The sequence below is a fragment of the Azohydromonas caseinilytica genome, from assembly GCF_012927045.1.
Taxonomy (GTDB): domain Bacteria; phylum Pseudomonadota; class Gammaproteobacteria; order Burkholderiales; family Burkholderiaceae_C; genus Azohydromonas; species Azohydromonas caseinilytica.
Genome location: NZ_JABBFW010000005.1, coordinates 1 through 55674 on the forward strand (window position 1 = coordinate 1; position 55674 = coordinate 55674).

Here is a 55674-nt window from a genome sequence, read left to right on the forward strand (position 1 = left end):
AGCGTCACGGGAGAGTGGTGCGCAAAGCGCTCCACCACAGCATCCACCACCGTCATCGCACACCTCCTGGAATCCGGTGTGTCAGAGGTGGCAGCGTGCTCGCTTCCCGCGCACCTTGAAAGAGGTGCCCCTGAAGGAGCGTCCTCCTGCGAGCTTTCCTGGGGAAACCCACACAGCCGGTGGTCTCCCGAGTCCCATCAAGAGATTGCGACGCCGGCGACGGCACTCCCGGGGCAACGCCCTCTCACCCGGGCCCGCGCTTGCGCTGCGCGGTGATCAGCGGGCAGGCCTCCGGTCCGAGGCAGCCCCTGCCTACGGCAGCCGCTCCAGCGCGCGCTGGTAGGCCGGGTGGTGCATCAGCTCGTCCCAGGGCAGCGGCGCGCCCTGCGGCAGCAGCGCCACGCGGCGCGCCTCGCTGTCGGGATCGAGCCGCCACTCGCCGCGCTCTAGGGCGGCCTGCAGGCCGTCCAGCAACTCATCGACCGCCGCGCCGCCGTCCAGCGACTGGTTGCACAGCAGCACCAGGTCGCAGCCGGCACCGAGCGCCGCCACGGCCGCGTAGTCGTAGCTCACCACCTCGCCGTCCAGGCGCCGCGCGCCTTCCATGCTCAGGTCGTCGCTGAACACGGCGCCGGTGAAGCCCAGGCGGCCGCGCAGGATGTCCTGCAGCCACTTGGCCGAAAAGCCGGCCGGGCGCGCATCCACCTTCGGGTAGATCACGTGCGCCGGCATCACCGAGGCCAGGCTGGTGGACAGCCACTCGTAGGGCTTGGCGTCGTCGGTGAGGATGGCCTTGAGCGAGCGGCGGTCCACCGGCACGTCCACGTGCGAGTCGGCCTTGGTGAAGCCGTGGCCGGGGAAGTGCTTGCCGCAGCTCTGCATGCCGGCCAGCAGCAGGCCGTGCATCAGGCTCTTGGCCAGCAGCGTGGCCACGCGCGCGTCGCGGTGGAAGGCGCGGTCGCCGATGATGGCGCTCTGGCCATGGTCCAGGTCCAGCACCGGCGTGAAGCTGAAGTCCACGCCGCAGGCGCGCAGCTCCGAGGCGAGCACGCAGCCGGCGGCGGTGGCGGCGTCGGTGGCCGCCATGGCGTCCTGCATCCACAGCTCGCCCAGCCGCGCCATCGGCGGCAGGTGGGTGAAGCCGTCGGTGCGGAAACGCTGCACCCGGCCGCCCTCGTGGTCCACGCAGATCAGCAGGTCCGGGCGCAGGCTCTTGATCTCGGCGGTGAGCTCGGTGAGCTGGCGGCGGCTCTCCCAGTTGCGGGCAAACAGGATCAGGCCGCCGGTGAGCGGATGCGAAATGCGGCGGCGGTCGGCGTCGTCCAGCGCCAGGCCGGCGATGTCGAGCACCACCGGGGCGTGCTGCGAAGAGGTCATTCGTTCTCCGAAGGGGGAAACTTCTCGACCACGACAAAACTCACGGCGTAGTCGGTCTCGTCGCTGAGGGTCACATGCGCCTGCCAGCCCTGGGCGTCGAACCAGGCCTGCAGCGCGCCGTGGAGCCGGATGTAGGGCTGGCCGCTGGGGTGATTGAGGATTTCGCAATCGCGCCAGCGCATGGGCATGTGCATGCCCAGGCCGATGGCCTTGGAGAAGGCCTCCTTGGCCGAGAAGCGGGTGGCGAGGTAGGCGATGCCGCGCGCCTCGGAGCGCGCGCGGCGGGCACTGAACACCTGCTGCTCGTTGGGGCCGAGCACGCGCAGCGGAAAGCGGTCGCTCTTGCGGCCCAGCGTGGCGGCGATGCGCCGCACGTCGCAGACGTCGGTGCCGATGCCGACGATCATCGGGCGGCGGCCTCCGGCGCGAAGGCGCGCTGGATGCAGCGCTGGTAGTCGCGCACGGTCTCGGTGTAGCCCAGCTCCAGCGCGTCGGCGATGAGCGCGTGGCCGATGGACACCTCCGCCACGCCCGGCACCTCGCGCAGGAAGCGGGTGAGGTTGTCGCGGTTGAGGTCGTGCCCGGCGTTGATGCCCAGGCCCGCGGCCAGCGCGGCCTCGGCGGCGCGCACGTACTGGGCCAGCACCGCGTCCTCGTCGGCGGTGCCGAAGGCGCGGGCGTAGGCCTCGGTGTAGAGCTCGACGCGGTCGGCGCCGGCCTGCGCGGCATGGGCCATGGCCTCGGGAATCGGGTCCATGAACAGGCTCACCCGCACGCCCAGCGCCTTGGTCTGCTGGATGACGGGCACCAGCCGCTCCAGGTCCGCCGGTAGGTTCCAGCCGTGGTCGGAGGTGAACTGCTCGACGTTGTCCGGCACGAAGGTCGCCTGGTGCGGACGCACGGCCTCGATGAAGCCGATCAGGTTGTGGAAGGGGTTGCCCTCGATGTTGTATTCGGCCTGCGGCCAGGCCTTCAAAAACTCTGCCAGCGCGTGCACGTCCTCGGCGCGGATGTGGCGCTCGTCGGGGCGGGGATGCACGGTGATGCCCTGCGCGCCGGCGTTCAACACCTGCTCCGCGGCGCGGATGACACTGGGAATGCCCAGGTGGCGGGTGTTGCGCAGCAGCGCGACCTTGTTGAGGTTGACCGACAGCGCGGTGCGCGCGTCGCGCGGCTGGGATTCGGGAGCCACCAGAGGATTCATCTCAGGGAGGGGAAGCGGGGACGTCGATCAGGCGCTGCAGGTCGCGCATCACCTCGCGGGTGCGCAGCAGCGGGGAGCCCAGATGATAGTGAAGCAGTGAGCGCAGCTGAGGGCGCAGCGTCTGCAGCGCCGCCAGGCAGGCCGCCTGCAGCGCGCCCAGGTTGCCGGCGTCCAGCGCCGCCTGCAGCGCTGCCCAGGCCTGGCCGGAGAGCGCGCTCTCGGCACCGGCGGCATCGACCAGGCCCGATTCGGCGCGCAGCGCGTAGCGGGCGCGCGGCTCGGTCGCCTCCAGCCGCAGCGTGACATGGGCCAGGTCCGGCAACAGCCCGGTGCTGCGCAGCAGCAGCAGCTCGAAGGCGCGCAGCGCCGCCTGCGCGCGCAGCTCATTGCCGCCGGCCAGGGCCGGCAGCGTGTCGGCGTAGGCGTCGAAGAGCGCGGGATGCGGGTCCTGGCGCGCGAGCAGCTTCATCAGCAGCTCGTTGAGGTAGAAGCCCGAGAACAGCGCCTCGCCGCTGAGCATGGGCGCGCCGCCGGCCCAGTCGGCGCCGCGCAGCAGCTGCACCTCGGCCTCGGCGCTGCGGCCCAGGTGCACGTTCAGGCGCTGGAAAGGCAGCAGCACCGGGCGCAGCTGCGAGTACGGGCGCTTGGCGCCCTTGGCCACCACGGCGACGCGGCCGTGCTCGCGGGTGAAGAGGTCCAGCACCAGGCTGGACTCGCTCCAGTCCCAGCGGTGCAGCACGTAGGCCGCCTGCGGCGGGGCCTTGCCCTTCACTCGTAGCCGTAGGAGCGCAGGTGCTCCTCGCTGTCGGCCCAGCCCGAGCGGACCTTGACCCACAGCTCCAGGAACACCTTGGCGTCCATGAGCCGCTCCAGCTCCTGGCGCGCCTCGCTGCCGATGCGCTTGAGCACCTCGCCCTTGTCGCCGATGACCATGCCCTTGTGGGCGTCGCGCTCGACGATGATGGTGGCGGCGATGCGGCGCAGGTTGCCTTCCTCCTGGAACTTGTCGATCACCACCGTGCAGCTGTAGGGCAGCTCGTCGCCGGTGAGGCGAAACAGCTTCTCGCGGATCAGCTCGCTGGCCAGGAAGCGGTCGCTGCGGTCGGTGAGCGCGTCTTCCTCGTAGAACCAGGGCTGCTCGGGCAGGTAGGGCTGCACGATGCCCAGCAGGCGCTTGACGTCGGCGTCCTTGCGCGCCGACAGCGGCACGAACTCGGCGAAGTTGCGCCGCTCCTGCATGGCCTTGAGCCAGGGCATGAGCTCGGCGCGGCGGTGCACGGCGTCGAGCTTGTTGGCGATGAGGATCACCGGCTTGTCCTCGGGCAGCAGCGCCAGCACCTTGGCGTCGTCCAGTCCGAAGCGGCCGGCCTCCACCACGAACAGCACCACGTCCACATCGCCGAGCACGCCCTGCACGGTACGGTTGAGGTTGCGGTTGAGCGCGGTGCTGTGCTTGGTCTGGAAGCCGGGCGTGTCCACGAACACGAACTGCGCGTCGCCCTCGGTGCGGATGCCGGTGATGCGGTGTCGCGTGGTCTGCGCCTTGCGCGAGGTGATGCTGACCTTCTGCCCCACCAGCGCATTGAGCAGCGTGCTCTTGCCCACGTTGGGCCGGCCGACGATGGCCACCAGGCCGCAGCGCTGGCCCGCGACGGCAGCGGGCTTGCCGAAGGCGGCGTCCAGGTCCACGCCCTCGCGCTCATCCTCCTCGTCGTCCTCGGCGCCGGTGTCGGCGCCCTCCTCCACGGCGCCGCTGGCGTCGGGATCGGCGGCCGGGTTGCCGGTGTCGGTGCCGGCGTCGTCCTGGGCACCGGTGTCGCTGCCCTCCTCCACGGCGCCGGAGGCGTCAGGATCGGCAGCGGGGTTTTGGGACTCAGGCGCGGCCGTCGGGGTGGCGGGCGCGGCGGGGGCCGACGCGGGGTCGGCAGGGGTGGAGGAGTCTGGTTTGGGATTCACGGTGAGATTCAGGAGCGCAGCGGGCCGCCGGGGCGGTCGCTGGACTTGAGGATGTCGAGCAGCCGGCGCGCGGCGTCCTGCTCGGCCATGCGGCGCGAGCGGCCCTCGCCCGGTTCGGCCAAGCCCAGCGCGGGCACGGCGCACTCGACTTCGAAGGTCTGGGCGTGGGCCTGGCCGCGCGTGGCGACGATGCGGTAGACGGGCACGGCCAGGCGGCGCGCCTGCAGCCATTCCTGGAGCTCGGTCTTGGGGTCCTTGCTCCAGCTGTCGATCTCGGTGGAGGCGATGACCTCGCCGAAGAGGCGGCGCACCAGCGCCTGTGCGGGCTCGAAGCCGCCGTCGAGGAAGGCGGCGCCCAGGATGGCTTCCAGCGCGTCGGCCAGGATGGAGGGACGCTGCGCGCCGCCGCCGCGGGACTCGCCGTCGGACAGGCGCAGCACCTCGGGCAAGCCCAGCTGCAGCGCCACGCGGTGCAGGCTGTCCTCGCGCACGAGATGGGCGCGCACGCGGGTGAGGTCGCCCTCGTCCGAGCCGCTGAAGCGCTCGTAGAGCATCGCGGAGATGGTGATGCTCAGGACGGCATCGCCCAGGAATTCGAGGCGCTCGTTGTGGTCGGCGCCGTAGCTGCGGTGCGTGAGCGCGCGCACGAGCAGCCGGGGCTGCGCGAAGCGGTAGCCCAGGCGTTGCTGCAGCGCGTCGAGTCGATGGTCCATGTCAGGATGTGCGGGCAAGTGGCGCGCCTTCAGCGAAGGCGGCCAGGGTGCTTGATGGGCGGGTATGCCGGGGCCATGAGCGCGATGCCTGCGTCGTCGGCCAAGCCGATGCCGAGCCCTTCGCCCTCATATCCCCTAGCAGGTCGGTTCCGCGCGGCGCGGAAAGTTCCAGCATTTCACACCGGCGCCTGAAGGTGGCGCGGATTTGGGCCGGGCTGCCGCCGGCGCTGGCCAGCTCCGCCCACGGCGAGAAGAACGGCGTGCGCCCGCGCCGGCGCACGCCCGGGATCGGCAAGGGATGCGCGCCGTCCTCGCCGCGCCCGGAAGGCCGCGGCGTGCCGGCGCGGGGCAGCGTCAGTGGAAGCTGCCGATGCGGCTGAGGTTGCCGAAATTCATCCACACGAAGAAGGCCTTGCCGACGATGTTCTGGTCCGGCACGAAACCCCAGTAGCGCGAGTCCTGCGAGTTGTCGCGGTTGTCGCCCATCACGAAGTAATGGCCCTCGGGCACCTTGCAGCTCACCCCTTCGGCGCTGTAGCGGCAGGCCGAGCTGTTGGGGAAGACATGGTTGCCGGGGATGAAGGACGGGCGGTCCTTGTCGATGAGAATGCGGTGCTCCACGGCCCCCAGCTTCTCGCTGAACTGCTGCGCGTAGCGCAGGCTGTCCTCATCGTAGAAATCGGGCAGCGGCGAGGTCGGCACGGGCTTGTTGTTGATGGTGAGCTGCTTGTTGAGGTAGCTCACCTCGTCGCCGGGCAGGCCCACCACGCGCTTGATGTAGTCCACGCGCGGATCGACGGGGTAGCGGAAGACGACGACGTCGCCGCGCTGGGGATCGTTGTTCTGGACGATCTTCTTGTTGATGACGGGCAGCCGGATGCCGTAGTGGAACTTGTTCACCAGGATCAGGTCGCCCACCAGCAGCGTCGGGATCATCGAGCCGGAGGGAATCTTGAAGGGCTCGAACAGGAAGCTGCGCAGCACGAACACCACGACGATCACGGGGAAAAGCCCGGCCGTCCAGTCCAGCCACCAAGGTTGCGCCAGCACCTTGCGCCGCGCCTCGGCGACATCGCCGTCCACCTTCTCGATGCCCATCTTGGCCAGCTCGGCGCGGCGCGAGGCGGCCTGCGCCTCCAGCTGCGCCGCGGCGGCCTCGCGCGCGGGGCGGAAGCGCAGCCGCTCGGCCAGCCAGTACACCATCGTCACCAGCGTGAGGATGAACAGCAGCAGGGCGAAATTGCCCATCCAGTAGCCCATGAACCAGCCGCCGAGATAGACGATCAGGGCCCCATACAGAACCGCGGTGAGAGAGCTCATTCGATGTATCAGTCGTCCACCTGGAGAATGGCCAGGAACGCCTCTTGCGGCACCTCGACGGTGCCGATCTGCTTCATGCGTTTCTTGCCGGCCTTCTGCTTCTCGAGCAGCTTGCGCTTGCGGGTGATGTCACCGCCGTAGCATTTTGCCAGCACGTTCTTGCGCAGCGCCTTGATGTTCTCGCGGGCGATGATGTTGGCGCCGATGGCGGCCTGGATCGCCACGTCGTACATCTGGCGCGGGATCTGCTCGCGCATCTTGGCCGCCACGGCCCGGCCGCGGTACTGCGACTGCGAGCGATGCACGATCATCGCCAGCGGGTCCACGCGGTCGCCGTTGATGAGGATGTCCACCTTCACCACGTCGGCGGCGCGGTACTCCTTGAACTCGTAGTCCATGGAGGCGTAGCCGCGCGAGACGGACTTCAGCTTGTCGAAGAAGTCCAGCACGATCTCCGCCAGCGGCAGCTCATAGGTGAGCATTACCTGGCGGCCGTGGTAGGCCATGTTCAGCTGCACGCCGCGCTTCTGGTTGGCCAGCGTCATCACCGGGCCGACATAGTCCTGCGGCATGTACAGGTGCACGGTGACGATGGGCTCGCGGATCTCGCGGATGCGGCCCAGGTCCGGCATCTTGCTGGGGTTCTCGACCTCGATCACCTCGCCGTCGTTGAGCTCGACCTCGTACACCACGCTCGGCGCGGTGGTGACCAGATCCTGGTCGAACTCGCGCTCCAGGCGCTCCTGCACGATCTCCATGTGCAGCAGGCCCAGGAAGCCGCAGCGGAAGCCGAAGCCCAGCGCCTGCGACACCTCGGGCTCGTAGCGCAGCGAGCTGTCGTTGAGCTTGAGCTTCTCCAGCGCATCGCGCAGCTGGTCGTACTCGCTGGCCTCGCTCGGGTACAGGCCCGCGAACACCTGCGGCTGGATCTCCTTGAAGCCCGGCAGCGCCTCGGTGGCCGGGCCGGCGTTGTTGGGGAGCTTCTTTTCCAGCGTGACGGTGTCGCCCACCTTGGCCGCGGCCAGCTCCTTGATGCCGCAGATCACAAAGCCCACCTCGCCGGCCCGCAGCACGTCGCGGTTCTCGCTCTTGGGCGTGAACACGCCCAGGTGCTCGATGCCGTAGACGGCGTTGGTGGCCATCATCCGGATGCGCTCGCCCTTGCCGATGCGGCCGTCGACCACGCGCACCAGCATCACCACGCCGACGTAGTTGTCGAACCAGGCGTCGATGATCATGGCGCGCGGCGGGCCGTCGGCGTCACCCTTGGGCGGCGGCATGCGCGTGACCACCGCCTCCAGGATCTCGTCGATGCCCAGGCCGGTCTTGGCCGAGCACGGAATGGCGTCGGCGGCGTCGATGCCGATGACGTCCTCGATCTCCTCCTTGGCGCGATCGGGGTCAGCCTGCGGCAGGTCCATCTTGTTGAGCACCGGCACCACCTCGACGCCCAGGTCCAGCGCCGTGTAGCAGTTGGCCACCGTCTGCGCCTCCACGCCCTGGGAGGCGTCCACCACCAGCAGCGCCCCCTCGCAGGCCGACAGCGAGCGGCTGACTTCGTAGGAGAAGTCCACGTGCCCCGGCGTGTCGATGAGGTTGAGGTTGTAGGTCTTGCCGTCGCGCGCCTTGTACTGCAGCGCCGCGGTCTGCGCCTTGATCGTGATGCCGCGCTCGCGCTCGATGTCCATCGAGTCGAGCACCTGGGCCTCCATCTCGCGATCGCTCAGGCCGCCGCAGCGCTGGATAAGGCGGTCGGCCAGCGTGCTCTTGCCGTGGTCGATGTGGGCAATGATGGAGAAATTGCGGATGTGGTCCATGCGAACGGAATGCGAAGGGCCGAAGCCATGGGCGGCGTCAAGCGCAAGCCGCGCACCCGGCGCGGAACTCTGCGGATCGGCCCGGCGACACGCTGCGACGGCAGCCTGTCGGGGTCAAAAAAAAGGCACGTCGAAACAGTGACGCGCCTTCCAACAAAACGTATGGCAACTGCTTGTTGGGCTTTCATTGTAGCCAAAAGCCCCCCGCCGACCAGCCATAAAAGGTCACGGCGGCGGGTTTTGCAACCGGCGCGCACGCCTGTTTTCAACAGTTTATCCACAAATTTGCGCTGCACCTCCGCGCTGCCGTAAAGCCCCTGGATATCCACAGCCCGCCTCGCCGGCGGCACAGGCTTCGTGAGCGCTCCTGCGGCTTGCGCGCTCCGGCAGCGGTGCCCAGGCGCCGCTGGACGACACTCCTGGCCGGCCCAGGGCTATTCCGCGACATGAAAAAACCCGGTGTCCCAGTAGGACGCCGGGTCTTGAGCACCGCGTGCTCAGCGGCCGCTGGGGCGGACGATCAGGTAGTTGGTCTGATCGCCGCGGCGCACCAGCAGCGTCAGCGGCTTGGACTTGTCGGCCTTCTCCACCAGACCGGTGAACTGGCGTGCGCTGGTGATCTCGGTGTTGTCCATGGCCAGGATCACGTCGCCCTCGCGCAGCCCCGCGCGCGCAGCCGCCCCTTCCACCGATTCCACCCGCACGCCGCCGCGGACCTTGAGCTCGCGCCGCTGCGCGTCGCCGAGGTCCGACACCGACAGGCCGATGGGCGAGGCCGCAGCGGCGCGCGGCGCGCTCTCGGCCTGCGCGGCGCGGCGCGGCTTCTCGGGCTCGATCTCGGCCACCGTCACCGCGAGGTCACGATAGTTGCCGCGGCGGAACACCTGCAGCGTGGTGCGCGTGCCGGGCTTGGTGCCGCCGATGACACGCGGCAGCTCGCCCGAGCGCTCCACCGGCTTGCCGTCCACCTTGGTGATGATGTCGCCCGGCTCGATGCCCGCCTTCTCCGCCGGGCCGCCCGCCTCCACGCCCTGCACCAGTGCGCCGATGGGCTTGCCCAGGCCGATGGACTCGGCCACCTCCTTGGTCACCGGTGCGATCTGCACGCCGATGCGCCCGCGCACCACCCGGCCGTTCGTGCGCAGCTGATCGGCCACGCGGATGGCCTCGTCGATCGGGATGGCGAAGGAAATGCCCATGAAGCCGCCGGAGCGGCTGTAGATCTGCGAGTTGATGCCCACCACCTCGCCGCGCATGTTCAGCAGCGGGCCGCCGGAATTGCCCGGGTTGATGGCCACGTCGGTCTGGATGAAGGGCAGGTAGTCGCCCGTGTCGCGCTGCTTGGCGCTGACGATGCCGGCGGTGACGGTGTTGTCCAGCCCGAAGGGCGAACCGATGGCCACCACCCACTCGCCCACGCGCAGCCGCCCGACGTCGCCGATGCGCACGAAGGGCAGCCCGGCGGCGTCGATCTTGACCACGGCTACGTCGGTACGGGTGTCGGCGCCCACGATGCGCGCCTTCAGCTCGCGCTTGTCGGTGAGGGTCACGATCACCTCGTCGGCGCCCTCCACCACATGCGCGTTGGTCATGACGTAGCCATCAGCGCTGAGGATGAAGCCCGAGCCCACGCCGCGCTGCTGCGGCTCGTCGCTGCCGCCGGGCGGCCCCCGGCGCGGATCGGGACGCCCGGGCAGCGGGATGCCGAAGCGGCGGAAGAACTCCTCCAGCCCCGGGTCCATCTCCGGCCCACCGCGCCCATTGCCGTTGCCGGCACGCGCGCGCTCCAGCGTGCGGATGTTCACCACCGCCGGCCCGACGCGCTCCACCAGATCCGTGAAATCGGGCAGCACCTGGGCCTGGGCCGGTGCCTGGGCCGGCCCCTGCCCCTGTGCCCGTGCCGGCGCGGCCAGCGCCGCACCCAGACTCAAGGCCGTCAGCGTGGCCAACGCTGCACGACGGGCCTGGCGGCCCCGCAATACGCCATCGACTCGCATGAGTTTCCCTTGTATGTAGAAATGGTTTTGCCTGGCTGGTGCGGGCTAGCGGCGTACCAGCCCCGCCGCGAACTTGTGCAGGGTGGCCGGCGGCACCTCGCCCACCACCGTGATCCACCACGCTCCCTGCCGCTGCATGAGCGTGTGCGTGGCGCCGATGGCGGTCTGCACCGGCTTCTGGTGCTCGCCGCCGCGGAAGGGCTCGATGAACAGCGATACATGGGTGAGCCCGTCGGCATAGACAGTCTGCAGCGTCTCACCGCTGCGCCCATCCTCCCCCTCGTCGAGCACGCGCTTGACGCAGCTGACCTGCTCGAAGCCCGGCACCTCCGGCGCCGCCCAGCCTTCGGCGTCGAGCCGGGTACGCACCAGCGTGGGGCGCAGCACGCGGTAGCCGTCGAGCTTGCGCATGGGGCGCAGCACGCTGTCAGGCTGGGGCCGCACGCCCAGCGTCAGCTCGCTGAAGGCCGCGCTCTCCAGCACGCGGCCATCCCCGGCGAGCAGGTCCACGCGCAGCAGCAGCGCACTGTGAGGCTCCATCCACAGGCGCTGGGCAAAGCGCAGCCCATCGCGCGGGTGCAGCAGGTAGACCTGCGCCTCGTGGCCGGCCACGCGGTCCGCGCCCTGCGGCCGCAGCTCGTAACGCTCGAACACATGCTCGTCGGGACGCGCCCGCATCAGCACCGGCATCGACGTGCTGGGATCGCGCTGCTCGATCACGGCCAGACGGCGTTCGGGCCACAGCGTCACCACCATGTCGTTGTGGCGAAACACGCGCCGCATCTGGCCGTCGAGCATCTCCATGCGCTCGTACTGGTGCCCGTTTTCGCCGTAATGCGCCACGCGCGAACTGGTCACCGTCCCGCCGATGCTGTTCACCAGCGTGCCCTGGAAATCGCGGTGCTGCGCCGCCTCGCGCAGGCGCAGCAGCCAGGCGGCCCCGTCTGACGGCGCCGCAATCAGCCCCGGTGTGACGAAGACGGCCAGCGCCGGCAACACCGCATGCACAAACCTGCGCCTGCGCATCGTTGCGGCCGGATCAGCGCTGGGCGGCCGCGCCGCGGGCCGCCACGGGCACGGCGGACATGGCAAAGCTGCTGCCCCATTCCTTGTGGGCCACGAGATAGCGGTCCAGCCGCGCGTCGCGCAGCAGCCGGTCATCGGCCTGGACCACCGGCACCGCCACCGGCGTGTTCACGCTGGCAGGCAACTGCGACTCCGACTGCGCCGGTTGCGCCACGGCCAGCATCTGGCCGGCCGGCTGCGGCTCAGGCGTGTGCACCCGTGTCAGCACCAGCATGCCGCCCACCGCCATGAAGCCTGCCGCGACGGCCGAAGCCGCCCAGGCGCGGCGCGGGATGCGGCGCCGCTCGGGCGCCTGCACCGGCGCGGGCGCCAGCAGCACCGGCTCCGCCGCCAGACGCTCGCGCAGCCGCTGCACGAAGGCCGCGTCATGGTCGGGCTGTTGCGCCAGGTCCTGCGAACGCATCACGTCGCCGATGAGGTGGTAGCTGTGCCAGGTGGCACGCAGCCGCGCATCGCTGCGGCAGGACTCGGCCAGCCTGGCCGCGGCGGCGGCGTCGAGTTCGCCGTCCATGAGCGCCGACAGCGCCTGCTCGGGTTGAGGGAAGTCGTGTCGGTCGTCGGGCATCTGGAACTCCATGCTTAGGCTCCGCTGCCCTACCAGCGCTCGTCGCCGCGCGTGCCCAGCAAGGGGCGCAAGCGCTGAGCAATGGCCTCGCGCGCGCGGAAAATGCGCGAACGCACGGTGCCGATGGGGCAGTTCATCACTTCGGCAATCTCTTCGTAACTCAGCCCCTCGATCTCGCGCAGCGTGATGGCCTGGCGCAAATCTTCCGACAGGGCATCGATCGCGGCATTGACCGTGGCGGCCACTTCCTTGCTGGCCAGCACCGCCTCCGGGGTCTCGCCGTCGCTTAGTTCGTTCTCGACGCGGGAAGTTTCCTCGCCGTCGTCCTGATGCATAAACGCGGCCTCGGGCACCAGCGGGTCGCGCTTGAGCTCCACCAGCGCCTTCTTGGCCGTGTTGACCGCGATGCGATAGAGCCAGGTGTAGAAGGCGCTTTCGCCGCGGAACTGCGGCAGCGCGCGGTAGGCGCGGATGAAGGTTTCCTGCGCGATGTCGGCCACCAGGTCGGTGTCGCGCACCATGCGGGCGATGAGCCGCTCCACGCGGCGCTGGTACTTGATCACCAGCAGCTCAAAGGCGCGCTGGTCGCCGCGCTTGACGCGCTCGATCAGCAGGGCATCGGCTTCGGCACTCATGGCGCTCTCAGCCGCGGCGCGGCACATCGGCGGCCGCGGCTCGGGTGGACGACACCGCGTGCAGCGCGCAGCGCAGCGCATGCCAGTGCGGACGATGGCGCGCTTGCGACAGCGCCAGCCAGCACGCGCGCGTGCCGGGCTGTGCAGCGGGCGCCGGCATGAAGCGCAGCAGCACCCAGGCGCCGAAGTCGATCATCAACTGCACCCGTCCGGCACGGGGCTGCGCGCCGCCCTGGCCCTGCAGCCACCACTGTGTCCCGTCCCAGGCCAGCGCGGCGGCGCCGTGGTCCGCCCCGCGCCACAGCAGCGCGGCCGTCACGCACGCGGCCACGGCACCGCCCGCCAGCGCCCCGCCGGGCGCCGGTTGCAGCCACAGCACCAGCCAGATCACGGGCGTGGCCGCCGCCGCGGCGCACAAAAGGCAAAGGCCGACACGCCAGGGCGTGTCGGCCTCCAGGGACAAGTGAACGGCCGGGGCCGTGTGCATTCCGCGGCAGCCGGGCTGCGCGCTCAGGCGCGACGGAACACCAACGTGCCGTTGGTGCCGCCGAAGCCGAAGTTGTTCTTCACCGCCACATCGATCCTCATCGGCCGCGCCTCATTGGCGCAGTAGTCCAGATCACACTCGGGATCCTGGTTGACGATGTTGATGGTGGGCGGCGACACCTGGTGATGCAGGGCCAGCACGGTGAACACCGACTCCACGCCGCCAGCGCCGCCGAGCAGGTGGCCCGTCATCGACTTGGTCGAGTTCACAACCAGCTTGCGGGCATGGTCGCCGAAAGCCAGCTTGATGGCGTTGGTCTCGTTCAGATCGCCCAGCGGGGTGGAGGTGCCGTGCGCGTTGAGGTACTGCACTTCCTCGGCGTTGACACCGGCATCGCGCAGCGCGGCCCGCATCGAGCGCTTGGGACCATCCACGTTGGGCGCGGTCATGTGGAAGGCGTCAGCTCCCATGCCGAAACCCGTGAGCTCGGCGTAAATCTTGGCACCGCGCTTCTTGGCGTGCTCGTATTCCTCGAGCACCAGCACGCCCGCCCCTTCGCCCAGCACGAAGCCGTCGCGGTCCTTGTCCCAGGGACGCGATGCCGCCTTCGGATCGTCATTGCGCGTGGACAGCGCGCGCGCCGCGGCAAAACCGCCCACGCCCAGGGGCGAAACGGTGCTCTCGGCGCCGCCGGCCACCATCACGTCGGCATTGCCATACTGGATGAGGCGCGCGGCCTCGCCGATGCAGTGCAGCCCGGTGGTGCACGCCGTGACGATGGCGAGGTTGGGTCCCGTGAAGCCGAAACGGATCGAGACATGGCCGGAGATCATGTTGATGATCGACGCCGGCACGAAAAACGGGGAGATGCGCCGCGCACCACGCTCACGGTAGTCCTGGTGCGTCTCCTCGATCATCGGCAGACCGCCGATGCCCGAGCCCACGATGACGCCGATGCGCTCGGCGCTTTCCTCGGTGAGTTCCTCACCGGTGGGCAGCCCGGCATCGCGCACCGCCTGAATCGACGCCGCCATCCCGTAATGGATGAAGGTGTCCATGTGGCGCGCTTCCTTGCCGGGGATGTAATCCTCCACATTGAAGCCGCGCACCTCGCCTGCGAAACGGCAGGACAGCGCCGACGCGTCGAACTTCGTGATGTGGTCGATACCCGAGCGGCCGGCCAACAGGTTGGCCCAGCCTTCGGCCACCGTGTTGCCGACCGGGCTGATCAGCCCCAGCCCGGTGATGACGACGCGACGACGAGTCATGCTCCGTTCAGCCCTTGTAGTTCTTGGCGGCGTAATCGATCGCCAGTTGCACCGTGGTGATCTTCTCGGCCTCTTCGTCAGGGATCTCGATGCCGAACTCGTCTTCCAGAGCCATCACCAGTTCCACCGTGTCGAGCGAGTCCGCGCCCAGATCGGCCACGAAAGCCTTCTCGTTGGTGACGTCGGCCTCGGGCACGCCGAGCTGCTCGGCGATGATTTTCTTGACACGTGCTTCGATATCGCTCATTGACTCCTCCAGGAGGGGATTGCTCAAACGGCCCGGATTCTACGCGTCCGAGGGGGTGATCCCCCTTGACGCCCCGGCGGGCCCACTCGGTGCTATTCAGTGCATGAACATGCCGCCGTTGACGTGCAGCTCGGTGCCGGTGATATAGCCCGCCTGCGGCGAGGCCAGGAAGCAGACGGCGTCCGCAATCTCTTGCGGCTGGCCCAGCCGGCCCAGCGGAATCTGCTGCAGCAGCGCGGCCTTTTGCGCCTCGGGCAGCACATCGGTCATGTCGGTGGCGATGAAACCCGGGGCCACGCAGTTCACGGTGACGCCGCGGCTGCCGAGCTCGCGCGCCAGCGCACGGGTCATGCCCGCCACGCCGGCCTTGGCTGCGGCGTAATTGGCCTGCCCCGCATTGCCGGATGCGCCGACCACCGAGGTGATATTGACGATGCGGCCGTAGCGCTGCTTCATCATCGGCCGCATGACGGCGCGGCTCAGACGGAACACCGCCTTGAGATTGGTGTCGAGCACCGCGTCCCAGTCGGCGTCCTTCATGCGCATGGCAAGTTGGTCGCGCGTGATGCCAGCGTTGTTGACCAGCACATGCAAGCCGCCCTGCGCCTTGACCAGGGTCTCGATGGCCGCGTCCACGCCGGCGGCATCGTTGACATCGAGCTTGAGCCCGCTGCAGCCGGGAAAGGCAGCCAGGGCCTGCGTGATCGACTCGGCGCCGTTGTCCGTCGTGGCCGTGCCGATGACCTTCATGCCGGCCTGGGCCAGCGCCAGGGCAATGGCGCGGCCGATACCGCGCGAGGCGCCCGTCACGAGCGCGACTTGTTCGTTCAGAGCAGGTGCGCTCATGCCAGGAACCCCTTCACTTCGGCCAGCGAGGCCGGATCGAACAGCGCCGCGCCCTGCAGCTCGGCATCAATGCGCTTGACCATGCCCGCCAGCACCTTGCCCGGGCCGCACTCGACCACATGCGTGATGCCACGGCCCTTGAGGGCCTGCACCAGTTCCACCCAGCGCACAGGACCGAAAGCTTGACGGTAGAGCGCGTCGCGGATGGCATCGGGTTCCACCGGCGTGGCCACGTCGATGTTGTTGACCACCGCAATGGCCGGCACGTCTACCGCCACCGTGGCCAGCTTCTCGCGCAGCCGCTCGGCCGCCGGCTTCATCAGGCTGGAGTGGAACGGGGCCGACACCGGCAGCGGCAGGGCGCGCTTGGCGCCTTTGGCCTTGAGCACTTCGCAGCCCTTTTCGACCCCGGCCTTGGTGCCGGCGATCACGGTCTGCTTGGGATCGTTGAAATTCACCGCTTCGACGACTTCGCCACTGGCCGCGGCGGCCTCGGCACAGCCTTCGCGCACGGCCTGCGCATCCAGCCCCAGGATGGCGGCCATGGCGCCCGTGCCCACGGGCACGGCCTCCTGCATGGCCTGTGCGCGCAGTCGCACCAGCGGCAGCGCGTCGGCCAGCGTCAACGCCCCCGCGGCCACCAGCGCCGTGTACTCGCCCAGCGAATGGCCCGCCAGCGCCTGCGGCTGCACACCGCCCTCGGCCAGCCAGGCCCGCCAGCAGGCGATGCCGGCGGTAAGCATGACGGGCTGGGTGTTGGTGGTGAGGTCAAGCGCCGCCTTGGGACCCTCGTGGATCAGGCGGGCGACATCCTCGCCCAGCGCCTGCGACGCCTCTTCAAGCGTGCTGCGCACGGCCGGATGGTCGCCCCAGGCGTCGAGCATGCCGACGGCCTGCGAGCCCTGGCCGGGGAAGACGAATGCGAACGAAGTCATCACTGAACGGAGTGAGTGCAAAAAACCTGGCGCAGGTCAGAAATCGACCAGCACCGCGCCCCAGGTGAAGCCGCCGCCCACGCCTTCGAGCATGAGCGTGTCACCGCGCCGGATGCGGCCGTCGCGCACGCCGGCGTCCAGTGCCAGAGGTACCGAGGCGGCGGAGGTGTTGCCATGCTGGTCCACCGTGACGATCACCTTGTCGGCCGGCAGCTTCAGCTTCTTGGCGGTGCTGTGCATGATGCGGATGTTGGCCTGATGCGGGATGAGCCAGTCGATGTCAGCCTCGGAGCGCCCGGCCTTGGCCAGCACGGAATGAGCCACCTCGGCCAGCACGCCCACCGCCAGCTTGAACACCGCCTGCCCGTCCATCTTGAGCAGCGGGCTGCCGGTCACCTGCCCGCCCGAGACCGTCCCTGGCGTGCACAGGATGTCGGCATATCGGCCGTCGGCATGCAGCTCGCTGGCCACGATGCCGGGGGTGTCGCTGGCTTCGAGCACCACGGCACCGGCGCCATCACCAAACAGCACGCAGGTGGTGCGGTCGTTGAAGTCGAGGATGCGCGAGAAGACTTCCGCGCCGATCACCAGCGCACGCGTGGCGCTACCGGCGCGAATCATGGCGTCGCCGATGGAGAGACCGTAGACGAAGCCCGAGCACACGGCCTGCACGTCGAAGGCAGCACCGCCGGGAATGCCGAGCTTGCGCTGCACCAGGCAGGCCACGGAGGGGAAGACCATGTCCGGCGTCGAGGTCGCAACGATCACCAGGTCGATCTGCGCGGGCTGCACGCCGGCAGCCTCCATCGCATGCCGCGCGGCCTGCACCGCGAGGTCACTGGCATTGACGCCCGGGTCCACGAAATGGCGCGCGCGAATGCCAGTGCGCTCGACGATCCATTCGTCAGAGGTCTCGATGCCCCGCTCGGCGAGCTGACGCACAAGGTCGTCGTTGCTGAGCCGCCGCGGCGGGAGTGCACTGCCGGTGCCGGCAATGCGGGAATAACGGGTAGCGTTGGAAGTCATGCAGCGTGAACCGCCGGCCCCGGCGTGGCCGAGGTTTGCAGCGTGCCAAGGATGCGGTGATGTACCCGGTCCAGCAGCCGGTTGCGGGCGGCATCATACGCGCGTGCCAGGGCCTGCTCGAAGGCGAACGCGTCAGCCGAGCCATGGCTCTTGAACACCAGACCGCGCAGCCCCAGCAGCGCTGCGCCGTTGTAGCGCCGGTGATCCACCCGCGCCTTGAAATGCTTGAGCACCGGCATCGCGGCCAACGCCGCCAGGCGCGAAAAAGCGTTGCGAGTGAACTCCTGCCGGATGAACTCCGCCAGCATAGCGGCCAGACCTTCCGAAGCCTTGAGCACGACGTTGCCCACGAAACCATCGCAGACAACGATGTCGGTAGTGCCTTTGAAAATGTCGTTGCCTTCCACGTTGCCGTGGAAATTGAGCTGGCCGGCCGCAGCGGCGGCGCGCAGCAGCTCGGCCGCCTGCTTGATGGTGTCGCTGCCCTTGATGGCTTCTTCGCCGATGTTGAGCAAGCCCACCGTCGGTTCTTCCTTGCCTTCAACCGCGGCCACCAATGCACTGCCCATGACGGCAAACTGCAGCAGGTGCTCAGCAGTGCAATCCACATTGGCACCCAGATCCAGCACCGTGGTGAAACCATCGCGGCGGTTGGGCATCACGGTGGCGATGGCGGGGCGGTCAATGCCCTGCAACGTCTTGAGCACGTAGCGCGCCACGGCCATGAGAGCGCCGGTATTGCCAGCCGAAACGCAGACATCTGCCCGCGTCTGCTCCCCAGCGGCCGCCTTGAGCAGCTCGATGGCCACCCGCATGGAAGAGTCCTTCTTGCGCCGCAGCGCCACTTCCACCGGGTCGTCCATGGCGACCACCTCGCTGGCCGTCACAAGCGTGCAGCGCTCCCAGCCCCGCGCGGCGGCCAGCGCCTCCTCGGTGCCCACGAGCAGCAGTTCGGCCTGGGGATGTCTGCGCAGGAACGCTTGGCAGGCCGGCAGCGTGACGGCAGGCCCATGGTCGCCGCCCATGCAATCGACGGCCAAGCGCACCCGGGAGAGTGCAGCGGGAGACGATGGGGACACGTGAGGATCCAGAAACGGCGCCTATGTGCTGAAAATCAGCACCTGCCTTACGGCAAGCGAAATGCCGGCAGGCACACGAATGCCCGGCGGCACTGCACGCACCAGCCGGGCAAACAGCATGCGAGCCCATCACGAATGGCCGGCAGGGCCGGCCGCTAGCTCACGCGTCAGACTTGGTGGCGAGCACCTTGCGCCCACGATAAAAACCGTTGGGGCTGATGTGGTGACGCAGATGCACTTCACCGGTGGTCGGCTCAACCGCGGTACCCGGCTGGGCCAGGGCATTGTGCGAGCGGTGCATACCACGCTTGGAAGGGGACTTCTTGTTTTGTTGAACGGCCATGTTGAATTCTCCTGCGCTCTTGCCGAGCAGAACCTGCGCCGGCCGGAAGCACCGGACCCGAGTGCAGAGACAGCCCCACGCAGGATGCACCGGCCAGACGCCCTCCCCTCAGGGGAAAGACCTTCTTTTACCGACTTCCTACCTTCCGATTTGCGCCACCCAACCACCGGGCAGCGCCATGGGGCGCCATTGAACGAAGCCTACGAGTATAACAGCTACCGACCCAAGCCTCAAACCCAGGCTTTGCCAACAATCAAGCTCAAGCGTCATTGCCGCCTTGACCATCGGGGCGACGCCGCAAACGCGCCAACGCCGCAAAGGGGTTTTCGCGCACAGGCGCTTCGTCATCATCGGGTTCGCCAAGCACCGTTAGCGGCTGCGGACATTGCTCGTGACGCGGCACCAGAGGCAACGCCAGCAGCAGCTCGTCCTCCACCAGTGCTTGCAGGTTGAAAGAACGCTCCAAGGCCAGCACGTCTTCCTCGCTTTCGGCGTCCAGCCGAGCCGCCTCTTCCTCCCCGCGCACGAAACGCAGACTGCGCTGCAGCAGCAGCGGCAGCGGCACAGGTTTCAGGCAGCGCTGGCATTCGCGCCACACCTGCGTGTGCGCCTCCAGGTGCAGCCAGCGCTCAGGCTCCAGTGCCTTGGGCCGGCGCAGCTCTCCGCTGGCGGACCACTCCACGTCGGCGCCGGGCGGCGGCGCCTCGGCAGGCCAGCCGTCGAGCAGCCGCTCAAACTGCGTCAACGGCCAGCGCCCCTGCAGCTCGGCGCCATCAGCGGCGAAGCTCTCGATATCCAAACGCAAAGGATCGTGCGGGCGGGCTTTCATCGGGGGCAGTTTAAAGGGCCCCAGCGAGCCTTCTGTGCCGGGCGGGACAATGTCATTGATGAAGCCTTTACTGATCCTTGCCTCCACGTCGCGCTATCGACGCGAATTGCTGGAGCGGCTGCGCCTGCCTTTTGCAGTGCAAGCACCGCAAACCGACGAAACGCCGCGTCCCGGCGAAGCACCGGCCGCGCTGGCGCTGCGCTTGGCGCTGGCCAAGGCGCAGGCCGTGGCAACCCGGCATCCCGACGCGGTGGTGATCGGTTCGGATCAAGTGGCAGACCTGAATGGCGAGCCCATCGGCAAGCCCGGCGACTTCGACCGGGCCGCGCAGCAGTTGCACCGCATGAGTGGTCAGCAGGTGGTGTTCCAGACGGCCGTGGCGGTGGTACGGCGCGACTGCGGTTTCGAGCGAGCCCTGCTGGCACCGGTCACGGTGACATTCCGCTCGCTGTCGGAGGCGGAGATCAAGCACTACCTGGCACTGGACCAACCCTTTGACTGCGCGGGCAGCGCCAAGAGCGAAAGCCTCGGTGTAGCCCTACTGGAACGCATAGACTCGGACGACCCTACCGCGCTGGTGGGCCTGCCGCTGATACGCACCTGCCAGCTCCTGCGCGCAGCCGGCATCGACCCACTGTCTCCTCCCTGAGCCACCGGCCCCAACCAGGCCGCTCCCCGAGAGACCCGCATGCCTCACCGCCCACTTCTTCGCCCACTGCGCCACGCCGCGCCAGCGCTGGCCTGCATCGCAGCACTGCCGGCCCATGCCGGCCCATCGTTGAGCCAGGCACTGGCACGCCACCAGCAGCTCATCGAGAGCGACGCCAGCCCGCAGGGCAGCCTGCCCCAGTCGCTGCCCGCTCCCCCGGATGGGCTGGTGCTGGCTGCAGGCAGCGAGCTCGACACGCTGCCGCAGCTGGTGGCCTCGCCTGTGGGCTCGGGCGGCAATGGAGTGCGCCTGCTGCACACCCTTTACGAGGCCGAAAGTGGACCGGTGCTGCGCTTAGGCGTGCTCGGCGACTCGGAGGCGCAACGCCACTGGACGCTCGAAAGCACGGAGCTGGCCGCGCCGCTCGGACCAGGCCAGATCTACGCCTCCGTACAGCGCCGGCATTGGGGCCCTGCCTGGAGCGGCAGCCTGATCCTGGATGCCGCCGCACCGGCAGTGCCTGCGGTAGGGTGGCGCAAGACCTCCTCCTCCGCCTTTGAGCACCCCTGGCTGGCTTGGCTAGGACCCTGGAACGCGGACTTCTTCATCGGCCGGCTGAGCGGGCACGCTGAGCCCGCACACCCCAACCTGGTCGGCATGCGAGTAGAGATCCAGCCCCTGCCGCCACTTCAGCTCGGCCTATCGCGCACGCTGCAGTGGGGCGGACACGGGCGCGATCAGAGCTTGAGCTCCCTCTGGAGGGGGCTGATCGGAAAAGACAACGAAGGCAGCAGCGAGGAGCCCGGCAACCAGCTCGCCGGCATCGATGCGCGCTGGCATTGGTCGCCGACCGAAAGGCAAAGCATGGCCCTGTATGGCCAACTCACGGGGGAAGACGAAGCCGGATATCGGCCGGCCAAGAACATGAAGCTCGGCGGCCTGGAATGGTCCATGAGGCACAACGGCGGCAGCCTGCGGCTGTTCGCGGAGCGGGCCCATGTCGTCGCCGGCCCGCCCGGCACGGCCTACCGCCACCATATCTACCGCCAGGGCTACACGCAGAACGGGTTGCCACTGGGTTATCCGAGCGGCGGCGACACCAAGCTCACCAGCTTGGGCGCGCTGCTGGACGGTGGAGCTCTCAAAGGCGAATTGATCGCTTACAGAGGCCGCGCACTGAACACGGCACAACGGCTGGCCGCCGGTTCCCTCAGCGGCCTGAACGCCGCCATGGCCTGGAGCCCAAGCAATCAATGGGCACTGGGCCTGTCACTGTGGAGCGGCCGTGACGGCAATGGACGCGACACGGCCGCGCAACTGTGGTGGCAGCAGACATGGCACTGAAAGGTCGATTGCTGCTGGTGCCTTGCCCTCTGGACTTCGGCAGCGGCGAGTCCGTGCCCGACATCCAGCGAGTGCTGCCGCACGGGGCCCTGGAAGCCGCCGCGGGGCTACAGCATTGGGTGGTGGAAAATGCCCGCACGGCACGCGCTGTGCTTAAGCGCGTGGGCGCCGTGGTGCCTCTGGCAGCGCCGCTGCAGCAGCTGCACATCGTCGAGCTACCGCGCCCGCCCAAGGGGCGCTCGGCGCAGCAGGCACCCGATCTGCGCCCGCTGCTGCAGCCCGCGCTGCAGGGGCACGACATTGGCCTGATGTCAGAGGCCGGCATGCCTGCGGTGGCCGATCCCGGCGCGGCGCTGGTCGCCGCAGCCCACGGACTGGGCATCCCGGTCAGGCCACTGCCCGGCCCGAGCGCATTGCTCCTGGCCTTGGCGGCCAGCGGGCTCAATGGTCAGCGCTTTGCCTTCAACGGCTACCTGCCAGTAGATGGTGCCGAGCGCGCCACGCGCATTCGCGAGCTGGAGGCGCTGTCGCGCCGCGCCGCGCAGGCGCAGCTGCTGATCGAGACACCTTATCGCAACGAGGCGATGCTCTCGGCGCTGCTGGCGACGCTGCAGCCAACCACGCAACTGTCAGTGAGTTGCGGCCTGACGCTGGAGACGGAATGGACACGCAGCGACGCCGTCGCGCGCTGGCGTGCACAACCGCGCACACTGCCGTCCGACGTGCCGGCGGTATTCGTGTTCCAGGCCTGAACACTCGAGTGCACCCGGCAACGGCGCACAGCACCGCAGCAACCCGTTCCCCCTGCGGAAGGTGCTGGCCTCAGATTAAGCGGCTGACGCTTCCGTCTTTTTGGCCCCAAACAGCGCAGCGATCTTCTTGCGAGGCTTCTGGTGCAGCGATACACCAGTTTGGGCAATCGACGGCGCCCCCTGCTCCCACGCCGGCGTGCCGGTCGTGACGCTGGGTACATAGGGCCGATCAAAGAAGGGATCCGCAGACGCCGCGGCACTGCGTCGCAGCGGTGCAGCACGTTCGGCGCGGCGCGGCAATTCCGCGCCGCGCTCCTCGGTTGAAACCGGGCGGCGAGGCCGGCGCCAGCGGTCGTCTTCGAGTTCCAACGGCTCCAGCTCGATCTTTTTCTTGATGAGCTTTTCAACCTCGGCCACCAGCCGCGCGTCCTCGCGCGTCACCAGCGTCATGGCCAGACCCGAGGCACCGGCACGGCCGGTGCGGCCGATGCGGTGCACATAATCCTCGGCGTTGAAGGGCACATCGAAGTTGAAGACCGCCGGGAGATCGGCAATGTCCAACCCGCGCGCGGCCACATCGGTGCACACCAGCACATCCACCTCGCCGCGCTTGAAGGCGTCCAGCGCCTTGAGTCGCTCGTCCTGCGACTTGTCGCCGTGCAGTGCATTGGTGCGCAGCCCGTCGCGCTCGAAAGCACGCGCCAGCCGGGCACAGCCCAACTTGGAATTGACAAAGACAATGGCCTGCTTGATGGCGCGCTCGCGCAACAGCTTGAGCACCGCGGCGCGCTTGTCGTCGGAAGCCACGCTGTAGAAACGCTGCTCGACAGTGGAGGCCGTGGCATTGGGACGAGCCACTTCCACCAGCACCGGATCCTGCAGGTAGCTCTCGGCCAGCCGCTTGATCTCGGACGAGAACGTGGCCGAGAACAGCAGCGTCTGCCGCGTTTTGGGCAGGTAGCTCAGGATGCGCTGCAGGTCGGGCAGGAAGCCGATGTCGAGCATGCGGTCGGCTTCGTCGAGCACCACGTACTCGACCTGGTTGAGCACCGCGTTCTTGGCCTCGATGTGGTCCAGCAGCCGGCCCGGCGTGGCGATGAGCACCTCCACGCCGGCCTTGAGCTCGGCGGTCTGGGGCTTCATGTCCACACCGCCGAAAACCACCGCCGCGCGCAGCTTGGTGTGCCTGGAGTAGGCCTTGACGTTGTTCGCCACCTGGTCAGCCAGCTCGCGCGTGGGCGCCAACACCAGCGCTCGCACGGGATGGCGCGCCGGCGACATGCTGCTGTTCTCATGGCGCAGCATGCGCTGCAGCAACGGAATGGAGAAGGCGGCGGTCTTGCCGGTACCCGTCTGCGCCGCGCCCATCACGTCGCGCCCGGCCAGCACCACCGGGATGGCCTTGGCCTGGATGGGGGTCATCGTCGCGTAGCCCTGGTCGGCTACGGCGCGCAGCAGCTTGGGGTCGAGCGGGAGAGTGTCGAAGCGCGGCGCCTCACTGGGGGCGCTGGGGGCGGCAGCCGGTGCCGCGGTTTGCGTGAGATCCATCATGTCGCGCAATTATCCCCGCTGTGGCGCTGGCACGGCGGCGACTGCGGCGCAAGACCATCCAGCGCGGAGCCCTGAAGCGCACGATGCGCCAGTACAGCGTGACATAGCTCACGGCGAACAGCACGATGCAGCCCGCCAGCATGGGCGTGCTGTCCCACCACAGCACGGCCGGCACCACGGAAAGCATGCACAGCAGCCACAGGTACGGTGCCGTCATGGAGTTGCGCCGCGTCAGCTCGCGCGCGGTGCGCTCGCCCGCGGCCCAGCGCAGCAGCCGCCTGTAGATCAGGCTGTGCAGGTGCACGCCGTCGGGCATGCCCACCGGGCGCCCCTGCAGCCACTTGCGCCTGTACATCGAGAACAGCGTCTCGAACACCGGATAGATGACCAGCGTCAGCGGGAACATCGGCGACACCTCGGGGTTGCGCGCCAGCAGCAGGATGGACAGCTCGGCCAGGTAAAAGCCCAGGAAGTACGCTCCGCCGTCGCCCAGGAACACCAGCCCGGCCGGGTAGTTCCAGACGAAAAAGCCCAGCACCGCGCCCACGCCCACCAGCGCCATCACCGCCACGAGCTGGTCGTCCACCGCGAAGCCCACGTAGGCCAGGCTCGCCAGCATCATCAGCACGCACATTGACGACAGCCCATTGAAGCCGTCGATCAGGTTGACGGCGTTGGCGATGCCCGCCACCGCGACCACCGTCAACAGCACTGCACCGGCCCAGAACGACACCACCCAGTCCAGCCCCGGGATGTCGGTGCGGCGAATGAGCGCATCGAGCAGCCAGCCCGCCAGGACAGCCGACACCGCCGTGAACAGCAGCCGCTTGCCCGGGCTCACCCGCTTGGTGATGTCCTCGACGATGCCCGCGCCAAAAGCCGGTACCGCACACGCCAGCAGCAACAGCGCCGTGACGCCGACCCGCCCGTCCTGCCACCACAGCGCCAGCGCACCGACCGTCACGGCGCACACGATGCCCACTCCGCCCACCCGCGGCACCGGCCGGGCGTGGAACTTCTGCGGTCCGCTGCCATGGTCATTGACCAGATGGGCATGCGTACGGGACAGGCGCACCACACCCATGGTCAGCAAGAAAGCCACGATGAATGCGGTGAACAGCAGGGTCATATATCTATTATCTCAGGCTGCTGCAACGCACCAATGCCGGCGCCCGAGCATTGCTCCAGAAAGCGCCATAAGGGGGTCCGGTAGAATCAACCCTCAAGTCCAGTGCGCCCGCACGCCGACAGCACCCCAAATTCATTGAGTTCCGGACCGCGTCATGGCCCGGTTCGCGCCTGCTTTCACGCCAATGAGATCCTTCCCGCGCCTGTCATCCACCTCTTGCTGTCGTACCGGCCATGGTCATAGCCTGCGCAAGCCCCTGGGAGCGGCACTGCTGGCCCTGGCCGGCTTGGCACCGGCCTGGGCGCAATTGGGGTCCGCGAGCGATGCCTCGGACGCTATGGGGCCGATCCGGCTGCGCCAGCCGGTGCTGGCCTACGGAGTAGGCAGCGGCAACGGGCTGGACGCCCGTGCGACCGGCGCACAGGATGCCAGCCTGTTGAGCCCGCAACAGCAGCAGCCGGGGCAACGCCTGGCCCCGCTGCCCTACAAGCCCAGCGAGTTCGAGCTGTTCGTGCAGCGGCGCGCCGGGATGAGCGAAATGGGCGAAGGCGCCGATGCGCTGACCGTGCGCCGCCTGGGCGCAGAGCTGATGACGCGGACGGAAGATCCCAACAGCGCCGACTACAGCCCGCAGGTGCCGCCGGACTACCTCATCAAGAGCGGCGACGAGATCGTGGTCACGCTCTGGGGCTCGGTGGATGCCGACGTGCGCGTGGTGGTGGACCGCACCGGCCGCATCAACATCCCGCGCGTGGGTCCGGTGCTGGTGTCGGGCGTGCGCTATGCCGAGCTGCCGGAAGTGATCCGCCGCCGCGTGGCGCAGGTGTTCCGCAACTTCGATCTCAGCGTGTCGCTGGGACAGCTGCGCGGCGTGCGCGTGTACGTCACGGGCTTCGTGGACCGGCCCGGCACCTACAGCGTCAGCAGCCTCTCCAGCGTGCTCAATGCGCTGCTGCGCGCCGGCGGCCCTTCGGCCGCGGGCAGCCTGCGCAACATCACGCTGCAGCGCGGGCGCCAGACGGTGGCCCGCTTCGACCTCTACGACTTCCTGCTCAAGGGCGACCGCAGCGCCGACGCGCTGGTGCAGCCCGACGACGTGATCCACGTCGGCCCGCTGGGAGCGCAAGTCGGCGTGATCGGCAGCGTCAACCGTCCGGTCATCCTGGAGATCAAGCCCGGCGAGACCGTGGACGATGCGCTGCGCATGGCCGGCGGCTTCACGGCCGTGGCCGACCGCAGCCGTGTCGCGGTGGAGCGCCTGGAGCAGCGTCTGGGCGAGCGCCTGGCCGAGCTGCCCCTGCCCGTGAGCGGCCGGCTGCCCCTGAGCAACGGCGACGTGTTGCGCGTCTTCAGCGCCGTGGACGCGCAGTTGTCCGTGCAAAAGCAGAACAAGCGCGTGCGCGTGGAGGGCGAGGTCGCCCGTCCGGGCGAGTACGTGCTGCCGGCCAGCAGCTCCATCAATGACGCGCTGCGCGCCGCCGGTGGCCTGAGCCCGTCGGCGTACGTGTTCGGCACCCAGTTCACCCGCGAGAGCGTGCAGCGCACGCAGCAGCAGAACTACGAGCGTGCGCTGCGCGACCTGGAAACCGAGCTGTCGCGCAACAACGCGACGCAGCGCACCAACACCGCCGACGAGTCGGCCGCGCAGACCGCGCGGGCGGCGGCCACGTCGCAGCTGATCGAGCGGCTGCGCGCGGTCAAGCCCAACGGGCGCATCGTGCTGCAGATGACGCCGGAAAGCGCCTCGCTGCCGGAACTGGCCCTGGAGGACGGCGACCGCCTCTACATCCCGCCGCGCGGCAGCACGGTGGGCGTGTTCGGCAGCGTCTTCAACGCCGGCAACTACCTCTGGGGTGGCCCGCGCAGCATCGACGACTACCTGCGCCTGGCCGGCGGCCCCACGCGCGGCGCCGACCGCGACAGCGTGTTCGTGATCCGCGCCAACGGCAGCGTGGTCAGCGCGCTGCAGGACGGCAGCTCCTGGTTCGGCCGTGGCGGTAGCCTGAAGGTGCCGGCCCAGCCGGGCGACACCATTTTCGTACCCGAAGAGATGAACAAGACCACGCTGGTGCAGTCCTTCAGGGACTGGACGCAGATCCTCTACCAACTCGGCCTGGGCGCCGCGGCCATCAAGGTCCTCCGCGATTGACATGCGCAACGACATGAGGGCCGACGTGCCCATGTATGAGGCCAATGACGATGAAGGCATTGGCCTGCTCGACATCGCCGTACCAATGGTGCAGCACTTGAGGCTGCTCATTGCAGGGCCGCTGGTGGTTGGTCTCTTGGCACTAGGGCTCAGCTTTCTCATCACGCCCACGTTTACAGCCAAGACCGTCTTCATGCCTCCGGCGCAGCAGCAAAGCTCGGCTGCGGCCGCCCTGGGCTCGCTGGGCGCTCTGGCGGGCGGCTTGGGCTCGCTAGCTGGCATCAAGAATATGTCCGACCAGTACGTTGGGCTGATGCAGAGCACCACGGTGGCCGACCGCATCATCGAGCGCTTCAAGCTGATGGAGGTCTACGACGTAGAGTACCGGCAGGATGCCCGCAAGCAACTCGCCAACAACGTGCGCATCGGTGTGGGCAAGAAGGACGGGCTCATCAGTGTGGAGGTGGATGACCACGACCCGCAGCGCGCCGCCGAAATGGCCAACCAGCACGTGGTCGAACTGCGCGCCCTGTCCAGCGGGCTGGCAATTTCCGAGGCCCAGCAACGGCGAGCCTTCTTCGAGGAACAGCTTCAGCAAGTTCGCGGCAGCCTGACCAGGGCACAGCAGGCCTTGGAAGGCAGCGGCATCAACCCAGGTGCGCTCAAAATCGAGCCCCAGGCTGCCGCAGAGGGCTATGTCGCGCTGCGAGCCGAAGCCACAGCCACGGAAGTGCGCCTGCAGGCCATGCGCCGCAGCTTGGCCGACAACGCACCTGAAGTTCAGCAGGCACTGGCCAAGCTCTCGGCATTGCGGGGCCAGTTGGCACGCCTGGAAGCCAACACCAGCCAGCAAGGCGGAGACGCGAACTACGTGAGCAAGTATCGCGAGTTCAAGTACCAGGAGGCGCTGTTCGACATCATGGCCAAGCAGTACGAGCTGGCACGGGTGGATGAGAGTCGCGAGGGCACGTTGATCCAAGTGGTTGACCCCGCTACCCCGCCCGAGCGCAAGAGCGCCCCCAAGAAGGGACTCATCGCCGTAGCAACCACGTTCATCACCTTCTTGCTACTGGCCGGTTTCGTCGTCGTGCGTCACTTCTGGCGCCGCTCTGCCGCCGATCCGGACAAGGCCGAGAAGCTGATGCAGTTGCGTGCTGCGCTACACCGCTCCTGATTCCTCCACTTTCCACGCTTCATAAATGACGATCCTGGTTACCGGCGGCGCCGGCTTCATCGGCAGCAACTTCGTGCTCGACTGGATCGCGCAGGTCGGCGAGCGCGTGCTCAACCTCGACGCGCTGACCTACGCGGGCAACCTGCGCAACCTGGCTTCGCTGCAGGGCGATGAGCGCCATGTCTTCGTGCACGGCGACATCTGCGACCGCACGCTGGTGGACAAGCTGCTGGCCGAGCACCGGCCGCGCGCCGTGGTGCACTTCGCCGCCGAAAGCCACGTGGACCGCAGCATCCACGGCCCCGGCGCCTTCATGCGCACCAACGTCGAGGGCACCTTCACGCTGCTGGAGGCCGCGCGCGGCTACTGGGGTGGGCTGAAGGAGGAGGACAAGAGCGCCTTCCGCTTCCTGCATGTCTCCACCGATGAGGTCTACGGCAGCCTCGCGCCCGATGCGCCCGCGTTCACCGAGGACCATCCCTACGAGCCCAACAGCCCGTACTCGGCCAGCAAGGCCGCCAGCGACCACCTCGTGCGCGCCTGGCACCACACCTACGGGCTGCCGGTACTCACCACCAACTGCTCCAACAACTACGGCCCCTATCACTTCCCCGAGAAGCTGATCCCGCTGCTGATCGTCAACGCCCTGGCGGGCAAGCCGCTGCCGGTGTACGGCGACGGACGCCAGATCCGCGACTGGCTCTACGTCAAGGACCACTGCTCGGGCATCCGCGCCGTGCTGGCCGGCGGCCGCGTCGGCCAGACCTACAACATCGGCGGCTGGAACGAGCAGGCCAACATCGACATCGTGCACAAGGTCTGCGGCCTGCTCGACGAGTTGCGCCCCGACCCCGCCGGCCCCTACGCGCGGCTGGTCACGCATGTCGCCGACCGCCCCGGCCACGACCGCCGCTACGCCATCGACGCGCGCAAGCTCGAGCGCGAGCTGGGCTGGCGCCCGGCCGAGACCTTCGACAGCGGCATCCGCAAGACCGTGCAGTGGTACCTGGACCATCCCGATTGGGTGGCCGAGGTGCAGAGCGGCGCCTACCGCGACTGGCTCGACCGGAACTACACCACGCGCTGAGCGGGGAGGACGGACATGAAGATTCTGCTGCTGGGCAAGAGCGGCCAGGTCGGCTGGGAGCTGCAGCGCGCCCTCAGCCCCCTGGGCGAGCTCGTGGCGCTGGACCATGAGGGCGCGCCGGGGCTGTGCGGCGACTTCCGCGAGCCCGCCGGCGTGGCCGCCGCGGTGCGCAGCGTGCGCCCGGACCTCATCGTCAATGCCGCCGCCCACACCGCCGTGGACAAGGCCGAGAGCGAGCCCGAGGTGGCGCAGGCCATCAACGCCGCCACGCCCGGCGCCATCGCGCGCGAGGCCGCGGCGCTGGGCGCCTGGCTGGTGCACTACAGCACCGACTACGTCTTCGACGGCTCGGGCCAGGCGCCGCGCGACGAGGACGCGCCCACCGGCCCCTTGAGCGTCTACGGCCGCACCAAGCTCGAAGGCGAGGAGGCCATCCGCGCCAGCGGCTGCCGCCACCTGATCCTGCGCACCAGCTGGGTCTACGCCGCGCGCGGCGGCAACTTCGCCAAGACCATGCTGCGCCTGGCCGCCGAGCGCGAGCGGCTCACCGTCATCGACGACCAGATCGGCGCGCCCACCGGCGCGGACTTTCTGGCCGACGTCAGCGTGCACGCCCTGCGTGCCGCCATGGCCCAACCCGGGCTGGCGGGCACCTACCACGCCGTGGCCGCGGGCGAGACCAGCTGGCACGGCTACGCGCGCTTCGTGATCGAGTGGGCTCGCGCCCACGGCCTGCCGGTGAAGGTGGCCCCCGAGGCGGTGGCGCCCATTCCGACCAGCGCCTACCCCACCCCGGCGCGCCGGCCGCTGAACTCGCGCCTGAGCACGCGCAAGCTGCAGGACGCCTTCGGCCTGACGCCCCCGCCGTGGCAGCAGGGGGTGGAGCGCATGCTCACCGAAGCATTCGCCTGAACCACGCATCGAACAGCCCCAGGGAGGGAGCATGACGACGACGAACCAGCGCAAGGGCATCATCCTGGCCGGCGGCTCCGGCACCCGGCTGCACCCGGCCACGCTGTCCATCAGCAAGCAGCTGCTGCCGGTGTACGACAAGCCCATGGTCTATTACCCGCTGAGCACGCTGATGCTGGCCGGGATGCGCGAGATCCTGCTCATCAGCACGCCGCAGGACGTGCCGCGCTTCCAGGCGCTGCTGGGCGACGGCAGCCAGTGGGGCATCTCGCTGCAGTACTGCGTGCAGCCCAGCCCCGACGGGCTGGCGCAGGCCTTCATCCTGGGCCGCGACTTCGTGAACGGCGCCCCCAGCGCACTGGTGCTGGGCGACAACATCTTCTACGGCCACGACTTCTACAACCTGCTCAAGCGCGCCACGCAGCGCACCCAGGGCGCCTCGGTGTTCGCCTACCACGTCAACGACCCCGAGCGCTACGGCGTGGTGGAGTTCGACGCGCAGCAGCGCGCGCTGAGCATCGAGGAAAAGCCCAAGGCGCCCAAGAGCAGCTACGCCGTCACGGGCCTGTACTTCTACGACGAGCAGGTGTGCGACATCGCCGCCGACATCCGCCCCAGCGCCCGCGGCGAGCTCGAGATCACCGACGTCAACGCCGCCTACCTGCGCCGCGGCCAGCTCGACGTGGAGATCATGGGCCGCGGCTACGCCTGGCTCGACACCGGCACGCACGACAGCCTGCTCGAGGCCGGGCAGTTCATCGCCACGCTGGAAAAGCGCCAGGGCCTCAAGGTGGCCTGCCCCGAGGAGATCGCCTGGCGCGCTGGCTGGATCAACGACGCGCAGCTGGAGCGCCTGGCGCAGCCCATGCTCAAGAACGGCTATGGGCAGTACCTGATGAAGATCCTGCGCGACACCACCTTCTGACCAGCACCCGAGCATGAACGTCATCAAGACCGCGCTGGAAGGCGTGCTGATCCTGGAGCCCAAGGTGTTCGGCGACGAACGCGGCTTCTTCATGGAGAGTTTCAACCAGCGCGCCTTCGACGAGGCCGTGGGCCGCCCTGTCGAATTCGTGCAGGACAACCACTCGCGCTCGGCGCGCGGCGTGCTGCGCGGGCTGCACTTCCAACTGCCACCGCACGCGCAGGGCAAGCTCGTGCGCGTGACGCAGGGCAGCGTCTTCGACGTGGCCGTGGACATGCGCAAGAGCAGCCCCACCTTCGGGCGCTGGGTGGGCGTGGAGCTCTCGGGCACCAACCACCGCCAGTTCTGGATTCCGCCGGGCTTCGCGCACGGCTTCCTCGTCACCAGCGACAGCGCCGACTTCCTCTACAAGACCACCGACTACTACGCGCCGCAGGCCGAAGGCGCCGTGCGCTGGGACGACCCCACGGTCGGCGTGCAGTGGCCGCTGGAGGGGCTGACTCCCCTGCTCTCCGCCAAGGATGCGGCGGCGCCGCTGCTGGAGGCGGCGGCGCATTTCGATTGAGGCCGGCCGGCGCGTCGCGCCCGGCGGTGTCCCGCCATTGCAGTCACCCGTTTTCCACTTCAACAACATGAGTTCCCACATCAGCGTCCCGCGCGTCATCGCCGTCGTGGGGCTGGGCTACGTCGGCCTGCCCCTGGCCGTTGAATTCGGCAAAAAGTTCGACACGATCGGCCTGGACCTCTCGCAGGAGAAGGTCGCCGCCTACCGTCGCCACGTCGATCCCACCGGCGAGGTGTCCAGCGAGGAGCTCAAGCAGGCCACGCGGCTGCAGTGCCACACCGACCCCGGCGTGCTGCGCGACGCCGATTTCATCGTGGTGGCCGTGCCGACCCCGGTGGACGAGGCGCACCGCCCGGACTTCACGCCGCTGGTCAAGAGCTCCGAGAGCGTGGGCCGCCACATCAAGCGCGGCGCCACGGTGGTGTTCGAGTCCACGGTGTATCCCGGCGCCACCGAGGAGGTGTGCATCCCGATCATCGAGCGGCTCTCGGGCCTGAAGTGGAAGCAGGACTTCTTCGTCGGCTACAGCCCCGAGCGCATCAACCCCGGCGACAAGGAGCGCACCCTCACCCGCATCACCAAGGTGGTGTCGGGCGACACGCCCGAGACGCTGGAGCTGGTCGCGCAGGTGTACGGCAGCGTCATCAGCGCCGGCGTGCACCGTGCCAGCAGCATCCGCGTCGCCGAGGCCGCCAAGGTCATCGAGAACACGCAGCGCGACCTCAACATCGCACTGATGAACGAACTGGCCATCATCTTCGGGCGCCTGGGCATCGACACGCTGGAAGTGCTGCAGGCCGCCGGCACCAAGTGGAACTTCCTGCCCTTCCGCCCCGGCCTGGTGGGCGGGCACTGCATCGGCGTGGACCCGTACTACCTCACGCACAAGGCCGAGATGCTGGGCTACCACCCGCAGGTCATCCTGGCGGGCCGGCGCATCAACGACGGCATGGCGGCTTACGTGGCGCAGCAGACCGTCAAGCAGATGATCCGCAACGGCACCGGCATCAAGGGCGCCAAGGTCGTGGTGCTGGGCCTGACCTTCAAGGAGAACTGCCCGGACCTGCGCAACAGCAAGGTGGCCGACGTGATCAAGGAGTTGCAGGACTTCGGCTGCGAGGTGCATGTGCACGACCCCCTGGCCGACGCGGCCGAGGCGCGGCACGAGTACGGGCTGGCGCTGACGCCCTGGGAGCAGCTGCCGCGCGAAGCCGACGCCATCGTCGCCGCCGTCGCCCACGGCGCCTACACCGCCATGGCGCTGCCCGAGCTGCTGGCGCCGCTCAAGCGTGGCGGCGTGTTCGTCGACGTCAAGTGCGCTTACGACCCGGCCGCCGTGGCGGCGCTCGGCGCCACGCTGTGGCGCCTGTAAGACCTGGCATGAGTACCTACACCTCCCTGCAGGCCCGTCTGGCCGCCGAGCCCCGCACTTGGCTCGTCACCGGCGTGGCCGGCTTCATCGGCAGCAACCTGCTGGAGACCCTGCTCAAGCTCGGCCAGCGCGTGGTCGGCCTGGACAACTTCGCCACCGGCCACCGCCGCAACCTCGACGAGGTGCGCAGCCTGGTCGCGCCGGCGCAGTGGGCCAACTTCCACTTCATCGAGGGCGACATCCGCAGCCTCGAAGACTGCCGGCGCGCCATGCGCTGGAGCGGTGCCGGTGCGGACGAGACGCTCGCCGTGGACCACGTGCTGCACCAGGCCGCGCTGGGCAGCGTGCCGCGCAGCCTGGCCGACCCGCTCACCAGCAACGAGGTCAACATCAGCGGCTTCCTCAACATGCTGGTGGCCGCGCGCGACGCCGGCGTCAAGAGCTTCACCTATGCCGCCAGCAGCAGCACCTACGGCGATCACCCGGCGCTGCCCAAGGTGGAAGACACCATCGGCCGCCCGCTGAGCCCCTACGCCGTCACCAAGTACGTCAACGAGCTCTACGCCGACGTGTTCGCCCGCAGCTACGGCTTCGCCAGCATCGGGCTGCGCTACTTCAACGTCTTCGGCCCGCGCCAGGACCCCGAGGGCGCCTACGCGGCCGTGATCCCGAAGTGGAGCGCGGCGCTGTTGCGCGGCGAGACCGTGTTCATCAACGGCGACGGCGAGACCAGCCGCGACTTCTGCTTCATCGACAACGCCGTGCAGGCCAACCTTCTGGCCGCCACCGCCGAGGCGCCGGAAGCGCGCAACCAGGTCTACAACGTGGCCGTGGGCGACCGCACCACGCTCGATGCGCTGTTCGGCCTGTTGCGCGACGCGCTGCAGTCCCATGGCGTGAGCCCCGAGGCGCGCCCCACGCACCGCGACTTCCGCACCGGCGACGTGCGTCACAGCCAGGCCGACATCGCCAAGGCGCAGCGGCTGCTGGGCTACGCGCCCACGCACCGCATCGGCGACGGCATCGCGCAGGCGATGCCGTGGTATGTCAGGAACCTGCAGCGCTGAGCCGGTCGGCCCAGCCGGAAGAAGCCTTTCAGGAGCCCCGGAAACCAAGCCTGCCGCATCGTTCGCGTCGCCGCGTCCGGCCCCCGCCCGGCGCCGGGCATGCCCGCGGCGCGGGCCGGCCACCCGCCGCGCAGGGCGTTGCCGTCGTCCCACACCCTGGAGCTTCCGGGGCAGTCACACCGAGCCAAGATCCATGCAAAAGCCCGTCTACGTCACCCAACCCTACCTGCCGCCGTTGGAGGAGTTCGTTCCGTACCTGCAGAGCATTTGGGACAACAAGGTGCTCACCAACGGCGGGCCCTTCCACCAGCAGTTGGAACAGGCGCTGTGCGAGTACCTGGGCGTGGAGCACATCGCGCTGTTCTGCAACGGCACCCAGGCGCTGGTGACGGCGCTGCAGGCGCTGCGCGTCACGGGTGAGGTCATCACGACGCCCTACTCCTTCGTGGCCACCGCGCACTCGCTGCTGTGGAACGGCATCAAGCCGGTGTTCGTGGACGTGGAGCCCGACACGCTCAACCTCGACCCGCGCCAAATCGAGGCGGCCATCACGCCGCACACCACGGCCATCATGCCGGTGCACTGCTACGGCCGGCCCTGCGACGTGCACGCCATCCAGAAGATCGCCGACAACTACAACCTGCGCGTCATCTACGACGCCGCGCATGCCTTCGGCGTGCGCCACCAGGGCGCCAGCGTGCTCAAGCACGGCGACCTCTCGGTGCTGAGCTTCCACGCCACCAAGGTGTTCAACACCTTCGAGGGCGGCGCCATCGTGTGCCCGGACGCCAAGACCAAGCAGCGCATCGACCACCTCAAGAACTTCGGTTTCGTGGACGAGACCACCGTGGTGGCGCCGGGCATCAACGGCAAGATGAGCGAGATCAATGCCGCCTTCGGGCTGCTGCAGCTGCGCCACATCGAGCACGCGCTGCAGCGCCGCGCCGAGATCGCCGAGATCTACACCCAGGCGCTGTCGGGCGTGAAGGGCCTGCGCCTGCTGCCCGACGCGCCGCAGACGGTGGCCAACCATTCCTACTACCCGATCCTGGTCGAGGACGGCTACGCGCTGGGCCGTGACGCGCTGTACCAGCGCCTGCGCGAGCACAACGTCTACGCGCGGCGCTATTTCTACCCGCTGATCTCCGACTTCCCGATGTACCGCGGTCTGCCTTCGGCCGCGCCGGCGCTGCTGCCCGTGGCCAGCCACGCTGCGGCCAAGGTGCTGTGCCTGCCCATCTATCCCGCGCTCACCGACGCGGAGCAGCAGCGCGTGATCGACATCATCCAAGGCGCCTGACATGGGACAGCTCAGCCGCGAGGCGATCGAGGGCATGGGCTTCGCGGCCGTGGGCCGCAACGTGCTGCTCTCGGACAAGGCCTCGTTCTACAACTGCGCCCACATCCGCATCGGCGACAACGTGCGCATCGATGACTTCTGCGTGCTCTCGGCCGGCCGCGGCGGCATCGTGCTGGGCAGCTTCATCCATGTGGCGGTCCAGAGCACGCTCATCGGCGCCGGGCGCATCGAGCTGGGCGACTTCTGCAACCTCTCCTCGCGCGTGGCCCTCTATTCGAGCAGCGACGACTACTCCGGTGCGACGATGACCAACCCCATGGTGCCGGCGGCCTTCACCGGCGTGACGCACGCCGATGTCGTGTTGGGCCGGCATGTCATCGTCGGCAGCGGCTCGGTCGTCCTGCCCGGCGTGCGCCTGGAGGACGGGGTGGCTGTCGGCGCCCTGAGCCTGGTCACGCGCGACTGTGCCGCCTTCGGCATCTATGCCGGCAACCCCGCGCGGCGCATCAAGGAGCGCAAGCGCGAGCTCCTGCAGCTGGAGCAGCAGTTCCTGCAGAGCCTGCAGGGCTGAGCCCGCCCCGTTCCTTCCCAACCGCGTCCGCCCCGATGTCCTTCAGGCGCAACGTCATCGCCAGCTACGCCAGCCAAATCTACGTCACGGTGATCGGCATCGTGATCGTGCCCCTGTACATCCGCTACATGGGCGTGGAGGCGTACGGGCTGGTGGGCTTCTACGCGATGCTGCAGGCTTGGTTCCAGCTGCTGGACATGGGACTCTCGCCCACCATGGCGCGCGAAACCGCGCGCCATGCCGGCGGCGCCGTGGACGGGCTGACGCTGCGGCGGCTGCTGCGTGCGCTGGAGGCCTTCTTCCTGGCGATTGCCGCGGTGGGCGTGCTGGCGCTGGTGCTGGGCGCGGACTGGGTGGCCTCACGCTGGCTCAACGCCCAGCAGCTCAGCACCGAGCAGGTGCGCGTGGCCATCCAGCTGATGGCCGGCATCGTGGGACTGCGCTGGATGGCGGCGCTGTACCGCAGCGCGCTGGGCGGCTTCGAGCAGCAGGTCTGGCTCGGCGCGCTCAACGCCAGCTCGGCCACCGCGCGCTTCGTGCTCGTGATCCCGGTGCTGATGTTCGTTGGTACCACGCCGGCCCATTTCTTCGGCCATCAACTGCTCGTGGCGCTGGTGGAGACCGCGCTGCTGGCCCGGCGCACCTACCGGCTGCTGCCGCCGCTGCCCGTCGGCACCCCGGTAGGCCTGCACTGGCACCCGCTGCGCGAGCGACTCCACTTCTCGCTGAGCCTGGCCTTCACCAGCGCGGTATGGGTTGGCGTGACGCAGAGCGACAAGCTGCTGCTGTCCAAGCTGCTGCCGTTGAGCGAGTACGCGCACTTCTCGCTGGCCGTGCTGTTCGCCTCGGCGGTGTCGATCCTCAGCGGGCCTCTGAGCTCGGCGCTGCTGCCGCGCCTGAGCCGGCTGCAGGCCCAGGGCGACGAGGCCGGGCTGCTGACGCTGTACCGGCAGGCCACGCAGGGCACCGCGATCGTGGCCCTGCCGGTGGCGCTGGCCCTGTGCTTCGGAGCCGAGCCGCTGCTGCGCGCCTGGACCGGCGACGCCGCGCTGGCGCAGCAGACCGCCACGATCCTGCGGCTCTATGCCGCGGGCAATGCCGCCCTCGCCATCGCCGCCTTTGCCTACTACCTGCAGTTCGCCAAGGGCGACGTGCGGCTGCACCTGGTGGGCAACCTCATCTTCCTCACCGTCCTGGTGCCTGCGATCTGGCTGGCCACGCTGCATTACGGCGCGCAAGGCGCCGGCTGGGCTTGGCTGACGATCAATGTCGTCTACCTGCTGCTGTGGGTACCGCTGGTGCACCGGCGCTTTGCGCCTGGCCTGCACGGCAGCTGGCTGCTGCGGGACGTGCTGCTCATCGCCCTGCCGCCCGCCGTGCTGACCTGGCTGGCCGAACGTTGGGTGCCCTGGCCGCACAACCCGGTGGCGGTGGGCGCCATGCTGGCCGCAGCCGCAATGCTCCTGGCGCTGTTGGCCATGCTGGCCTCGCCCCATGTGCGCGGCTTTGTCAAGCGACAGCTGCAGGCTGCTTGAGCCCGGCCCACAGCCCGAAGACTGACCGGCCCCACCGCAACATCCACCGCACATGAGCCCACAAGCACCGAGCACGGCCGCCGTGCCAGACATCTCCATCTGCGTGGTGACCTACAACCACGAGCACCTCATCCGCCAGTGCCTGCAGAGCCTGGTGGACCAGCACACCCGGCGTTCGCTGGAGATCATCGTCGGCGAGGACTGCTCCACCGACGGCACGCGCCGCATCGTCCAGGAATTCGCCGATAAATATCCCGGAATCATCAAGCCCCTGCTTCACGAAAAGAACAAGGGGATGATCGGCAACTATTTGTCCGTGCACCGGTCCGCAACTGGAAAATACATCTGCCATTGCGACGGCGACGACTTCTGGGAACCCGGCAAGGTTGAGCTCCAGGCTCAATTTCTCGACAACGAGCCTGACTGCGTAGCCGTGCTCTCGAATTCCTACGTGATCAACGAACAGGGTGAGCGGATCGGCGTCTTTTCCGAGCATGTGCGCCGCAAATTCGATCTTGCCTATTTGATCCGGGACGGCAACTTCCTGCATCACAGCACGATGATGTACCGGGCGGAAATGCGCTCCGTGATGTTCCCTCCCCTACCTGAATTCATCGACTACCACATCTACATTCTGCTGGCCCGACAAGGCAAGCTCGGCTATATCGACGAGTATCTGGCCTCTTACCGGACCCAATCCGCCTCATCGGTCATTCGCAACGACAACGAACGCATCCGGCGCCTGAACTGGCAGGCGCTGGCCGAGGTCAAGCCGTCCGACGCCCCCCTGGATGTGATCCGGAAGGCCGATGCCAAATTCCTGGCCGGTGCCTTTTATCAGGCGCTGCGCAGCCGCCGCTTCGATCTCTACCCCAAGTGGATCGAGCTCGCGGGGCAGCGTCCTGGAACCCGCTCCACCGTGCCGTTGCAATTGCAGGCCACAGCCTTGATGGCAGGGTCCATTCTCGGAAAGGTAGCCCACCGCCTGCGCACCAAGCTCCACGCGGCGCCGGCATCGAACCGGGTTTTCTACCCCAAACAGCCGTGAATCTTTCCGCTCAATCCACAGCCGCAGGCCTGCCCATGCCCGGGCGCCGCGGCAAGCAGGGCTTGGACAGGCCGCGCCCTGGTCTACTGCGGCGGCTTGCCCTACTGGTCCTGACCTTTTTTTGTGTGCTGCCCATGCAGTTCCAAGTCGGTTCGCGGGGCATGGGCCTGGCCATACTGATACTGGGCCTGCTGTCGATTGGCTTTTTCCTTGAGCGACTGCATAACGACCGCCTGGGCAAATACGAGGGGCAAATCATTGCCCTACTCCTGATTTTGACGACGGTTTTTCTCTTGGGAGCCGTGAGAGTTGGGGTCAAGGACACCGCCATGCTGGTGCAAAGCATCTACGGCATCGTGATGCTCTGTGGCTTCATGAGCTTGGCACAGCAGTATGCACGGGCCTACGGAGATTGCTTTGTCGATGCGGCCCTGAAACATATACTTCTCATCGGCGTGCTGCACGCCATTCTCCAGGCCATCATCCTGCTCTCGGCGCCCGTATCCCAGGCCATCTACAGCGTCATCTTCCTTTCCGAGGAAGCCAAGATTCATATTAGTCAAGGATATCGCTCTCCAGGTCTGTTCTCGCTGGGCGCTGCCATCCTGGGCACCTTCAATGCGCTGGTCCTGGTCGCTGGGGTGCTGACATTGCTGCGCCCCGAAAACCGCCCCTCCTGGGTAAGCGTGATCGTAGTGGCCCTCGCCGTGCTGATTCAAATTGCGGGCATTGCCATTTCAGGCCGCACTGGTTTTGTCGTGGTGATGTTATTTGGGGCAGCGCTCGCCGCGCGCGGCCTACTGGACCGTCGGTACCCGCTGGTGGGCCTCAATGTCTTCAAAGTCATCCTGGTGCTCCAGTTGCTGTTGCTGGGAAGCTTGGCATTCATTGACGTGGAGAGCATCGAAGCGAACCTGCAGTGGTCCTTCGAATTCATATTCTCCCTTATTGAAGGTCGCGGCCTGGAAACCCAATCGACCTCAATGCTTTTTGAGGAAATGTTCTTCCTGCCGGATACGGCCTGGGAGTTGCTGATCGGCACGGGTAACTTCGGACGCAGCGCTGACCTTCCCTACATCGACTCCGACCCCGGCTACATTCTGATGATTTTCGGTGGGGGGCTGTTCGGCACGCTGCTGGCCATGAGTTTCTTTGCACTTATATTCTGGCAGTCTTTCTGCCTGCGGTGCCATCACCGGGCAGTGGCCTTTTTCATTCAATTCAGCGTCGTCGCCATTTTCATCCTGAACCTCAAGGACTTCTATTTTTTGCAGAATTCTGGCGTGACCCAGATCCTGCTATTCAGCCACGCCCTGCTGTTGACCGCGAGACACCGTCATGCCCGTCAAGCCGCCCGCCAGCGCCTCCAAGACCACTGAACACGCCGCCCACGAGGCCTCCCTGGAACGCGTGGAACTCTCCGTCATCGTCGTCAATTGGAACGGCGGTGAGCTGCTGCGCGAGTGCATCGCCAGTTTGCAGCGGTGCCTGAAGGATTTTCCCGCTGAGTGGGAGGCCATCGTCGTGGACAACGGCTCCACCGACGACTCGATGCAGAAGATCTGCGGCCTGCCTTGCGTGGTGACGGTGCTCAACGGCGGCAATTTCGGGTTCGGACGTGCTTGCAATATCGGGGCCCAGCATGCCCGTGGCCGACACCTGCTGTTCCTCAACCCGGACTGCGAAGTGCATCCGGGCTCCATCGAGCGCTGCCTGGCGGAATTGCAGAAGCCCGGCATCGGCGCCTGCGGCATTGCGCTGACCGACGAGAGCGGCCATATCTCCCGCACCTGCCACCGGTTTCCTAGCCTGCTGAGCTTCAGCAGCCGCATATTCGGCCTGAAATTCCTGCTGCGCGGCCGCTCACATGGCCCCATGCTGGATTGGGACCACAGTCATGACGCCGACGTGGACCACATCATTGGCGCCTTTTACATGGTGCGGCACGACACTTTCAAAAAGCTTGAAGGTTTCGACGAGCGCTTTTTTGTCTACCTGGAAGACCTGGACCTGTCGCTGCGCGTCAAGAAAAACGGCGGGCGCATCCGGTTTCTGGCTTCACCGCCATCTTTCCATGTGGGGGGCGGTGTCTCGCGCCAGATCAAGGCGCTGCGGCTCTTCTATTCCACGCGCAGTCGCATCCTGTATGCCTACAAGCATTTTCCACGCTGGCAAGCGCATTTGCACCTTCTGCTGACCCTGCTGGTCGAGCCCGTGGCCCGCACGGGGCATGCCCTGTTGCAGCGCTCCATGGCGTCGTGGAAGGAATCCCTGGTCGGCCTAGGTCTGGTGTGGCTGGATCTGCCCAACATCCTGCGCACGCTCAAGCGCAGCGATGGCGCCGGCCAAGGTTAAGCGCTTGTGCCAGCCTGGGCCTAAATCCATGAAAGTCCTCCTGCTTTCCAAATATTCGCGTACCGGCGCCAGCAGCCGCCTTCGTACGCTTCAATACCTCCCCTACCTGGCCAGCCAAGGTATAGAGGTCACCACGCAGACGCTGTTCGACGAGGCTTACCTCGCGAACCTGTATGCCAGCGGCCGACGATCGGCTCGGCATGTCGGGAACTGCTACGTCCAGCGCTTGTCAACCCTGCGGCAGGCAGGCCGGTACGACCTGCTTTGGATCGAGAAGGAGCTGTTTCCCTATTTTCCCGCGCTGGCTGAAGCCCTGCTGCGCAGGAGCGGGAAGAAATACGTGGTGGATTATGACGATGCCATATTTCACCACTACGACCTGGCCTCCAGCAGGATTTTCAGGACGGTGCTGGGCCGGAAAATCGACAATGTGATGCGCTACGCAGCCTGCGTGGTCGCGGGCAACGACTATCTGGCAGCTCGGGCCCGGGCTGCCGGCGCCCGCCGCACTGAAATCATTCCCACGGTGGTGGACCACACGCGCTACCGGCTACGACCCATGACGCCGACGGCGCGGCCGGTCATTGGCTGGATCGGCTCCCCTTCCACGCAGAAATACCTGCTCGATATTCGCGAGGCCTTAAAAACGGCCTGCGCCACGCAGGGCGCGCGCTTGGTCGTGGTTGGGGGCACGCCTCAGATTGCAGAGGAGCTGCGGGATATTAACGTCGAAGTGGTGAAATGGTCGGAGGACAGCGAAGCCGACTGCATCGCCCGCTTCGACGTGGGCATCATGCCGCTGCGCGACGGCCCTTGGGAACAAGGCAAATGCGGCTACAAGCTCATCCAGTACATGGCCTGTGGCGTGCCGGTGATCGCTTCGCGGGTCGGCGCCAATATCGACATCGTGGAGAAAAGCCAATCCGGCCTGCTGGCCGGGTCCATACCAGAATGGAGCGAGGGCTTTCGCAGGCTGCTGGGCTCGGCCGAGGAGCGCCGGCGCCTGGGCCAACTGGGTCGCGAGGCGGTGGTCAGCCACTACTCCCTGCAGTCACAGGCTCCCGTGCTGGCCGGCATATTCCGCGGCCTGCAATAACAGGGCCGTCCCGCAGAGGCGGAAATCCGCTCAACATCCCTTTTTCAGGTTTCAGCCTGCCCGCAGCACCCCCATAGAGCATCTGGAATCCATTGCATGCGAGTCGCCGTCGTTTCCAACACCGCCTGGTACCTGTTCAATTTCAGGCTCAACCTGATGCGCGCGCTGCAGGCCGATGGCCACGAAGTGGTGGCTGTCGCCCCGGCGGACGCGTATGCCGAGCGGCTGCGCGCGGCAGGCATCGGGTTCGAACCCGTGCCCATTTCCGGCGGCGGCACCAACCCGCTGGTGGAGCTGCAGTCGGTGCGCCGGCTGCGCGGCGTGCTGCGCCGCCGTGGCGTCGAGCTGGTGCTGAGCTACACGCCCAAGGGCAACCTGTATTCGGCATTGGCAGGCCTGTCCTGCGGGGTGCCCTTCGTGCCCAACGTCTCGGGGCTGGGGCGGGCCTTCATCCGGCGCTCGCCCGTGACGCTGGTGGCGCAGGCGCTGTACCGGCTGACCTTTGGCCGCGCGCTGCGGGTGTTCTTCCAGAACAACGATGACCTGAACGTGTTCGTGCATGCCGGCCTGGCGCGTGCCGAGCAGTGCGAGCGGCTGCCAGGCTCGGGGGTGGACTTGCGGCGCTTCACGCCCGCCCCCCTGCCGCAGCGCCCGGCCGATGCCCCGGTGTTCCTGCTGGTGGCGCGGCTGATGTGGGACAAGGGCGTGGGCGAGTACGTCGAGGCCGCGCGCCGGGTGCGGCAGCGCCATCCGCAGGCACGCTTCCGGCTGCTGGGCTTCGTGGACGTGGCCAACCCATCGGCAGTGCCGCGCGCCCAGGTCGAGCGTTGGGAGGCCGAGGGCCTGGTGGAGTACCTAGGCCCCACTGACGACGTGCGGCCTTTCCTGGCCGAGGCGGACTGCGTGGTGCTGCCTTCTTACCGCGAAGGCGTGCCGCGCACGCTGCTGGAGGCCGCTGCCATGGCGCGGCCCATCGTCACCACCGATGCTCCGGGCTGCCGCGACACCGTGATCGACGGCCAGAGTGGGCTGCTGTGCCGTCCGGCGGACGCGGCTGATCTAGGGGACAAGCTGCTGCGGTTCATCGACTTGGCGCCCCAGGCGCGGCAGGCCATGGGTCACGCTGGCCGCGCGCTGATGGAGCGCTCGTTCAGCGAGCAACTGGTGCTGGACCGTTACCGGCAGCTCGTCAGCGATATCAGCGCGCACCGCAAGACGGCCCAGACAGCGGCCTGTAGCCGCTGAACCGCCAGGCCCGGCTGGGACGGCTGGCCTTCAGAACGCACGGCCGTCCAGCGCGGCGGCGCGCGGAGAAAGGGACGAGCCGGCGGGCTTCATCTGCAACGCCGGCTTCTCGATGAAGTGCCAGGACAGCCAGGCCAGCACCAGCGTGCCGGCCACACTCAGGGCCAGCAGCAGGCCTAAAGGCTGGTTCTTGGTCAGCAGCAACACGCCCAGCTGCTGCACGGGCCAGGCCCAGAGATAGATGCCGTAGGACAGGTCGCCGAAGCGGCCGGCCTGGTTCAGCAGCGGCCAGGAGCGAGTGCCGATGAAGATCACGGTGGCCGGCACGATCAGCAGCAGCCCCAGCAGGTTGAACTTGGCGGCAATCGACGCTGCGCCCGCGGCGCACAACAGCGCCACCGTGCCAGCGCTTGGCTGGCGCCAAGCGTGCAAGACACCGGCGAAGAAGAAAGCGCTGAAATACGGCAGCAGCCGGATGCCGGGCCGCACGGCGCCGCTTTCGACCAGGGGCCCCACGAGCAGCATGTACAGGGGCCCAGCCACGCAAGCCAGGACAAGGACCACCAGGCGCAGACGGGCGCCGCTGGCCACGCCCAATGCCACCAGCGCCACGTAGCACAGGATCTCCAGCGGAATCGTCCACAGGGAGCCGTTCATGTGGGGCAAGGGGTTGCCTGGGAAGAAGCGACCGTCGATGTTGAGCAGCAGGAGGTTGGCCAGGTAAGCCGGCTGTGCCACGGTGCCTGTGGCGATGAAGGCCCCCAGCGTCGTGATCAGCACCACGGCGGCCAGCCCCGGCCAGATGCGCAGCAGCCGGCGCATTGCAAAGCGCTGCGGGTGCGGGTCTTTCAGCCAGCTCTTGCCGACCAGATAGCCGCTGATCGAGAAGAAAATGAGCACACCCAGGGCACCGTAGGAAACACTGCTGACGAGGTGCGGCTCCGGCCTGCCGGACAGCGCGAACTGGTGACTGACGAGGACCAGCATGGCGCCGAGCAGGCGCAGTCCGTCGAAATTGTTCTGGATGTGCATGGGCACGAGCGTAATGCGGAGGTCGGCGCTGCCTTTGTCCGCCAGACCGCGGCGTCAGACCTCGTAGGAACCGTTGATGCGGATGTCGCAGTCGGCGCTCATCGCCACCGGTGCAGCATCGACCCCACTGCCGTGGCTCAGGACCGTGATGGTTGTCGCCCCGGGATTGACCACGGCGGCAAGCTGGCCCGGGTACTTCAGCCGGCTGGCGATGATCTCCACCGGAATGGCTTCGGCCGATGCGGACGCCTGGAACGGCAGGCCGCCGATGACGAGGTTGCCCGAGCTGGCTTGGCCTGAGGGTGCCAGTCGCAGCGAGAAATGCACGCGGTTGCCGATGCGCGTGAAGCGGCCCCAACGCGCGGCATAGTTCGCACGCCCGGCACCGGCTGCATCCGCAAGCGTTGGCTGGAATGCACCCTCCTCGTACCAGTCCAGCACCTTGGGCTGGGCGCACTCCATGTTGCCGGGCTGCAGTCCGTAGCCCAGGACCGTGCCGGTGGCGGTGGCCTGCACCAGGCCCAGGATCACGTTGCTGCCTTCGTTTTTGAACGTGCCCGTCGAGGTGCCGCCGCAGACGGTGTTGCCGGACGAACCCGCCTCGAAGCAGACCTGCTCGGCACCGTTGCCTTCCCAGTCGCCGCCGACAAAGGTGTTGTACCGGCCGCCGGAGTCCACCGACAGGCCGCGCGCCTTGTTGTTCTGGCACACCATCCCGACGAAGGTGTTGAGCTGCGCGTTTTCGATGAAGCAGCCGTGGCGGTTGTTGTATTGCAGGTCGGCGTTGAGCAGCGTGCCGCCGTTGGCGTCGGCCAAGCCCGGTTTCGTGGACCGCTTGTCGCTGAGCACCAGGCCGTCACGGCCATTGTTCTTGGCCCGGATGTTGATGAGCGACCACAGGTTGGCATTGGTGCCGCCCGGGGTGCCGACACGGATGCCGTCCTGCCCCATGCCGTACACGGCCACGTTCTCGACGGCGCAGCGCGTGCCCTCGATCACGATGCCATCGCCGCCGTTGCCCGCGCGCCCCTGCAGCGTGAACCCGCGCAGGACCGAACACGGCGAGATCAGCCGGAAAGCCGGGCCTTTCAGGCTCGCGGCTTTCACCAGCGTGGTGGCCCCGTCGGCCGCCATCGCTTCGCTGTCTCCCGCGCCGCGCAGCGTGATGCGCTTGTTGACAACCACGGTGGACGTGATCAGGAACTTGCCCGCCGGCAGCACCAACTCTCCACCGGTGGCGGCCAGGGCCGCCAGGGCGGCGTTGAATGCCGCCGTATCGTCCGCAACGCCATTGCCGACTGCGCCGAACTCCAACACGCTGCGGGCTTCGCGCGGGCTCTCCGGGGCATTGCGTTCCGCCGCGCGGGCCTCGGCGGTCACCAAACCTACCACCGCGGCTCCGCCGGCGGTCAACAGCTCACGCCGCAGACGTCGCGCTTGACCGTCTTCCAGACTCGTCATGTCTCACCTTCTTTTCGTCACCCACTCGCAGCCGCGCCAGGGCGCAGCCCGGCCGGCTGTCACCGACGCCCGTACGTGTCCTCGAACCGCACGATGTCGTCCTCGCCCAGGTACGAGCCCGACTGCACCTCGATGAGCTCCAGCGGCAGCCGCCCCGGGTTGCGCAGCCGGTGCGTCTCGCCCAGCGGGATGTAGGTGCTCTGGTTCTCGGCGAGCAGCGTGACCTTGTCGCCGCAGGTCACCTCGGCCGTGCCGCTGACCACGATCCAGTGCTCGGCGCGGTGGTGGTGCATCTGCAGGCTCAAGGACGCGCCGGGCTTGACCATGATGCGCTTGACCTGGAAGCGCGCGCCGGCGTCGATGCTGTCGTACCAGCCCCAGGGCCGGTGCACCTTGCGGTGCAGGTTGTGCTCGTCACGCTCGTCGCCGTGCAACCGCGCCACGATCTTCTTGACGTCCTGGCTGCAGTCGCGCCGGCTCACCAGCACCGCGTCGGGCGTCTCCACCACCACCACGTCGTCCAGCCCGACCACGCCCACCAGGCGGCTGGTGGCGTGCACCAGGGTGTTGCGGCTGTCCGCGACGATGGCGTCGCCCACCACGGCGTTGCCCTGCTCGTCCTTGGCCGCGACCTGCCACACCGCGTCCCAGGCGCCCAGGTCGTTCCAGCCCGCGTCCAGCGGCACCATGCGCAGCGCCAGGCCGCTGCCTGGGCAGCGCTCCATCACCGCGTAGTCCACCGACTCCGAGGGCACGGCGGCGAAGGCCTCGCGGCCCGGGCGCACGAAGCGCTCGTCGATGCCGCGCGCCGCGAAGGCCGTGCGCGTCGCCGCGGCGATGTCGGGTCTGAAGCGCTCCAGCGCGCTCATCCAGGCCGAGGCGCGCAGCACGAACATGCCGCTGTTCCAGTAATAGCCCCCGGTCTCCAGGTAGCGCTGCGCCGTGGCGGCGTCGGGCTTCTCCACGAACTGCGCCACCGTGGCGCCGTCGGCGCGGATGTAGCCGTAGCCGGTCTCGGGCCGGTCGGGCGTGATGCCCAGGATGACGATGGCGCCGTCGGCGGCCATGCGCACGGCCTGCTGCACGGCTGCGGTGAAGGCCGCGGCGTCGGCGACGGTCTGGTCCGCGGGCGTGACCACCAGCACCGGGTCGGCGCCGCCTTCCAGCGCCTGCAGCGCCGCCAGCGTCAGCGCCGGCGCGGTGTTGCGCCCGGCAGGCTCCAGCAGCACCGCCGCGGGCTCGCACCGGATCTCGCGCAGCTGCTCCAGCACCAGGAAGCGGTGCTCGTCGTTGCCCACCACCAGCGGCGCCGACAGCTCGATGTCGCCGCCGCCCAGGCCCTGCAGCCGCCGCACCGCCTGCTGGAACAGGCTCTGGTCGCCCGAGAGCACCAGGAACTGCTTGGGAAAGCCGGCACGCGACAGCGGCCACAGCCGCGTGCCGCTGCCGCCGGCCATGATGACGGGGGCGACGGGAATGGAAGGATGCATGGAAGCCGGGAGAGGGCGCAGCCGCCAGCGGCCAGCCCGCAGTGAGAATGTGGAACGCGGGCAGTATAGGCCCCCCTTTGGGGTGACCCCGGCCCCGGCGGCGCCATGGACGCGCCGCGCGGTGCCATGGCACGCAGGCTCGAAGTCGCCCGCGCTGTCCGGGCCATGCCTGGGCGGCGGCTGCGGCCAGCGGCTCAGGACGAACCCGCCACCACCGCACGCAGCCACGGCATCGGGTGCCGCCGCTGCGCCACCCACCAGGTCAGCCCGAAGCGCAGGCCCATGCTGATGCTGAAGGCCATGCCCGCGCCCTCGATGCCCCACACCGGCACCAGCCCCAGCACCAGCCCCACGTGCACCAGGCCCGAGCCGACGGTGGCCAGCGCCAGGGCCCCGGTGCGGCGCGAGTAGAAGATGTAGTTGGTCACCATGAAGTACATGCCGTTGAAGGCCTGGCCCAGCGCCAGCCAGCCGATGACCTCGCCGGCATGCGCGAAGCGCTCCCCCGCGATCAGCCCCACCAGCCTCGGGCCGACCTGGAAGGCCAGCGCCGCGCCCAGCAGCACGACCACGAACCAGGCATAGGTCCAGCGCACGATGCGCCGCTTCTCCTCGGGCCGGTCGCGCTGCAGCCGCTCGTACAGCCAAGGGCCGTAGGCCTTGTTGAGGGCATCGAACACCAGGCCCATGGCGTTGGCCAGCTGCACCGCCACCATGTACACACCCGCCTCGGCCAGCCCCAGCTTGGCGTTGACGAGCACGCGGTCCAGCGCATTGAGCAGGAACAGGCCTGCGAAATGCGGCACCAGCGGCAGGCCGAAGGCCAGGGCCTCCTTGAGGTACGCCGGTCGCCACACCAGGAAAGCCAGCAACGCATCGCGCCGCAGCAGCGCCAGCGCCAGCAGCGCGAACAGCCCGGCCGTCACGATCTGGGCCGTGATGCGCCCGTCGGCGCCCTGCCCCAGCCCCACCACCAGCAGCAGCGACAGCGCCATGCCGAGCAGGCCCTGGGAGATCTGCAGCGTGCCGAAGCGCCGCGCCTCATGCCGGACCTGCCACTGGCCCAGGCGGATGTTGACGACCACGCCGCAGGCCGACACGAACACCGCCCACGGCAGCCAGCGCGGCGGCAGCTCCAGCGCCTGGGCCAGCGGCGCGCGCAGCAGCCACAGCACCCCCGCCGCCAGCAGCGCCGTGGCCAGCAGCAGCTGCAGCCCGGCAGCGATGAAGTCCCGCAGCGCCCGCGCATCGGGCGCACCGTCGTAGTACTTGCGCCCTGCGGCGCCGGCCACGCTCAGGCCCACCCAGGACTCCAGCGCGCCCAGCAGCACCATGAACATCGCCACCTCGCCGTAGCCCGCCGGGCCCAGGTAGCGCGTGAGCAGCGGCAGCAGCAGGAACGGGATCGCCGCATTGAGGATGTTCGACACCAGATACGTGGCCGCCCCGGAAAACAGCGCACTGCTCCTGAGCCGGGTCAGCACGATCGCCCCCCGGCTCAGCGGCCAAGTGCCAGGACGGGCGCGGTGTGCCCACCATGCCCGCGGAAACCGGCCCGACGGGTGGAGCCCTGGCTTCGCATAGCCCATCTGCGGACTCTATGTGCCGGTACAGAAATACGACCGGTCCATGCAACAGGTTTTCCGGAGGTACGGCGGCTGACGCTCGCGCCGCATTGCGCACCCACAGCCGCGCCTCGGGCTGCCTGGCAGACGGTTTCGATGGCTTTCCCCTCTCCCACAGTACGGCCGGCGCCGCCACACCGTTGCCCACCGCCAAGCCCGGGAGCCCATACGGCACTGCAACATTTGCATTCGAATTAGCAGAGTTTAGAGACGCCTTGTCACACCAAAGAGGGGAGTGAAGACACAGAAGCGGGGGACGACAGCGCCGGGGTGTCTGTGCTTGCAAGGTCGGGAAAACAATGGCGCATCGGGCCGCGCCAGCATGGGGAATGGTCGGTGTCGCGCCGGCCTGGGGCGCAGCCGTGCCGGCCGCGAGCGCGGCCTCCCGTGCGGGAATGCGCGGGCCGGCGCGCCGCGCGACGGGGCGTCAGCCGATGGTGGCGCCGGCCGCCTCAGCCGCCGGAGCGGAACTCCGGCACCAGCTCGCGCAGGCACTCGCGCACGGCGGCGTCGCCCTCGCGCGCGGCGGCCTCGCAGCGCTGCAGCCACGCGCCCACGCGCTCGCGCGCGGCGGCGTCGTTGAGCCGCGCGATGCGCAGGCGCTGGATGGGCGTGGGCAGCGTGGTGTCGTCGTCGGCGAGCAGTTCCTCGAACAGCTTCTCGCCCGGGCGCAGCCCGCTGAAGACGATGGGCACCTCGTCGGGGGTCATGCCGGCCAGGCGGATGAGCTGGCGCGCCAGGTCCACGATGCGCACGGGCTCGCCCATGTCCAGCACCAGCACCTGGCCGCTGTCGCCGATGGCGGCGGCCTGCAGCACCAGCCGCGCCGCCTCAGGGATGGTCATGAAGTAGCGAATGATGTCCGGGTGCGTCACCGTCACCGGCCCGCCGCGCGCGATCTGCTCCTTGAACTTCGGGATCACGCTGCCGCTGGAGCCCAGCACGTTGCCGAAGCGCACGGCCATGAAGCGCGTGCGCGGATGCTGCGCCGCCAGGTGGCTCACCACCAGCTCCGCCGCGCGCTTGGTCGCGCCCATGACGTTGGTCGGGTTCACCGCCTTGTCGGTGCTGATGAGCACGAAGCGCTCGGCCCCCTGCTCGGCCGCGGCCAGCGCGGCGTGCCAGGTGCCCAGCGTGTTGTTGCGCAGCGCGGCGCCGGCGTTGTCCTCCTCCATCAGCGGCACATGCTTGAAGGCCGCGGCATGGAAGACCACCTGCGGACGCCAGCGCGCGCAGGTGGCGCGCAGGTGCGCCAGGTCCTTGACGTCGCCCACCAGCCGCACCAGCGGCAGGTGCGGGAAGCTGTGGCCCAGCTCCTGCTCGATGCTGTAGAGGTTGAACTCGCCCAGCTCGTAGAGCACCAGCCGCGCCGGGCCGTAGCGCGCCACCTGGCGGCACAGCTCGCTGCCGATGGAGCCGCCCGCGCCGGTGATGAGCACCGTCTTGCCGTTGAGCGTCTCGGCGATGCCGGCCTCGTCCAGCAGCACCGGGTCGCGGCCCAGCAGGTCCTCGGGCTCGACGCTGCGCAGCCGGTCCACCGCGCTGCGGCCCTGGCGCAGCTCGTCCACCGAGGGCACGGTCAGCACCTGCAGCCCCGTGGCGGCGGCCAGCTCCAGCGCGCGGCGGCGCGCGGTGTCGGGCGCGCCGGGCATGGCGACGATGACGTGGGTGGCGTCGGCGCGGATGTCCTCGCGCGCCACGTCGGCCAGCGCGCCCAGCACCTGCACGCCGCCGATGCGCGCGCCAAGCTTGGCCGGGTCGTCGTCCAGCAGCCCCAGCACCAGCCAGCCCTGGCGGTGCACGCCGGCCAGCAGCATGCGCGCGGCCTCGCCCGCGCCCATCACCAGCGCGCGCTGCGGCACGCCGGGGCCGCCGCTCTGGCGCGCGTTCTCGTAGAGCATGCGGTAGGCCACGCGCACGCCGCACACGCCCAGCAGCGCCATCAGCGGATGCAGCGCCAGCACCGCGCGCGGCACCGCCTGCAGTTGCGCCATCAGCACCACCACGGCGCTGAGCGCACCCGCGGCGAAGCAGGCCGCGGCCAGCCGGCGCAGCTCGCTCACGCCCACGAAGCGCCACATGCCGCGCGGGATGCCCATGACGGCGAACACCGCCAGGTAGGCCGCGATCACGCCCAGCATCACCAGCGGGTCGTAGCCCGGGCGCGCGCTCCACCAACGCTCGAAGCCCAGGCGAAACAGGTACGTGAAATTCCAGGCCAGCGCGATGACCACGCCGTCGATGACCATGGACAAGGTTTCGCGCCGCGCGCGCCAGCGCGCCAGCACGGCGTCCACGCGCTGCCAGAGATAGCCGTTCATCGCGAAGCCAGCAGCCGCAGCGTGCGCAGCAGGATGCGCAGGTCCGACACCAGCGTGGCGCGGCCCGCGTAGGCCACCTGCTGCGCCAGCTTGGCGGGCAGCACCTGCTCGACGTAGGCGCGCTCGGGATCGGCGGCCCGGGCCAGCAGCGCGCCCTCGTCCAGGTGCGCCAGCGAGGCCGGGTCGGTGATGCCCGGGCGCACCGACAGCACCGCCGCGCGCAGCGCCGGCGGGTAGTGCGCGACGTAGCGCGGCACCTCGGGGCGCGGGCCGACCAGGCTCATGTCGCCCTTGAGCACGTCGATGAGCTGGGGCAGCTCATCGAGGCGGCGCGAGCGCAGCCAGTGCCCGGCGCGGGTGATGCGCGCGTCCGTGCCCACGGTCAGCGGCAGCCCGGCAGCGTCGGCGCGCATGGTGCGGAACTTGTGGATGCGAAAGGTCTTGCCATGGCGCCCGACCCGCTCCTGACGAAACAGCGCCGGGCCCGGCGAGTCCAGCCGAATCCACAGCGCGAGGCCCAGCAGCAGGGGAGACAGCAGCAGCAGCGCCAGCGAAGCGATCACCAGGTCAAACAGGCGCTTGGGCATGGAACAGATGCGGAAACAGACATCAATTGATGCAGCCTTTGATGCTAGCATCGTTGCTCAACGATCCGAGGAACGCGCGCCATGCGAACCACCGTGAACCTGGACGACGCCCTGGTCGAGCGCGCGCAGCAGCTCAGCGGCGTGCTCGAACGCTCGGCCCTGCTGCGCGAGGCGCTGCAGGCGCTGATCCAGCGCGAGAGCGCACGCCGCCTGGCGCGCCTGGGCGGCACCGAGAGCGAGCTGCAGGCCGTGCCGCGCCGGCGCCCCGGCGATGAGGGCGGCGCAGCGTGATCGTCGTGGACACGTCGGTGTGGGTGGATCACCTGCGCCATGGCGAGACCCGCCTGGTGAGGCTGCTGGAGGAGCAGCAGGCGGAAATCCATCCCTTCGTCATCGGCGAGCTCGCCTGCGGCAACCTGCGCGCGCGCCAGGAGGTGCTGGCGCTGCTGCAGTCGCTGCCGCGGCGCGACGCCTGCAGCGACGAGGAGGTGCTGTTCTTCATCGAGCGGCATGGCCTGATGGGCAAGGGCATCGGCTACGTGGACGCGCACCTGCTGGCCGCCACCCGTGTCGTGCCCGGACGCCGGCTCTGGACCCGCGACAAGCGGCTGCAGGCGCTGGCGGCGGCACAGGGACTGGCCTACGAGGAGCCGGCGCATTGAGCTTCAAGCCTCAGCCCAGCGCCCCGCGCACCGCCGCGATCACCCGCTGCACATCGGCGTCCGTCATGCGCGTGTAGATGGGCAGGCTCAGCATGCGCTCGTAGGCGTGCTGGCTGTGCGGGAAGTCCTCGGCGCGCAGCCCGTAGCGCTCGCGCCAGTAGGGATGCTGGTGCAGCGGGATGTAGTGCACGCTGCAGCCGATGCCCGCGGCGAACAGCGCCTCGATGCAGGCGTCGCGCCCGATGGGCGCCGCCTCGGCCAGCCGCAGCACGTAGAGGTGCCAGGCATGCGTGTCGCCGGCCCGCGGCCCTGGTGGCGTGACGACGGGCAGGTCGGCAAAGGCCGCGTCGTACTGCGCCGCGATCTCGGCCCGGCGCTGCTGGAAGCCGCGCGCCCGCGCCAGCTGGTGCAGCCCCAGCGCCGCGGCGATGTCGGTGAGGTTGTACTTGAAGCCCGGGGCGACGATCTCGTAGTACCAGCTCGGCACCTTGGCGGTGAAGCGGTCGAAGGCATCGCGGCTCATGCCGTGCAGCCGCATCACGCGCGCGCGTTTCGCCAGCTCCGGGTTGCGCGTCACCAGCATGCCGCCCTCGCCCGTGGTCATCGTCTTGTTGGCATAGAAGCTGAACACGGTGGCGTCGCTCTGCAGCGTGCCCACGAGCCGGCCGGCGCTGGTGGTGGGCAGCGCGTGCGCGGCGTCCTCCACCACCTTCAGGCCATGCCGCTTCGCGATGCCCAGGATCGACGGCATGTCCGCCGCCAGGCCGGCGTAGTGCACCGGCAGGATCGCCCTGGTGCGCGGCGTGATGGCGGCCTCGATGGCGGCCGGGTCGATGTTGAGCGTGGCCGGGTCGATGTCCACCAGCTTCACGTCCGCGCCGAGGTAGCGCACCACCTCGGCGGTGGCGGTGAAGGTGTGGGTGGTGGTGATGACCTCGTCGCCCGGTCCGATGCCCAGCGCCTCCAGCGCCAGGTGCAGCCCGGCGGTGGCGGAGTTGACGGCGATGGACTGCAAGGACTCGTCTCCCAGGAACTCGGTGAAGGCCTGCTCGAAGCGGCGCGCCTTGGGGCCGGTGGTGATCCAGCCGGACTTCAAGGTGTCCACGACCTCGGCAATTTCCTCGTCGCCGATCTCGGGCAGGGCAAAGGGCAGGAAGGCGTCGTTCACGGTGTTCTCTGAGTCAATCGGGTTTGGCAATCCAGCACAGCCGGTGCGTGCGCAGCCAGGGCAGCGCATCGAGCAGGCGGTGCAGCGCCGGATGCACGCGCACGGCCGCGCGCGCCAGCGGCGGCGCCAGCGTGACGCGGCGCGCCTGGATGCGGCCCTGCGGGAAGAGCGCGCGCACGCGCGCCAGCGGCACGCCGCGCACGTCGCGGTTGCGCGGGTTGTCGAAGGCGAAGTCGTACCAGAGCACGGCGCCGCCGGGGCGCAGCCAGCGCCACATCGCGTCGGCCAGCCGCTGCTGGAAGGCGTCGTCCAGCAGCGAGGAAAAGACGGTGCTCTGCAGCACCAGGTCCTGGCTGCCCGGGGCGATGTCCGCCTGCACCGCGTCGCCCAGCAGCAGCCGGGTGGCGGCGGGCAGCCGCTCGCGCGCGGCCGCATGGCGCTCGGCCAGCAGCTCGATGCCGCTGAGGTGCGGCGCGCTGAAGCCCAGGCGCAGCAGCTCCAGCAGGTTGTCGCCATGGCCGCAGCCGACCTCGGTCAGGCGCAGCCCCGCCACGTCGAAGCCCACGCGCTCGCGCAGCAGCGCGCACAGCGCGCGCTCGCGCTGCTGGCGCGCCAGCAGCACCTCCAGGCGCAGCGGGTGGTAGCGGTCGGCCAGGCCGGCGCGGCGCGCGTAGCGCTCGCGCACGGCGGCGGGCTCGTCGTGGCCGGGGGTGGCGCTCATGGCTGCCAGAAGCTCAGCGCGTCAGCTTGCTGAAGCGTTCGCGCCCGCGCCCGTGGCGCAGCACGTCCCACCAGCCCAGCAGCGTGCCGATGCCGTAGCCGACGTGGTGTGCGGCGATCACCACCGGCAGCCGCGGCAGCAGCGCCCAGTGGCCGTCGGCGGCCACCAGCAGCGACAGCGTGCCCAGCGCCGCGCCGTAGGCGGCGAGCCAGCCCAGCGGCAGCACCCAGGACGCGCCCAGCAGCGCCGCGCCGGTGAGCAGCAGCTGCCCGCCCACGAAGAGGCCCGGCACCAGCTGGCGCAGCGCCGCGGGTTGGCCGTGCTTCCTCATCACGAAGGGCTTCCAGTAGCCGTACTGCAGCCACTGCCGGAACAGCGCCCGCACCGAGCCGCGCGGCCGGTACAGCGAGCGGATGCGCGCGCTCTGCCACACCCGGCCGCCGCCGCGCGTGATGCGCAGGTTGTGCTCGTCGTCCTGGTTGCGCACCAGCTGCTCGTCGAAGCCGCCGAAGCGCGCGAAGCTCTCGCGCGGCCAGGCGCCCAGGTACACGGTGTCGGCCTCGCCCTCGTAGTCGAGCTGGCGCGAGCGCGCCCCGCCGCTGACCCAGCGCGACTGGAAGGCCGCGGCGATGGCGCGCTGCCACGGCGCCGCGCCTTCGGCGCGCCAGGGCCCGCCCACCACCGCCGCGCCGCTGCGCTGCAGCGCCGCCACGCACTGCGCCACGTAGTCCGGCGCGTAAGTGGTGTGCACGTCCATGCGCACGATGATTTCGCCCCGCGCCGCCGCCAGCGCCCGGTTCAGGCCGCAGGAGACGATGCGCCCGGGGTTGTCGATGACGCGGATGTGCGCATCGGCCGTGGCCAGCCGCTGCAGCTCCTCGCGCGTGCCGTCGTCGCTCTGGCCATCGGCGATGAGCAGCTCCAGCGTCCACGGCGGCGGCAACTGCTGCGCGCGCGCCGAGGCGCAGAAGGCGGCGATGTGCCCGCGCTCGTTGCGGCACGGCACGATCACGCTGACCAGCTTGGGCGTGGCGGCCGTCATGGCGCGGCT

54 protein-coding genes (1 of these 54 only partly in view) are annotated in these 55674 nt (G+C 68.8%); 21 read left to right on the forward strand and 33 right to left on the reverse strand.

All coding sequences use genetic code 11. The features are described from left to right. Positions 1 to 312: 312 nt before the first annotated feature. From nagZ to HHL10_RS08750, 21 genes are all read right to left on the reverse strand, one after another. Complete coding sequence (gene nagZ, locus HHL10_RS08650; RefSeq protein ID WP_169159963.1) at positions 313 to 1377, reverse strand: beta-N-acetylhexosaminidase; 1065 nt, start codon at positions 1375 to 1377, stop codon at positions 313 to 315. Next, positions 1374 to 1784 (reverse strand): holo-ACP synthase, encoded by a 411-nt coding sequence (acpS, locus tag HHL10_RS08655; protein ID WP_169159964.1) that lies wholly within the window; start codon positions 1782 to 1784, stop codon positions 1374 to 1376. Before acpS ends, nagZ begins: the two co-directional genes overlap by 4 nt. Continuing rightward, entirely contained in the window at positions 1781 to 2581 is an 801-nt protein-coding gene (locus HHL10_RS08660) for a pyridoxine 5'-phosphate synthase (protein ID WP_169159965.1), read from the reverse strand. Before HHL10_RS08660 ends, acpS begins: the two co-directional genes overlap by 4 nt. Position 2582: 1 nt before the next feature. Further along, positions 2583 to 3353: a DNA repair protein RecO gene (gene recO / locus HHL10_RS08665; RefSeq protein ID WP_169159966.1), complete on the reverse strand. Its 771-nt coding sequence runs from the start codon at positions 3351 to 3353 to the stop codon at positions 2583 to 2585. After that, positions 3350 to 4270 (reverse strand): GTPase Era, encoded by a 921-nt coding sequence (gene era / locus HHL10_RS08670; RefSeq protein WP_310734567.1) that lies wholly within the window; start codon positions 4268 to 4270, stop codon positions 3350 to 3352. The genes recO and era overlap by 4 nt, the downstream gene beginning before the upstream one ends. 275 nt (positions 4271 to 4545) lie before the next feature. Continuing rightward, entirely contained in the window at positions 4546 to 5250 is a 705-nt protein-coding gene (gene rnc, locus HHL10_RS08675) for a ribonuclease III (protein WP_169159967.1), read from the reverse strand. 354 nt (positions 5251 to 5604) lie between these two features. Beyond that, positions 5605 to 6570: a signal peptidase I gene (lepB, locus tag HHL10_RS08680; RefSeq protein WP_169159968.1), complete on the reverse strand. Its 966-nt coding sequence runs from the start codon at positions 6568 to 6570 to the stop codon at positions 5605 to 5607. Positions 6571 to 6578: 8 nt separating this feature from the next. Then, positions 6579 to 8387 (reverse strand): translation elongation factor 4, encoded by a 1809-nt coding sequence (lepA, locus tag HHL10_RS08685; RefSeq protein WP_169159969.1) that lies wholly within the window; start codon positions 8385 to 8387, stop codon positions 6579 to 6581. Between the two features lie 497 nt (positions 8388 to 8884). Beyond that, positions 8885 to 10384 carry a DegQ family serine endoprotease gene (locus HHL10_RS08690; RefSeq protein ID WP_169159970.1) on the reverse strand — a complete coding sequence of 500 codons (1500 nt, stop codon included), beginning with the start codon at positions 10382 to 10384 and terminating at the stop codon, positions 8885 to 8887. Between the two features lie 45 nt (positions 10385 to 10429). After that, a complete protein-coding gene (locus HHL10_RS08695; protein ID WP_169159971.1) occupies positions 10430 to 11392 on the reverse strand; it encodes a MucB/RseB family sigma factor regulatory protein in 963 nt (320 codons plus the stop codon). Positions 11393 to 11423: 31 nt separating this feature from the next. Further along, positions 11424 to 12035: a sigma-E factor negative regulatory protein gene (locus tag HHL10_RS08700; RefSeq protein ID WP_169159972.1), complete on the reverse strand. Its 612-nt coding sequence runs from the start codon at positions 12033 to 12035 to the stop codon at positions 11424 to 11426. A 29-nt stretch (positions 12036 to 12064) separates the two neighbouring features. Then, positions 12065 to 12670 (reverse strand): RNA polymerase sigma factor RpoE, encoded by a 606-nt coding sequence (gene rpoE, locus HHL10_RS08705; protein WP_169159973.1) that lies wholly within the window; start codon positions 12668 to 12670, stop codon positions 12065 to 12067. A 7-nt stretch (positions 12671 to 12677) separates the two neighbouring features. Continuing rightward, the gene (locus HHL10_RS08710; protein WP_169159974.1) at positions 12678 to 13157 is read right to left on the reverse strand and encodes a hypothetical protein; all 480 of its coding nucleotides are present in this window, start codon (positions 13155 to 13157) and stop codon (positions 12678 to 12680) included. Positions 13158 to 13180: 23 nt separating this feature from the next. Then, positions 13181 to 14425, reverse strand: coding sequence for a beta-ketoacyl-ACP synthase II (gene fabF, locus HHL10_RS08715; protein WP_169159975.1), 1245 nt, complete (start codon positions 14423 to 14425; stop codon positions 13181 to 13183). Between the two features lie 7 nt (positions 14426 to 14432). Then, a complete protein-coding gene (gene acpP / locus HHL10_RS08720) occupies positions 14433 to 14672 on the reverse strand; it encodes an acyl carrier protein (RefSeq protein ID WP_169159976.1) in 240 nt (79 codons plus the stop codon). A gap of 96 nt (positions 14673 to 14768) precedes the next feature. Further along, positions 14769 to 15518 (reverse strand): 3-oxoacyl-ACP reductase FabG, encoded by a 750-nt coding sequence (fabG, locus tag HHL10_RS08725; protein ID WP_169159977.1) that lies wholly within the window; start codon positions 15516 to 15518, stop codon positions 14769 to 14771. After that, positions 15515 to 16453, reverse strand: coding sequence for an ACP S-malonyltransferase (gene fabD / locus HHL10_RS08730; RefSeq protein ID WP_169159978.1), 939 nt, complete (start codon positions 16451 to 16453; stop codon positions 15515 to 15517). The genes fabG and fabD overlap by 4 nt, the downstream gene beginning before the upstream one ends. Before the next feature lie 36 nt (positions 16454 to 16489). Further along, positions 16490 to 17479 (reverse strand): beta-ketoacyl-ACP synthase III, encoded by a 990-nt coding sequence (locus HHL10_RS08735; protein ID WP_169159979.1) that lies wholly within the window; start codon positions 17477 to 17479, stop codon positions 16490 to 16492. Then, a complete protein-coding gene (plsX, locus tag HHL10_RS08740) occupies positions 17476 to 18525 on the reverse strand; it encodes a phosphate acyltransferase PlsX (protein WP_310734568.1) in 1050 nt (349 codons plus the stop codon). Before plsX ends, HHL10_RS08735 begins: the two co-directional genes overlap by 4 nt. A gap of 193 nt (positions 18526 to 18718) precedes the next feature. Further along, positions 18719 to 18901, reverse strand: coding sequence for a 50S ribosomal protein L32 (gene rpmF / locus HHL10_RS08745; protein WP_169159980.1), 183 nt, complete (start codon positions 18899 to 18901; stop codon positions 18719 to 18721). Between the two features lie 259 nt (positions 18902 to 19160). Beyond that, a complete protein-coding gene (locus HHL10_RS08750; RefSeq protein WP_310734559.1) occupies positions 19161 to 19817 on the reverse strand; it encodes a YceD family protein in 657 nt (218 codons plus the stop codon). On the opposite strand from HHL10_RS08750, the gene HHL10_RS08755 reads away from it, so the two are divergent. The 3 genes from HHL10_RS08755 to HHL10_RS08765 all read left to right on the forward strand — a co-directional run bounded on the left by HHL10_RS08755 (position 19780) and on the right by HHL10_RS08765 (position 22475). Further along, a complete protein-coding gene (locus HHL10_RS08755) occupies positions 19780 to 20379 on the forward strand; it encodes a Maf family nucleotide pyrophosphatase (protein ID WP_169159981.1) in 600 nt (199 codons plus the stop codon). The two genes, HHL10_RS08750 and HHL10_RS08755, sit on opposite strands and share 38 nt — an antisense overlap. A 129-nt stretch (positions 20380 to 20508) precedes the next feature. Beyond that, a complete protein-coding gene (locus tag HHL10_RS08760) occupies positions 20509 to 21723 on the forward strand; it encodes a capsule assembly Wzi family protein (RefSeq protein WP_169159982.1) in 1215 nt (404 codons plus the stop codon). Then, positions 21714 to 22475, forward strand: a complete 762-nt coding sequence (locus HHL10_RS08765; protein WP_169159983.1) for an SAM-dependent methyltransferase — start codon at positions 21714 to 21716, stop codon at positions 22473 to 22475. The genes HHL10_RS08760 and HHL10_RS08765 overlap by 10 nt, the downstream gene beginning before the upstream one ends. Positions 22476 to 22550: 75 nt before the next feature. Here HHL10_RS08765 and HHL10_RS08770 read toward each other — a convergent pair whose 3' ends face one another. Together HHL10_RS08770 and HHL10_RS08775 are read right to left on the reverse strand one after the other, a co-directional pair. Next, positions 22551 to 24023, reverse strand: a complete 1473-nt coding sequence (locus HHL10_RS08770; RefSeq protein ID WP_169159984.1) for a DEAD/DEAH box helicase — start codon at positions 24021 to 24023, stop codon at positions 22551 to 22553. Beyond that, positions 23971 to 25155, reverse strand: a complete 1185-nt coding sequence (locus HHL10_RS08775) for an MraY family glycosyltransferase (RefSeq protein ID WP_169159985.1) — start codon at positions 25153 to 25155, stop codon at positions 23971 to 23973. Before HHL10_RS08775 ends, HHL10_RS08770 begins: the two co-directional genes overlap by 53 nt. Before the next feature lie 337 nt (positions 25156 to 25492). Here HHL10_RS08775 and HHL10_RS08780 point away from each other — a divergent pair, with 337 nt between their 5' ends. The 16 genes from HHL10_RS08780 to HHL10_RS08855 all read left to right on the forward strand — a co-directional run bounded on the left by HHL10_RS08780 (position 25493) and on the right by HHL10_RS08855 (position 43556). Then, on the forward strand, positions 25493 to 27304 hold the full coding sequence (locus tag HHL10_RS08780; protein ID WP_169159986.1) for an SLBB domain-containing protein: 1812 nt from the start codon (positions 25493 to 25495) through the stop codon (positions 27302 to 27304). 1 nt (position 27305) lies between these two features. After that, positions 27306 to 28478, forward strand: coding sequence for a Wzz/FepE/Etk N-terminal domain-containing protein (locus tag HHL10_RS08785; RefSeq protein WP_235971233.1), 1173 nt, complete (start codon positions 27306 to 27308; stop codon positions 28476 to 28478). Between the two features lie 25 nt (positions 28479 to 28503). Beyond that, a complete protein-coding gene (gene rfbB / locus HHL10_RS08790; RefSeq protein ID WP_169159987.1) occupies positions 28504 to 29565 on the forward strand; it encodes a dTDP-glucose 4,6-dehydratase in 1062 nt (353 codons plus the stop codon). 15 nt (positions 29566 to 29580) lie between these two features. Beyond that, positions 29581 to 30477 (forward strand): dTDP-4-dehydrorhamnose reductase, encoded by an 897-nt coding sequence (gene rfbD / locus HHL10_RS08795; protein ID WP_169159988.1) that lies wholly within the window; start codon positions 29581 to 29583, stop codon positions 30475 to 30477. Positions 30478 to 30508: 31 nt separating this feature from the next. Then, positions 30509 to 31402: a glucose-1-phosphate thymidylyltransferase RfbA gene (gene rfbA / locus HHL10_RS08800; RefSeq protein ID WP_169159989.1), complete on the forward strand. Its 894-nt coding sequence runs from the start codon at positions 30509 to 30511 to the stop codon at positions 31400 to 31402. 13 nt (positions 31403 to 31415) lie between these two features. Beyond that, positions 31416 to 31967, forward strand: a complete 552-nt coding sequence (gene rfbC / locus HHL10_RS08805) for a dTDP-4-dehydrorhamnose 3,5-epimerase (protein ID WP_169159990.1) — start codon at positions 31416 to 31418, stop codon at positions 31965 to 31967. Between the two features lie 67 nt (positions 31968 to 32034). Further along, on the forward strand, positions 32035 to 33339 hold the full coding sequence (locus HHL10_RS08810; protein WP_169159991.1) for a nucleotide sugar dehydrogenase: 1305 nt from the start codon (positions 32035 to 32037) through the stop codon (positions 33337 to 33339). An 8-nt stretch (positions 33340 to 33347) separates the two neighbouring features. Further along, positions 33348 to 34406: an SDR family oxidoreductase gene (locus HHL10_RS08815; protein ID WP_169159992.1), complete on the forward strand. Its 1059-nt coding sequence runs from the start codon at positions 33348 to 33350 to the stop codon at positions 34404 to 34406. A gap of 193 nt (positions 34407 to 34599) precedes the next feature. After that, the gene (locus HHL10_RS08820) at positions 34600 to 35706 is read left to right on the forward strand and encodes a DegT/DnrJ/EryC1/StrS family aminotransferase (protein ID WP_169159993.1); all 1107 of its coding nucleotides are present in this window, start codon (positions 34600 to 34602) and stop codon (positions 35704 to 35706) included. A 1-nt stretch (position 35707) separates the two neighbouring features. Next, a complete protein-coding gene (locus HHL10_RS08825) occupies positions 35708 to 36277 on the forward strand; it encodes an acyltransferase (protein WP_169159994.1) in 570 nt (189 codons plus the stop codon). Positions 36278 to 36312: 35 nt separating this feature from the next. Beyond that, positions 36313 to 37812, forward strand: coding sequence for a lipopolysaccharide biosynthesis protein (locus HHL10_RS08830; RefSeq protein ID WP_169159995.1), 1500 nt, complete (start codon positions 36313 to 36315; stop codon positions 37810 to 37812). Positions 37813 to 37864: 52 nt separating this feature from the next. Beyond that, positions 37865 to 38860 (forward strand): glycosyltransferase, encoded by a 996-nt coding sequence (locus HHL10_RS08835; protein ID WP_169159996.1) that lies wholly within the window; start codon positions 37865 to 37867, stop codon positions 38858 to 38860. After that, positions 38857 to 40239, forward strand: a complete 1383-nt coding sequence (locus HHL10_RS08840) for a hypothetical protein (RefSeq protein WP_169159997.1) — start codon at positions 38857 to 38859, stop codon at positions 40237 to 40239. Before HHL10_RS08835 ends, HHL10_RS08840 begins: the two co-directional genes overlap by 4 nt. Continuing rightward, the gene (locus HHL10_RS08845; protein WP_169159998.1) at positions 40199 to 41215 is read left to right on the forward strand and encodes a glycosyltransferase family 2 protein; all 1017 of its coding nucleotides are present in this window, start codon (positions 40199 to 40201) and stop codon (positions 41213 to 41215) included. Before HHL10_RS08840 ends, HHL10_RS08845 begins: the two co-directional genes overlap by 41 nt. A 28-nt stretch (positions 41216 to 41243) precedes the next feature. Next, positions 41244 to 42311: a glycosyltransferase family 4 protein gene (locus tag HHL10_RS08850; protein WP_169159999.1), complete on the forward strand. Its 1068-nt coding sequence runs from the start codon at positions 41244 to 41246 to the stop codon at positions 42309 to 42311. A 96-nt stretch (positions 42312 to 42407) separates the two neighbouring features. Next, entirely contained in the window at positions 42408 to 43556 is a 1149-nt protein-coding gene (locus HHL10_RS08855; RefSeq protein ID WP_169160000.1) for a glycosyltransferase family 4 protein, read from the forward strand. A gap of 30 nt (positions 43557 to 43586) precedes the next feature. On the opposite strand, the gene HHL10_RS08860 is transcribed toward HHL10_RS08855, so the two are convergent. From HHL10_RS08860 to HHL10_RS08885, 6 genes are all read right to left on the reverse strand, one after another. Then, entirely contained in the window at positions 43587 to 44588 is a 1002-nt protein-coding gene (locus tag HHL10_RS08860; RefSeq protein WP_169160001.1) for an acyltransferase family protein, read from the reverse strand. A gap of 54 nt (positions 44589 to 44642) precedes the next feature. Beyond that, positions 44643 to 46049: a right-handed parallel beta-helix repeat-containing protein gene (locus HHL10_RS08865; RefSeq protein WP_169160002.1), complete on the reverse strand. Its 1407-nt coding sequence runs from the start codon at positions 46047 to 46049 to the stop codon at positions 44643 to 44645. Positions 46050 to 46108: 59 nt separating this feature from the next. Continuing rightward, entirely contained in the window at positions 46109 to 47539 is a 1431-nt protein-coding gene (locus tag HHL10_RS08870) for a mannose-1-phosphate guanylyltransferase/mannose-6-phosphate isomerase (RefSeq protein ID WP_169160003.1), read from the reverse strand. Positions 47540 to 47733: 194 nt separating this feature from the next. Next, complete coding sequence (locus HHL10_RS08875) at positions 47734 to 49128, reverse strand: lipopolysaccharide biosynthesis protein (protein WP_235971235.1); 1395 nt, start codon at positions 49126 to 49128, stop codon at positions 47734 to 47736. Between the two features lie 488 nt (positions 49129 to 49616). Then, positions 49617 to 51485, reverse strand: coding sequence for a polysaccharide biosynthesis protein (locus HHL10_RS08880; RefSeq protein WP_169160005.1), 1869 nt, complete (start codon positions 51483 to 51485; stop codon positions 49617 to 49619). Then, positions 51482 to 52072, reverse strand: a complete 591-nt coding sequence (locus HHL10_RS08885) for a sugar transferase (protein ID WP_169160006.1) — start codon at positions 52070 to 52072, stop codon at positions 51482 to 51484. The genes HHL10_RS08880 and HHL10_RS08885 overlap by 4 nt, the downstream gene beginning before the upstream one ends. Before the next feature lie 81 nt (positions 52073 to 52153). On the opposite strand from HHL10_RS08885, the gene HHL10_RS08890 reads away from it, so the two are divergent. Continuing rightward, positions 52154 to 52363 (forward strand): type II toxin-antitoxin system VapB family antitoxin, encoded by a 210-nt coding sequence (locus HHL10_RS08890; protein WP_169160007.1) that lies wholly within the window; start codon positions 52154 to 52156, stop codon positions 52361 to 52363. After that, positions 52360 to 52734: a type II toxin-antitoxin system VapC family toxin gene (locus HHL10_RS08895; protein ID WP_169160008.1), complete on the forward strand. Its 375-nt coding sequence runs from the start codon at positions 52360 to 52362 to the stop codon at positions 52732 to 52734. Before HHL10_RS08890 ends, HHL10_RS08895 begins: the two co-directional genes overlap by 4 nt. A gap of 10 nt (positions 52735 to 52744) precedes the next feature. On the opposite strand, the gene HHL10_RS08900 is transcribed toward HHL10_RS08895, so the two are convergent. The 4 genes in view from HHL10_RS08900 to HHL10_RS08915 are tightly spaced (at most 13 nt apart) and all read right to left on the reverse strand, a layout consistent with a single transcriptional unit that may run on beyond the window. Continuing rightward, the gene (locus tag HHL10_RS08900; RefSeq protein ID WP_310734560.1) at positions 52745 to 53902 is read right to left on the reverse strand and encodes a DegT/DnrJ/EryC1/StrS family aminotransferase; all 1158 of its coding nucleotides are present in this window, start codon (positions 53900 to 53902) and stop codon (positions 52745 to 52747) included. A 13-nt stretch (positions 53903 to 53915) separates the two neighbouring features. Beyond that, the gene (locus tag HHL10_RS08905) at positions 53916 to 54623 is read right to left on the reverse strand and encodes a class I SAM-dependent methyltransferase (protein ID WP_169160010.1); all 708 of its coding nucleotides are present in this window, start codon (positions 54621 to 54623) and stop codon (positions 53916 to 53918) included. A gap of 13 nt (positions 54624 to 54636) precedes the next feature. After that, entirely contained in the window at positions 54637 to 55665 is a 1029-nt protein-coding gene (locus HHL10_RS08910; RefSeq protein WP_169160011.1) for a glycosyltransferase family 2 protein, read from the reverse strand. Then, positions 55662 to 55674: the 3' portion of a glycosyltransferase gene (locus HHL10_RS08915; RefSeq protein ID WP_169160012.1), read on the reverse strand. Its footprint extends 1139 nt past the window's final position; only the last 13 of its 1152 coding nucleotides appear in the window; its start codon lies beyond the right edge, outside the window; it ends in the stop codon at positions 55662 to 55664. The genes HHL10_RS08910 and HHL10_RS08915 overlap by 4 nt, the downstream gene beginning before the upstream one ends.

What these genes read in the sequence shown, in the direction of transcription:
- nagZ (WP_169159963.1), bottom strand. Translation starts at nt 1,377, where the DNA reads ATGACCTCTTCGCAGCACGCCCCGGTGGTGCTCGACATCGCCGGCCTG.
- acpS (WP_169159964.1), bottom strand. Translation starts at nt 1,784, where the DNA reads ATGATCGTCGGCATCGGCACCGACGTCTGCGACGTGCGGCGCATCGCC.
- HHL10_RS08660 (WP_169159965.1), bottom strand. Translation starts at nt 2,581, where the DNA reads ATGAATCCTCTGGTGGCTCCCGAATCCCAGCCGCGCGACGCGCGCACC.
- rnc (WP_169159967.1), bottom strand. Translation starts at nt 5,250, where the DNA reads ATGGACCATCGACTCGACGCGCTGCAGCAACGCCTGGGCTACCGCTTC.
- lepB (WP_169159968.1), bottom strand. Translation starts at nt 6,570, where the DNA reads ATGAGCTCTCTCACCGCGGTTCTGTATGGGGCCCTGATCGTCTATCTC.
- lepA (WP_169159969.1), bottom strand. Translation starts at nt 8,387, where the DNA reads ATGGACCACATCCGCAATTTCTCCATCATTGCCCACATCGACCACGGC.
- HHL10_RS08690 (WP_169159970.1), bottom strand. Translation starts at nt 10,384, where the DNA reads ATGCGAGTCGATGGCGTATTGCGGGGCCGCCAGGCCCGTCGTGCAGCG.
- HHL10_RS08700 (WP_169159972.1), bottom strand. Translation starts at nt 12,035, where the DNA reads ATGCCCGACGACCGACACGACTTCCCTCAACCCGAGCAGGCGCTGTCG.
- rpoE (WP_169159973.1), bottom strand. Translation starts at nt 12,670, where the DNA reads ATGAGTGCCGAAGCCGATGCCCTGCTGATCGAGCGCGTCAAGCGCGGC.
- HHL10_RS08710 (WP_169159974.1), bottom strand. Translation starts at nt 13,157, where the DNA reads ATGCACACGGCCCCGGCCGTTCACTTGTCCCTGGAGGCCGACACGCCC.
- fabF (WP_169159975.1), bottom strand. Translation starts at nt 14,425, where the DNA reads ATGACTCGTCGTCGCGTCGTCATCACCGGGCTGGGGCTGATCAGCCCG.
- acpP (WP_169159976.1), bottom strand. Translation starts at nt 14,672, where the DNA reads ATGAGCGATATCGAAGCACGTGTCAAGAAAATCATCGCCGAGCAGCTC.
- fabG (WP_169159977.1), bottom strand. Translation starts at nt 15,518, where the DNA reads ATGAGCGCACCTGCTCTGAACGAACAAGTCGCGCTCGTGACGGGCGCC.
- fabD (WP_169159978.1), bottom strand. Translation starts at nt 16,453, where the DNA reads ATGACTTCGTTCGCATTCGTCTTCCCCGGCCAGGGCTCGCAGGCCGTC.
- HHL10_RS08735 (WP_169159979.1), bottom strand. Translation starts at nt 17,479, where the DNA reads ATGACTTCCAACGCTACCCGTTATTCCCGCATTGCCGGCACCGGCAGT.
- rpmF (WP_169159980.1), bottom strand. Translation starts at nt 18,901, where the DNA reads ATGGCCGTTCAACAAAACAAGAAGTCCCCTTCCAAGCGTGGTATGCAC.
- HHL10_RS08755 (WP_169159981.1), top strand. Translation starts at nt 19,780, where the DNA reads ATGTCATTGATGAAGCCTTTACTGATCCTTGCCTCCACGTCGCGCTAT.
- HHL10_RS08765 (WP_169159983.1), top strand. Translation starts at nt 21,714, where the DNA reads ATGGCACTGAAAGGTCGATTGCTGCTGGTGCCTTGCCCTCTGGACTTC.
- HHL10_RS08770 (WP_169159984.1), bottom strand. Translation starts at nt 24,023, where the DNA reads ATGGATCTCACGCAAACCGCGGCACCGGCTGCCGCCCCCAGCGCCCCC.
- HHL10_RS08775 (WP_169159985.1), bottom strand. Translation starts at nt 25,155, where the DNA reads ATGACCCTGCTGTTCACCGCATTCATCGTGGCTTTCTTGCTGACCATG.
- HHL10_RS08780 (WP_169159986.1), top strand. Translation starts at nt 25,493, where the DNA reads ATGGGGCCGATCCGGCTGCGCCAGCCGGTGCTGGCCTACGGAGTAGGC.
- HHL10_RS08785 (WP_235971233.1), top strand. Translation starts at nt 27,306, where the DNA reads ATGCGCAACGACATGAGGGCCGACGTGCCCATGTATGAGGCCAATGAC.
- rfbB (WP_169159987.1), top strand. Translation starts at nt 28,504, where the DNA reads ATGACGATCCTGGTTACCGGCGGCGCCGGCTTCATCGGCAGCAACTTC.
- rfbD (WP_169159988.1), top strand. Translation starts at nt 29,581, where the DNA reads ATGAAGATTCTGCTGCTGGGCAAGAGCGGCCAGGTCGGCTGGGAGCTG.
- rfbA (WP_169159989.1), top strand. Translation starts at nt 30,509, where the DNA reads ATGACGACGACGAACCAGCGCAAGGGCATCATCCTGGCCGGCGGCTCC.
- rfbC (WP_169159990.1), top strand. Translation starts at nt 31,416, where the DNA reads ATGAACGTCATCAAGACCGCGCTGGAAGGCGTGCTGATCCTGGAGCCC.
- HHL10_RS08810 (WP_169159991.1), top strand. Translation starts at nt 32,035, where the DNA reads ATGAGTTCCCACATCAGCGTCCCGCGCGTCATCGCCGTCGTGGGGCTG.
- HHL10_RS08815 (WP_169159992.1), top strand. Translation starts at nt 33,348, where the DNA reads ATGAGTACCTACACCTCCCTGCAGGCCCGTCTGGCCGCCGAGCCCCGC.
- HHL10_RS08820 (WP_169159993.1), top strand. Translation starts at nt 34,600, where the DNA reads ATGCAAAAGCCCGTCTACGTCACCCAACCCTACCTGCCGCCGTTGGAG.
- HHL10_RS08825 (WP_169159994.1), top strand. Translation starts at nt 35,708, where the DNA reads ATGGGACAGCTCAGCCGCGAGGCGATCGAGGGCATGGGCTTCGCGGCC.
- HHL10_RS08830 (WP_169159995.1), top strand. Translation starts at nt 36,313, where the DNA reads ATGTCCTTCAGGCGCAACGTCATCGCCAGCTACGCCAGCCAAATCTAC.
- HHL10_RS08835 (WP_169159996.1), top strand. Translation starts at nt 37,865, where the DNA reads ATGAGCCCACAAGCACCGAGCACGGCCGCCGTGCCAGACATCTCCATC.
- HHL10_RS08845 (WP_169159998.1), top strand. Translation starts at nt 40,199, where the DNA reads ATGCCCGTCAAGCCGCCCGCCAGCGCCTCCAAGACCACTGAACACGCC.
- HHL10_RS08850 (WP_169159999.1), top strand. Translation starts at nt 41,244, where the DNA reads ATGAAAGTCCTCCTGCTTTCCAAATATTCGCGTACCGGCGCCAGCAGC.
- HHL10_RS08855 (WP_169160000.1), top strand. Translation starts at nt 42,408, where the DNA reads ATGCGAGTCGCCGTCGTTTCCAACACCGCCTGGTACCTGTTCAATTTC.
- HHL10_RS08860 (WP_169160001.1), bottom strand. Translation starts at nt 44,588, where the DNA reads ATGCACATCCAGAACAATTTCGACGGACTGCGCCTGCTCGGCGCCATG.
- HHL10_RS08865 (WP_169160002.1), bottom strand. Translation starts at nt 46,049, where the DNA reads ATGACGAGTCTGGAAGACGGTCAAGCGCGACGTCTGCGGCGTGAGCTG.
- HHL10_RS08870 (WP_169160003.1), bottom strand. Translation starts at nt 47,539, where the DNA reads ATGCATCCTTCCATTCCCGTCGCCCCCGTCATCATGGCCGGCGGCAGC.
- HHL10_RS08875 (WP_235971235.1), bottom strand. Translation starts at nt 49,128, where the DNA reads ATGGGCTATGCGAAGCCAGGGCTCCACCCGTCGGGCCGGTTTCCGCGG.
- HHL10_RS08880 (WP_169160005.1), bottom strand. Translation starts at nt 51,485, where the DNA reads ATGAACGGCTATCTCTGGCAGCGCGTGGACGCCGTGCTGGCGCGCTGG.
- HHL10_RS08885 (WP_169160006.1), bottom strand. Translation starts at nt 52,072, where the DNA reads ATGCCCAAGCGCCTGTTTGACCTGGTGATCGCTTCGCTGGCGCTGCTG.
- HHL10_RS08890 (WP_169160007.1), top strand. Translation starts at nt 52,154, where the DNA reads ATGCGAACCACCGTGAACCTGGACGACGCCCTGGTCGAGCGCGCGCAG.
- HHL10_RS08905 (WP_169160010.1), bottom strand. Translation starts at nt 54,623, where the DNA reads ATGAGCGCCACCCCCGGCCACGACGAGCCCGCCGCCGTGCGCGAGCGC.
- HHL10_RS08910 (WP_169160011.1), bottom strand. Translation starts at nt 55,665, where the DNA reads ATGACGGCCGCCACGCCCAAGCTGGTCAGCGTGATCGTGCCGTGCCGC.